The sequence below is a fragment of the Microbulbifer regidiadema (SeqCode) genome (assembly GCF_052466995.1).
Genome location: NZ_CP174297.1, coordinates 1498851 through 1556521, shown reverse-complemented (window position 1 = coordinate 1556521; position 57671 = coordinate 1498851). Strand labels below are relative to the sequence as shown.

The following is a 57671-nucleotide window of genomic DNA, read 5'->3' as shown; positions in this document are numbered from 1 at the left end:
GCAACAGGTGGCAGCGCATGGTCAATAACGCCCTCTTCGGGGCTATATCCTCTACAGACAGCAATATATTTTTTTGCAGAAAGATCGCTCTCTAACTGCTGTTGTAGCCGTGCGGCAATATCGCTACTTTTGGCAAAAATAATCACTCCCGAGGTGGGTTTATCCAGTCGATGTACGGGATAGAGGAAGCTGCCACAGAGGTTTCTCAAGTACTGTAAGAGCACTCGCTGTTCATGGCGGTCTATTTCAGACCTGTGAACAAGCCACCCCTCAGGTTTATAAGCGGCAAGAAGATAGTCGTCCTCAAAGAGAATGGTTGGTACTTGAGTGGTCATTTTTTGCGCTGGCGGCTGGATTGTTACTGCGGTAGCGCAATTTTATGGTATAGCGGAGTTCCAGGCTATGCTGAGGAGGGGAAATTGGTTGGTGGTGTCAGGATAAATTTTTAGCGATAAATAAAAAAACAGGCTTGACATGGTACCAAATGAGAATAAACTGCACGTAAATTCCATTGCCGATCCCATTTTGGGGTTGGCGTTCTAACTGGTAGTATTTTTTCAGTGGGTCGCACCACTAAGGAGCCGTGAAATGCGAAATGTAGATATCAAGAGTTTATTTGTTTAATTGCTTTTCACGCGCTTGAGCTTGGAGAGTGATTTTGCTTTCCAAGCCAGACCTTCTAAAAGCCCTGGCAGATGCCGGGGCTTTTTTGTTTTAGCTTGGATTGCCCTTTCAATTAAGTGGATTAATCCAGGGATAAAATATGCCTGTAAAAACAGTGCTAAATCGAAATGCACCGCCCGGCACGGTGCCGGTAAAGATCTATACCGATGATGTCGAGCCGAGGGCGATGCAACAATTAAAAAATATTGCCCAGCTGCCTATTGTACATTCCCATGTTGCGGCTATGCCGGATGTGCATTTGGGGGTGGGGGCAACGGTAGGATCGGTAATCCCGACAGTAAGCGCGATAATTCCAGCTGCTGTCGGGGTGGATATTGGTTGTGGAATGAATGCGGTACGTACTTCGCTGCGGGCCCATCAGCTGCCAGACAATCTTAAAGCATTGCGGGACGCCATTGAGGTGAAAGTGCCGGTTGGTCAGGGACGACATAAACTGATCAGCGCCAGGGAATCTGCCTGCAAACATTTAGCTCCCGGTGTGGATAGATTGTTTTCCAAGCATCCAGGACTTCTGAAAAAACTGCATCAGCCACAAAAAACCTGGGTAACCCAGATGGGTACTCTGGGAAGCGGCAACCACTTTATCGAAATTTGTCTCGATGAGAGCGGTGCTGTATGGGTGATGCTGCACTCGGGCAGTCGAGGGATTGGCAATGCTATTGGCCGGCACTTTATTCAGTTGGCCCGGCGGGATATGACGGGTCATATGCACAACCTTCCAGATAAGGATCTGGCCTATTTTTCCGAGGGTTGCCAGAATTTTGATGACTATATCGAGGCGGTTAACTGGGCGCAGGAATATGCGCGCTGGAATCGCCAGGAGATGATGAAGCTTGTGCTTGGGTGTCTGAAGGCAAGTTTGCCAAAGTTCACTTTGACCACCGAGGCGATCAACTGTCATCACAACTACGTTGTTCGCGAGCGTCACTTTGATAAAGATGTGTTCGTAACTCGCAAAGGGGCAATTAGTGCTCAGAAAGATCAGCTGGGAATTATTCCCGGCTCTATGGGGGCCAAGTCTTTTATTGTGCGGGGGCTCGGCAATACAGAATCATTTTGCTCCTGCTCCCACGGGGCCGGGCGCAAAATGAGCCGCTCGGCCGCTCGCCAGCGATTTTCCAGAAAGGACTTGGAAGATCAGACCCGAGGCGTGCAGTGCCGCAAGGATAACGGTGTTCTAGATGAGATCCCGGCGGCTTATAAGGATATTGATCAGGTGATGGAAAACCAGTCTGACCTGGTGGAAGTGGTGCACACTCTGCGTCAGGTAATTTGTATCAAGGGTTAGTGAGGCTGTATTAATGTGGCTATTAAGTAAAAAATTCCCGGAGAGTGTAATTAATGGTTGAGAGTAAAAAGGTAAAATATATATGAAAAAGAAAGACAAGATACGTAGTTACGTCGCGCGAAATCCGCTTATGCGCAAGGGTGGCCCCCATGTAAAAGCGAAATCTTCGCGTCGCTTCGCAAGTAAGCAAAAACTTCGTAAAGAGGTGCGGGAGTTGAGGGACTCCCGCCCCCAGGCTTTTGCCGCTGTCCTTTCTTTGTGGTTATCTTTCCGATAGGCAACAATTTTCCTCTAGCCTATTTCCCCTTGGGCCAGTCGGGTAGGGCCTCTAAATATACCCAGCGTTTTTTGTGCAGTTTAAACAGTGAGATTTCGTGGATCAGGTGTTCTTGGTCGTTTTCGGTATACCAGGCCTTAAACTCCACGATCGATTTCTTCAGTCCCGCCTTACTTTTGATCACTTCCAGTCGTGTCCACTGAGTTTCAATATCCTCGGCTTGTAGTTCCGGGCAGGTGTCGGGATGCCAGGTTTTGATTAAATGGCGAAAATTTCCCGTTGCAAAGGCGGTATAGCGGCTGCGCATAACCGCTTCGGCGGTATTGGGGTAAGCCTTTCCCGATAGATAGAGCCCGCAGCATCCCTCAAGGGCTTTGCCCGATCCGCAGGGGCAGTACCGATCCGTCATAGATTGTCTCTCCAGTGTGAGCTTAAGCGCTCGCAGCACTTTTTAACCAGGTTTTGTGGCGGGAGATCGTAGCATAGCTTGACCTTTCCAACGTTGCCGCTAAGATGCCGACCAACCGGTTGGTTTTGCTTGGTAATGCCCAGGAGGTCATGTGTCTAGAGTCGACAAAGCTGCCATTGTGCGAGCAGCGGAAGAAGTAGTGCGGGAGCGCGGGGCGCGTAAGTTGACCCTGGATGCGGTGGCTGCACAGTGTGGGCTGAGTAAAGGTGGCTTAATTCATCACTTTAGAACCAAGCAGTCACTCTTGCAGGCGATGCTGGAGGCGGCGATTGCCCGTGAGGATAGCAGTGTTTCGACTTTTGTGTCCTCCGGGGACAGCCTTTTGGTATCCCGCTTAAAGAGCATTTTTGAGTTGATGGATGACGACGAGGGACTGCCCCGCTCACTGATTGCCGCCGTAGCTGAAGACCCCATGTTGTTGGGACCGGTAAAAGATAAAGAAGAGCAGCGACGACGTGACATCTGCGATGCGTATCGTGACCCGGAGATGGCGGAATTGCTGATCTTGGCGGCTCAGGGGATGTTTCTGGGGCGAGTACTCGGTGTGGTTGAACCTGAAGACCCAATTATTGAACGTTTACGGGGGCGCCTGCTGGCACTCTCTGCCGATCTGAACTGAAGGTCGGGCCCAGTTAATACAGTTTGTGGATGATGAATATGAATATATCGCCAAGATCGCGTTTCTCACTGGCTATTTTGATGGCTGCCGTTGCAGTTCTTGCAGGGTGTTCTGAGCCGAAAACAGAGCAGGCCCAGGCCGAGCGCCTGTGGCCGGTAAAAGTGGCTACTGTTGCCAGTAATGACGAGGTTAAAGATCGACAGTTTGCCGGCCGTGTCAGGGCAGTACAGAGTGTCGACCTGTCTTTCCAGGTGGGGGGTAAACTGGACAAACTCAGCATTCGTGAGGGGGAAATTATTCCAAAGGGTACCCTGATTGCGGAACTGGATCAGCGGGATTACCAGCGCAGGGTAAAAGAAGCCCGTCTAAACGTGGAGTTGCTGGAAAAAACTTTAAATCGACAGCGCTCTCTCGCAGGCTCAAAAGTTATCTCGCAGCAGCAGCTGGATGAAACGAAGAGTAATTTTGACCTGGCTAAAGTGACTCTGGAGCGCGCTGAGCAGGATTTGGCCTACACCCAGTTGAGGGTTCCGTTCGACGCCCTGGCGACTCGCCAGCTGGTTGAGAATTACACCAATATCCAGCCAGGCCAAGCCATTGTCCGCTTGCAGAATATTTCCGAAGTTCGAATTCAAATTTCCGTACCTGAAAAAATGTTGGCCACGGTAAATGAGGAGCAGGTCAACTCGATGACTGCCGAATTTGAATTTTTGCCGGGCAAAGAGTTTCCGCTCACCTATCGTGAGCACCAGGCTGAGGCCGACAGTGTGACCCAAACTTACGTTGTCGAGTTTGGGATGCCCCGTCCCGAGAATGTACAAATCCTTCCAGGAATGACCGCTCGCGTTAATGTAAAACTGAACAAAACGAGCGCTGACCTGTGGATTCCCCTCTCGGCAATACAGACTGGCCCTGAGGGCAACCCCTATGTTTGGCAGATTAACGCAGATCAGTCTGTGTCTAAGGCTCCAGTGGCTCTCGGGCGTACCGATGGAGAGTCTGTACAAATTAAAGATGGCATTAGCCCCGCTATGAAGTTGGTCGCTACCGGTGGCCAGCACCTTTATGACGGTGCAAAAGTTCGCAATTACGCACAGCACTAATTAGTGTGTCAGCTCTGGCCCTGTTAACAGTAGGGAAAATGTTGTGAAAATTTCTGACGTATTTATAGAAAAGCCAGTGTATAGCTGGCTATTGATGCTAATTTGCCTGATCGGTGGTCTCTGGGGGCTTTCAGATATTGGTCGCCTGGAAGATCCAGCGTTTACGATCAAGGAAGCCCGTGTTTACACCTTCTATCCAGGGGCCAGTGCCCAGCGTGTAGAGGAGGAAGTCACCGAAAAACTTGAGGTGGCAATCCAGCAGATGGGGCAGCTCGATAAGGTCACTTCCACTTCAAGCCCGGGAATGTCCGAGATTCGTGTGGAAATCAAGGACCAGTATGCCTCGCAGGAACTCGCCCAGGTTTGGGATGAGCTGCGGCGCAAGGTCAATGATGCGCAAAGCGGCCTGCCCAGCGGAGCTTTGCCCTCTATTGTGAATGACGACTTCGGTGAGGTTTACGGCATTTATTATGCGATTACCGGCGAGGGGTTCTCGCTGAGCGAAATGCGTGAGATAACCAAAGCCATTCGCCGGGAACTGTTGGGAGTCGAGGGCGTTGCCAAGGTGTCCCGCTCGGGCATTATCGATGAAGTGGCCTACCTGGATATCGACGAATCGCGTCTGGCTCAGTTTGGTTTCTCTCTGGATGATTTAGCGCAGGTATTGCAATTAGAAAGCTCGACCCAGAAAGTCGGTGAAATTGGTGACCGGGACTTGCGCACCCGCATACTGGTCGATAATCCGGCGAGCGACCTGGAATCGATTCGCAATATTCTCGTCGGTGTGCCCGGTTCTACCGCAATGTTGGCAGTGCGGGATATCGCGGATATTTCTCTCGGCTACGATGATAGCCCCAGTTTTATCGCCCGCTTTGACGGTAAGCAGGCCATCCTGCTCGGTGTGGCCGGTGCGGAAAATACCAATATCGTGAATGTCGGCAAGGCGGTAGAGGCCAGGTTTGAACAGATTAAGCAGGCTCTGCCCCTGGGTGTAGAGATTCACCCTGTCTATGAGCAGCACCAGGTGGTAGAGGAGAGCGTCGACGGCTTCCTGTTTAACCTGGTCTCCTCCGTCGTGATCGTAACCCTTGTACTGTGTGTATTTATGGGCTGGCGCTCCGGTGTTGTGGTTGGCACAGTCCTCGGCCTGACCGTGTTGGGTACCGTGTTAATCATGAACCTGTTCGGGTTGAATTTGCAGCGGATCTCTCTCGGTGCCCTGATTATTGCCATGGGTATGTTGGTGGATAATGCCATCGTGGTGGCGGAAGGCATGTTGATGGGGGTTCAGCGAAAAGAAGAGCCCCAGAGCGCTGCCAGGCGTGTAGTGCGCCAGACCTTTTGGCCACTACTGGGTGCGACGATTATCGGTATTATGGCGTTCTCCGGTATCGGTTTGTCCGATGATGCTACCGGTGAGTTCCTTTTCTCCCTGTTTGCGGTTATCGGTATCTCCCTGCTGCTCAGCTGGATCTTGGCGATTACCATTACCCCTTATCTGGGTTACCACCTGTTTAAGCCGGGCAAACAGGCTGACTCGGAAGATCCCTACAATGGCCGCTTCTACAATATGTATTCTGCGGCTCTATCCGGAGCATTAAAGCGTCGGGGCCTGACAATTGCGGTGCTTGTGGTGGTGACCCTGGCTAGCTACTTTGCTTTTGGCTTTGTAAAGCAGGGCTTCTTCCCCAATTCAAATGCCCCGCTTTTTTACGTGAACTACTACATGCCTCAGGGCAGTGATATTAACCGTACCGATAAGGCACTCCAGGAAGCGACGGCCTTCTTTAAGGAGCGCGATGAAGTCGTCTCTGTAACGGCGGTGGCTGGTCGCGGTGCCGATCGCTTTATGCTGACCTATGCGCCCGAGCCGCCCAATGCTTCCTACGGCCAGTTGATAGTGCGCGCCGAAAATCGGGAGCAGATTCCCCAGCTGATTGAGGATGCCAGGGCGCAATTGCGAGTAGCGCAGCCGGAAGCGCTGATTACATTCAAGCGCCTGGTATTTGGTCCCGGCGGAGGAGCGGACGTTGAAGTGCGCATCTCCGGTCAGGATTACCAGACACTGCGTGCCTTGGCGGTCAGTGTGGAGCAGCAGTTCCGCGAGAAGGGGCTGGAGGATATCCGTCACAATTGGCGCAGCCGTGAACCCACTCTCCATGCACACTTAGATGATGAGCGGGCGCGGGTAGCCGGGGTTACCAATGCCGATGTCAGTCGTATGATTCAGTTTGCCACGGCGGGTTACACCGTGGGCGACTTTGAAAGCGGTGACCGTATTATCCCCATCGTTGCCCGTATGCCGGAGGGAGACCGCAATCAAGTGGGTTCTCTGGAGGATCGCTTGGTATGGAGCCCCAATGAGCAGGGCTATATTCCGGCGGGACAGCTGATTACCGAGTTTGAATTGACCGCAGATGAGGGGCTGATTCAGAGGCGCAACAGGGTGCCAACCATTACCATCAGTGCAGATGCGCCTGAGGGAGTGACGGCGATGGCAGCCTTTGGCCGCATACGTCCCTGGGTTGAGGAAATGAAGTTACCCCCGGGCTTTAAGGTTGAGTTTGGCGGTGAGTATGAAAGCTCTTCCGATGCGCAGAAGTCACTGGGTAAAGGCCTGCCCCTGGGCTTCCTGATTATGATCCTGGTATCCATATTGCTGTTTGGCACTGTGCGGGAGCCGGTGATTATCTGGCTGGTTGTGCCTATGTGCCTGGTGGGTGTGGTTGTTGGACTATTGGCGACGGGGCTGCCATTTGGATTTATGTCACTTCTCGGGGTGCTCAGCTTATCTGGGATGTTGATTAAAAACGCCGTGGTACTGGTGGATGAAATTGAGGTGCAGACCCATGCAGGCCTACCCAGATTGACGGCAATCCAGCAGGCGAGCGTCAGTCGTTTGCGCCCGGTGTTCCTCGCTGCTGTCACTACCATTTTGGGAATGTCACCGCTTCTGTTCGATGCTTTCTTTGCCGATATGGCGGTGACAATTATGGGAGGACTCGGATTTGCTACGGTATTGACGCTGATTGCAATTCCCGTGTTCTATGCCGTATTCCACAAGGTTAAACCCAGTGAAGTTATCGGTGATGAAGCCAAAGCGAAGCGCAGAGAAACGGCTATTAGCGAACCGGTATCGGCTTAAAATACTTTGCCTTGACTTAGGCTAACTCTAAAGGCCCCGCAGCAAGTGATAGCGAACTTGTTGCGGGGCTTTTTTGTATCAGAAATTCTCTGAATAATTCTGTGATGCCTCAGTTTTTCTCGGTAGGCAGCTTTCCTTTTTGCAATGTGAATATTTTTATTTAAAAAAGAAAATTTATTGAGTTAGATTATTCACTGCTTGTAATAAAACCTTATTCAGTCTGTCATTAAGCATTACTACTCTATGCCGCCTTTATAACCAGAACTACCTTTGGGTGGGGAATAAGCGCATTGGAGTGGCAATGAAAAATTATCTGTTTTTCAAAAGAGCAGTGCTGGCTGTCGCTATGCCGACAATTTTGGCAGGTTGTGGTGGCGATAATGGTAACAGTGGTCCGCTGGTGGAAATTCCAGTCCCGGAAGTGCCCGAGGAGGTCAGTTTATTTGAGTCTGTGGCCGGCGTCGAGGCCGCTGCGCATATAGGTCCTTCGACTATGCAGCAACCCCACGTTGTCGCCACGGCTGCAAACGTCAAGGTGATCAACCTGCTCAGCAATGGCTACCTCCCCACTGACTACACCCGTGAAGAGGTTCCCCAATCGGACCTGCTACCTATATTTGAAGAGCACCCCAGTCTCGATGCCGCAGATACCGACGGTCTCTATGTGTTATCTGGAGAGCCAGATGGTCTGGGTTACCTGGATAATGATGACGGTACATTTACGCTATTTATGAACCAGGAGCACTACAACTTTGTTGGGGGTGACGGGGTTGTGCTGGAAAACTCAAATCGCAGCCTCCGATCAACGGGCACTTTTGTTTCAAAATGGGTAATCAATAAAACTACCGGTGAAATCGAAGGTGGTGAAGACCTGATTAAAGGTGTTTACGCCTGGCGGCGCACCTTGTATGACACGGATGGTGAGGTGGTCAAATCACCGGGCTATACCTACGTAACACAGATGAAACCCTATTTCGATGCGGATGGAGACCTTGTGAATACAGGGGCATTTGAGCGCTTCTGCTCCGCGACTCTACCCGCTGCAACAGCGTTTTATAATGCCGCAAGTGGCAAGGGTACCCAGGTGCGGATGTTCTTGACTGGCGAAGAGAGTGATGGTGGTGAGAGTCTCAAAACTTATTACGACGGCCTGGTTGAGAAGCGGGGTTACGAAGGGCTTCGGTTCGATGCCTTTGGCAGTATCAGTGGTGAAGCAAAAGCCAAGAGTGAGATCGAATCTGTCTATGAGTACGATAAATCCGAAATTTATATCGGTCGCGGTATAGCCGTCTTAACCACGGGTGATAATGCTGGCGATGCTTATGAATTGCCACTGCTGGGTAAGTCTCGCTTTGAAAATATCGTACCTAACTATAAAGCACAGGATAAGACGGTACTGCTATCTATCGATGATGAACGCCCGCGCAGTGGTGAGGATGACGCTTATCGCAATGGGGGCTTCCTCACGGTTTATATTGGCGAAAAAACTAATGAGGGTAGTGAAGTTGATAAAGCGGGCTTGACCAATGGTGAGCTGTACGCAGTGAGAGTTCTGGATAGCGACGGTGCGCCGGTCATTGATTTTAGTGATAGCGATAATCGGGCGCTCTTCGACCACGGCGAGTTGGTATTTGAGCTGGTGCAACTCTCCAGCCAGGATACTGACGGCGATGGAAAGCCTGAAGATATTCGCGATATGAGCCAGGAGGCCTTCCGTAATCACACCACTGGCATGGCAGTTTCTCAGTGGCGCTCTCCCGAAGATGGTGACTGGGACCCCTTAGACCCCAATGCTTTTTACTTCGGGGCCAAATACGGTATCTATCAACTCGAGTTTGCGGATATCGCCAAGCCGGCGGATGGGGGATTGATCAAGCGGGTGGTGAGTAGTAAATCCGATGGTGATATCACTGATAATTATGAAAATTTCGACAACATGGCAGCGGTTGCCGGTGTCGATAATAAAACCCGCTTGGTGTTGCAGCTGGATAAATCCAATTACTACTCGCCAATTTACGTATTAGACCCTGAAACCGGGGAGATGATTCGTGTCGCTGAATTCAACCGGGAAATTATCGGCGATAGTCAAGATGAACTCGACCTGAAGATCGAGCAGCAGTTGGCCAGCGGGGAGTTGGATGCTGAGCCTACAGATGGGGAGTATCGGACGCTGCTGGAAGAGCATGTGGCCAATAAGCCCTACCGGCAGTACTACTCGCAATCTTCCAAGGTTCGCAGTGGCCTGGATGATACTGGAATAGAGGCTGCGCTCTCTACCGATGCTGAAGCTTCGGGTGTTATTTATGTGGGTGATATTCTGGGTGATGGCTGGTTTTTGAGTTCAACCCAGTTTCACTATGACTTTGAAGGGCGTGTGGATAGCTATCTGAACTCTTTTAACGTGCGCGACCAAAAGGGTGGCCCCTCCACACAATTGATACAGGAAATGATGGCTGGAGGGCAGTTGCATGCAATTTATATCCCTCAGGCGGTGGGGCTGGACAAGTAACAAAATATTTTCTTAAGCGGGAAACTTGTACCCTGCCGGGCGCTCATCTGGCAGGGTATTTTTATCTCAAATTTTACCATTTCCCCGATCTGCGCTTCTCTTTGTCTCTCTTTCTGTAGCCTTATTTTTGTTGGGGGTGTTTTTTTATCACTGTGGACCACTTTCTGTTGATTTGAACCCGCGCATACAATTGGCGCGTAATTTCTTGTAATCTACTGCTCAGAATTTGATGGGTAGTTGATGTATGAGTATTCGGTCAGTCTCTAGATTGTTCTCTTTTGTTTTTGTGTTTTTCTTCAGTTGTTCCGCTCTTGCGGTGCCTTATGATCGGGAGGAGTGGTTGCCCAAGTGGTCTGATTCCGATCGGGATTGCCAGGACACGCGCCATGAATTGCTGATTCGCTATTCATTATCCCCGGTAACTTATACTCGCTCCAACCGCTGCAAGGTGGATTCGGGCTTGTGGTTGGATCCTTATACCGGCGGCTTCTTTGTAAAGGCATCGGACCTGGATGTGGAGCATATTGTGCCGCTAAAGTGGGCTCACGATCACGGCGGGGCTAATTGGACTCGCAAGCGAAAGCAGCGGTTTGCAGAGGATGTGGAAAACTTATGGTTGGTCGATGATGGCCGCAACCAGAGCAAAGGTCATAAGGGGCCGGACCAGTGGATGCCGCCCTATGCGCCGGTAAAGCAGGTTTATCTCAAGCGATTTATGGCCATTGTGAATAAATATGGCCTGCAACTGAGTGAGCACGAGCGCCGCAAGTATCAATTGCTAAAGGCTGGTAGCTGAGGGTAAGCGGCCTCTGGGGGTATAACAAGATTCCAGCTTCCGCTAGAATTTTGTTGTCCTCCAGCAAGCAGTTGGCCGCTATGCCATACCCCTCCAAGAAGTTAATCGAGTACTTTCGGCGCTGTTATCGGGCTGACAGTTACGACCTCTCCCTCAATAATATTCTGAGTCTCAAGGTCAGTCGGCGTCTATTTATAGATGAACGAGACTACTTGGGCAGTGATGAATTGCCGCGTATACCTGTCGCCGACACTGCGGGAGTAAAACTTCTGGAGCAGGTGGATACTTACCGCAAAGAGCGGCGCCTGATCTATGGCTGCTTGTTTATCTGTGGAAATTACGCCCAGCAGTCTGGGTTGACGGCAAGGCGCAAGCTCTGTGCGCCTCTGCTTTATTTCCCGGCCAAGTTATATCTTGACGAAGATTATTTCGCAGAGGTTAACTCGGTAAATATTCAGGTTAATCTCCCGGTTTTGCGCCAGCTTTTAAAGCCGGATATCGATTCCTCAATAACCGATAGTTTCCCAACACTTTCTTTACCGCTGTCCACGACACAGTTAGCCGGCATTGGTCGCTGGTTAGCCCGTTATACCGTGTTGGAAAATGTAGAGGAGCTGGGGCGTTGGCCCAATCTGAGCGAACAGGCCGTTGTTGAAAGCGCGGTGAAGAGTACCCAGCTGTCCCTGGTTTCCGCGAGTGCGCTAATTCTGGCGGATAGATCCAGGGGCTCCCGGGGAGTATTACACGAGCTACAGCTTTTAAATCGGGAGAAAAACTTACCCGCACCGCTACAGGCATTGTTGGGGGGTTGTTCCAGTGGAACCCAGCAGAAGGATTCTGAGCCCGATATGTTGCCGGGGCTGCTGAGTAGTGCTCAGGAGAGTGCATTGGAGAATGCAGCCCGCTTTCCATTAAGCCTTGTTTCTGGGCCGCCAGGTACGGGAAAGAGTTTTACGATCGCGGCTATGGTGATCGACCGAGTGCTGCACGGTGAAAGCGTTTTGGTGGTATCGAAAACCCCGCAAGCGCTGGATGTGGTGCGGGATAAATTACGCGATGAATACGGTCTTACCCAGGGCTATGTGCATCGGGGGGAGCGGGGCTTTATCCCCAGTTTAAAAGCTCACCTCGATAGTTTGTTGAAAGAGGGGGTGGGGCCCCTCGGGGAAAATCCCTCCCAGCTTAGGAAGGCGGTGAAGAGGGCCTATCGTGATTTGGGGGGCTTGGAAAGGCGCTTTGCCAAAGCGCTGCGGCTGGCGCGCTTTATTGGCGCGGGCCGGCTTGCCCAGTGGGTGGTGCGATATATCGGGAGGCTCTTTGCAAATCGCTTGAGCGTTAAAAGCCTGTGGGAGTCGCAAGGCGCGATTGATAGCCAGCGGCGCCACTTTGAGAGTCTCGCGAGTCAGTATCTGAATAGTTACCGTCGAGAGAAATTGCGTAGCCTTCTGGAAAAGAGCAGGGGCATCCTGAGCCAGTTTAACCAGGCCTTGCGATCGCGAACTTCCAAGGTTCAGGCCGAGCGCTTTGCCCGGACCGATATGGGGGTGGTTTTACAGGCGTTTCCCATATGGTTAGTGGAGGCCGATGAGCTCAGTGAAGTGCTGCCGCTATTGCCGGCAATGTTTGATCTGGTGATCTTTGATGAGGCCACTCAGTGCGATATTGCCAGTTCACTACCGGCTCTTTTTCGGGCTGAGAGGGCAGTGATTGTCGGTGATGGTAAGCAGTTACGACACGTCTCATTTCTCTCCCGCAAGCGGCAACTGGCTATCTGGCAGGGGGTGATGGGAGATACCGATTTGCCGACCAGGCTGGGTTATAGGGATCAATCACTGCTGGATTTGGTGTCCGATATGATTCCGACTCAGCGGGCCGTTGTGATGTTGGATGAGCATTTTCGCAGTCATCCAGAGCTGATTGCATTTAGTAATCATGCTTTTTACTCCGAGCGCCTGAAGATTATGCGGGCCAGGCCCAAACCATTGCCGCAATCGGCATTGGAGTTCCATCAACTACCCGGGCGCCGGGGCAAAAACGGTAGAAACCCTGTAGAGCGCGATTGGGTTATTGCGCAGTTGAAAGTGCATTTCGAGCGCTATGTCGGTGCTGCAATTCCGCCGTCAGTGGGTGTTTTGTCTCCCTATCGGGATCAGGCTGACTACCTGGAGGGGGAGTTGAGCAAGGTCTTTTCCGCGCAGCAGTTGCAGAGCTTCTCTGTGCGGGTTGCCACACCCTATGGCTTTCAAGGAGAGGAGCGGGATTTAATGCTTATTTCCATGGCCATTGATAGCCAGTCACTGCGTGCGGCCAGCTACCTCAACCGCGCAGATATGTTTAACGTTGCAATTACCCGCGCAAAAGAAAAGCAGTTGGTCGCCCTGTCGATTGAGCCTAAGGCTCTGCCTTCAAGCAACCTTTTGCGCCGATATGCTGAGTTCTCACATTTCGTTGCTGGCCACCAGGCAGGTGAAAAGGCGGTGTGTCACTTTGCCACTGAGGTCAGTCAGCTATTAACTCAACAGGAAATTCCTCACTGGGTGGGTTTTCCTGTGGCTGGGCAGGTTGTGGATGTGGTGTGTTTAGTGGGTGGACGCTGTATAGGTATTGACCTGATAGGCTACCCCGGCGATTACGAGTCATATTTCAGTGTGAAGATTTACAGGGCGCTGTACCGGGCGGGCGTCCCAGTTTTGCCTCTTCCTTATATCAGCTGGCTAAAAAATCGTCAGGATTGTACCGGGCAGTTGTTGGCCATCCTCCGGGGTGGGGAAGTAGCGCTGCCTGAGACTTTAAGTAGTTAGCAGTACTCGCAGATGAAAGTTGCGCCGCAACTGCTAATCTTCAAAGAGGTTTGAGTTAAGTCCCAGAGTAAATCCATGAAATCCTGGTTGCTGATTCTCTCTCTCGGTATGACGGTGATTACTGGAGTACAAATCTCTCTGGCCGATCCCCCGCAGGGGGTGCGGAGTCCCACGCTAAGTTTCTGTCAGGCGCGCTTCTATGAGGAGGAGGATGGGCGCCTCTACTGTAACTGGGCAGTCAATTTTAGGTACGCCTGTTTTGTCTGGTGGCCAACGAATAAGGTAATTCCCGCAGGAGCTAAGCTCTCAGAGCCCGAAGTTGTTGGCAAATGCGGGAATGGTGAGCCCGTAGTCAAATTGTATCACTACTAACTCACCGGTAATGGCGCAGCCCAGGTGGCGCTGTGCCCCCGTCCATTGGTGGATAGGCATCATTACTTCTGACGATTGAGTCAAAGTGTGATCGCGTGTACTGGAGTCTAGCGGAGTGGCGTGTTAGCTTTTCTCCTGCTCGGCATAGAGTCCTCGATCTTGCAGCTCACGGGCCTGCTTGAGGATTTCAAGCATGGCGCTGTCTTCCACCGACATGGCATCGATGATGGCCGCCAATAGATCTGCTGAAAACATGCACTTGCTGACTTTGCTGCGCAGGTTTTCCGGTGTCATTGAAATTCCTCTCTCGGCCAGTGCTTGGGCGAGATCCCCGTAGCGCATACCCTTTAAAGCCATTGATGCGCGCACATAGCGAGCAATTGCCTGCTTGTAGGGGGTTAATGCTTGCTGGTTGCTCAGGCTTTGCTTGTGGTCCATGGGCTCTACTCCGTCCTATTCACTATCACCAATGTGGTAAATATTATCTTTGTGTGTATTATTTGCAACATTAGTTTGTAATAAGTTATTGACCGCAGATTTTTTGGTGCTATATTTGTGACCAATATTCCACAGCGAGGGAGTTGAGATGACCTGGAACAATGAGAACCTGCGCCAGTTGGCGGACAACCACTCCGGTTGGGTGGTTGAGTCTGAGGGGGATTGCCTCAGCATTTCCAACGATGAAGGCGTCGATGCGTTTGTCTATGTTGGCGAGAAGCAGATAGTTGTAGAAAGCATACTGTTTCCCGTAAGCCAGGTAGATGATGTGGCAGCGCTCAATGAAATGGTTCTACAGACACATCAATTGGTGCCATTGACAGCCATTGCGATTAAGAATATTGGTGGTGAAAACTACTATGTTGCTTTCGGTGCTCTGTCAGTTTCCAGTAAGGACGAAGTTGTTATAGAGGAAGTTGAAACCCTGTTCTCCAATGTGGGTGACTTCCTGGATTTATTTGCCGATCACTTTGAAACGGAGGGTGTAGCATGAGCCTTAAAAGAATTTGGACTGCATTGAAAGGCGCAGTTAACGAGGGAACAGAAGCCGTAGCGGATAGCCAATCGATTCGTATTCTTGACCAAGAACTACGGGAGGCAAAGGCAGAATTGAAAGCTTGCGACGAAAACCTGACCAAAATCATGGCCAAGCGCAAATTGACTGAAGGTAAAGTTCAGGCGCTGCAAGCCGATGTTGAAACCTATAGCACTCACGCTATCAACGCGAGTGAAAAGGGCGATAACGAACTTGCACTTGAGTGCGCGGAGCGCGTTTCTGAGCTGGAAAGCCAGCTGGAGACTGAGCGCAGTATCCTGGATGGATTCCTGAGCTCCGAGCGCACCTTGAAAGGCAATATTAGCCAGGCGAAAACCAATGTGCGCCGCATGGAGCAGCAGATCGATCAGATCAAAGCGACTGAGTCGGTTCAAAAAGCACAGGTAGCGGTTTCCTCCCGCCATATGGGTGCGAACAGCAAAATCAAAACGGCACTGGACAGCCTGGACCGCATCAAAGACAAGCAGGAGCAGCGCGCTGCTGAGCTTGAAGCTGCGGAAGAGCTGGCCTCAGAAGAGACCGGCTCCAGCTTGGATGCCAAGCTGAAAGCGGCGGGTATCAAACCCGGTGGTCAGAAAAGTGGTAGTGATAAGCTGGCCCAACTGTTAGCGGGCCGCGAAAAGGCTTAACACAGTGCTGCTTTTTCGAGTGCGACGCCTTCTGGCGTCGCTTTTCATTCGGGTCAATGTAATCACAATTCTCATAGCCGTGGCCGGCTATGTCTTTATTTCCTATTGGCTGCTCAAAAGCGCCGGTGAAGCGGATATTGTCGCGGGCGAGAATTTCTTCTACTGGTTGGTCGTTACGGCATCGACGGTAGGCTATGGCGACTTCTCCCCGGCAAGTCACGAAGGCAAAGTCGTGGTTGCCGCCTGGGTGATCCCGGTGGGTCTCAGCTTATTTGCCATGGTTGTGACCAGGATTGGCTTTGCGATTTCAGAATTTGTGCATCGCGGCAGGAAGGGCTTGCGTATGACAAACCATATTAATCACACTGTAATTATCGGCTGGAATGGTACCAGAACACTTCGCTTGATTGAGTTGTTGCTCTCCAAGACGAACGGCAGTGCGACAGAGATTGTCCTCTGTGTCGAAGCCGATATCGAAAATCCGATGCCGGGTAAAATTGACTTTGTGCGGGTGGAGTCCTTTTCTCACAGGGAGAGTATGCAGCGGGCAGGGCTGGCCGATGCGGCTCGTATTATCATTGATAACCCTCTGGACGATGTCACTCTTACGACGGCTTTATTCTGCGACAAACTCAGTCCACACAGCCATAAAACGGCTTATTTCCAAGATGAAAATGTGGGTGATTTGCTCCGTGCCCACTGCCCCAGTATTGAATGTATCCCATCAGTTGCCGTAGAAATGCTGGCAAAATCCTCACTTGATCCCGGTTCTGCCCGATTGCATCGGCAGTTGCTCGACAGCACTTACGGTATGACTCAGTACAGCATCGAATACCGAGGCACTAAGTCTCTGCCGGTGGGTGAGTTGTTTGACCATTTTAAGCGGGATCTTTCCGCCACCTTAATTGCGGTGCGCAGAAAGGGAATGGTTAAAATTGATGTAAATCCTGGGCTGGCCGACCACGTCGGCACCGGTGATATGCTGTATTATATTTCTGCCAAGCGGCTCGATGCAAAGAGCTGTTTCGATGTAAAAAGTAATTAAGAAGGTGTTGGTACATGTTTACCAAACTGATCAATAAAATAACGGGAAAGGACACTCCTAAAGTCAAGACGCCAGAAATTATGGGCTTGCGCATGGGAGCGAGCTTTGAGCTGGACCCTTTGGCCATTCGCCTGATACTCGATGAGTTGACTATTGAGTCCTGTTCTCCGACCCAGATTATTAAGGCGGCGGGCGTTGTCGAACTGGATGGCACTTGGATTTACCGCTTTTACACCGATGATGATGCCTGGCTGCAAGTGATTGCCGAGGGTGGACAGCGGGATGAGCACGTTGTCGATGTCAAGCTGTTCCACTTTTACGACACTTTGGATGTCGGCTCGGAACAAGCCTGGAATAAATTGCTAAAGAATGATATTGGCGCGCCCAGTTATCAACTTCAGGATCGCTCCTATAACCGTGTATGGACAGCAGCAGGGGACTACCACAACCCGGTGCATATGTCTGAAAAGACTTACGACGAAACGGGTGATTACTCCATAACTGATCAGTTCACCATGCTTTTCGAGCGCGAATTGTCTGATCAGCAAACCGAATCCCTTTTTCTCTCAGCCGAAGAGAAAGAAGAGGATGCAGGCTATTTAAGCCGCAGCCTGGTGATTAGCACCGGCATTACTCTGACCCCTTCACAACTGACGATACATGGATAATAAGGAGATTTTTAATGGACCAGCCTTATGATTTGCTGACTGGTATCTTGCATTTTGCGGCCTACTTTGGCCTGTCACTGGTACTTTTGATTGCGTTTAAATTTTTATACGCACTGGTGACACCTCACGATGAGTGGAAGTTGATCCGCGAAGAAAAAAATACTGCGGCGGCTATTGGTTTTGGTGGTGCAGTTTTGGGTTTTGCGATCGCCCTTGGAGGTGCAGCCAGTAACTCCATTTCTATTATTGATTTTGCTATCTGGGCACTGGTCGCATTGATTGCTCAGTTAATTGCCTTTGCCATTATCCGTTTCGGCTTTATGCCGCGCATTGTTGAGCGTATTGAGGACGGAGAGGTGAGTGCCGGTACTATGTTGGCCGCGACTACCATTGCTGTTGGTGTATTGAATGCGGCTTGCATGAGCTACTGATTGGGGGTGGTAATGAAACGTACCAAGAATATTAACCTGGCAAGGATGCGCAAAGGCAGTAGCTCTAAATTTTTACTGCGCCCCCTCGCCCTAGGTGTAGCGGCAGCCCTCGTGGGTTGCTCCTCAGATGAAGAAGTTAAAGTTGTCTCCTCAGTAGAGGACTGTGTGGCCAACACCCAGTTGGACGAAGCTCAATGTAAAGCGGCTTACCAGCGCGCGCTTGAGGAGGCCGAGCGCACCGGGCCAAAGTACTCCCGTCTAGCCCAGTGTGAGGCCGAGTTCGGCAGCTGCCAGGAGACCAGTAGCGGTATCTGGATGCCGCTGATGGCGGGCTTTATGGTTGGCTCGATGCTCAATGACAGGGACCGCTACTATCATCAGGGTTACTACAACCCGGTTTACCACTACTCGGGCTCCCGTTACCGCGACAAGCTGATGACCGCTGATGGTGGCATTATTGGCGACTATGGCCGCTCGTCCTATAAAGTGGACAAAAGCGCTACGGAGCCCAAGCCGAAAGTCACCAAAACCGTTTCCCGTGGAGGCTTTGGTGCTGTGGCATCGGCTAAATCCAATTGGGGCGGCGGTCGCTCCAGCAGCGGTGGTTCGCGCGGCTGGGGGGGGTGATTGGTGCTGAGGTTGCCGATTGGTGAACGCCCGCACTGGCAGGAGCGGGCGCAGGAGTTTGGGTTTCACTTCCATACCATGTATGGCGAGCCCTACTGGGATGAGAGTGCTTACTATCAGTTTTCCCTGGAGCAGATAGAAAAGCATATTGAAGATCCCACCGAGGAAATTCACCAGATGTGCCTGGATGTCGTCGCCCGTGTACTCGAGGATGAGGAGCTGCTAAGGCGCTTCTGTATTCCCGAGCAGCACTGGGATTTTGTACGAACCTCATGGCGCAACGGTGACCCCAGTCTGTATTCCCGTCTGGACTTTGCCTATTCCGGCAAGGGGCCGGCAAAGCTTTACGAGAACAACGCCGATACTCCCACTTCGCTGTATGAAACCGGCTTCTGGCAATGGTTGTGGCTGCAGGACAATGTGGATCGAAGGTCGCTGCCGTTACAGTCTGATCAGTTTAATAGCTTGCAGGAAAAGCTGGTCAATCGTTTTCACGATCTACAGTTCTTAACCCCAGGGCGGGAACTGCACTTTGCTTGCTGTAAAGAGACAGAAGAGGACCGGGGCACGGTTCAATATTTACAGGATTGTGCCTCCGAAGCGGGGATCAAGAATCGTTTCGTTTTTATCGAAGATATTGGCCGGGATGAAGCGGGTCAGTTTACAGATTTGAACGATCAGGTAATAACCTGGATGTTCAAGCTGTACCCCTGGGAATTTATGCTCCGCGAGGAGTTTGGGGCCCTGTTGGCAGGAAGCAATGTCCGCTGGCTGGAGCCGCCCTGGAAGGCAATTATTTCCAATAAGGCACTTCTGCCGATGTTGTGGAAACTCTTCCCGGGGCACCCCAACCTGTTGCCCTCATTTTTTGAAGATGAGCTGGATAAAGCAGCAGATTTTCCCGAGTTAGTGAAAAAACCGATCTTTTCAAGAGAGGGGGCGAATATCTCGGTGGTTAAGGGAGCCGATACCACCTTGCTGTCCGACGGTCCCTATGGCCAGGAGGGGTTTATTTACCAGGCTTTGCACCCCCTCCCCAAATTTGGGAAAAACCATACCCTGGTGGGCAGTTGGCTCGTCGATGATCTCGCCGCTGGGATGTCTATCCGAGAGGACTCAAATCTGATTACCCAGGATATGAGCCGCTATCTACCCCATATCATCCTGTAGAACTCGCTTCCTAAGGTGCGCGTCGATAATAAATCGGCGCGAACCTGTCTAAACGATTAAAAATCATAGTTCAAACGCAACTCAAAGAAATTCACGCCGGAATTTTTGGAGCATATTCCAGCATTTGAATAGTGCAGTGCGTAAGTTGTGAGCCCCCAGTGGCGCTTATAGCCAAGCTCAGCGCCCAATCCAATTCGATCTTCAAATTGAAAATGGCAGCCCAAAGTTGTGTGATGAGTGTTTTTGCTCACAATATTGGACTTGGTAATGTAGCTGGCTCCCACGGAAAACTCGAAGTATGGAAAGATAGGCCAGTCCCAGCGGGGTAGGTACTCAAGTCTCCATGCAGGGCTCAGTGAGATACCGTGAACTAAATCCTCTCCCCGCTTAGAAACATCGGGATCACCATCATCCAGGCTGGAGCGCCACTCAAAGTAGCTGGTCTCCAATCGAGTTCTGAGTGTCCATCTTCCGGTAAGAGACCACTGCCAGGGCAAATCCTTGGATATGGCAAGGCGATACTGGGTGAGTTCATTGCGGCGATTGGAAAATCCCGGACCGGCGCCAACAACTGTATCCCATAGTTTATCCGGGTTTTTTGTCGTTTCAGCTAGAGACCAGGCTGGAAATAATAGAGAAGAACAAAATAGACACAGGCTGAGCCTGCGGGTAATCCAGTACAGCATCATCCCTGATCCTACCTTTTCTACTACAAGTGGTGACGACAAGAAAGTGATTGGTTGGGAAAACTCAAAATCATCTGGGTTCTTTTCCAGTGTAGACAGGGGTGAGCAGCTATAGGTCTTTTAGCCTATTGGTGGTTTATCAATAGGGATAATTTTCCTGCCTACAGATATTGTTGCTGCCCGAAAGGCATTTGCAGTGACAAGTTAAAGAATGCTGTGACAGCAACCTAAAGGGCGATGAGCTTCAGGGGAGAATGCAGCTTCTCAGGATGAAATAAGTGTTTGTGAGATTGGTTCAGCTGCCAACATCCGCCCCTCTTGTTGATATGGGATGAATGGGTGTGCGGGAGGTGGGAGTTGTCACCTATTGGTAACTAATAGGTGTGGGGAGTTATATTCAGTGGAGATTTGAGTTTAAAGTTTTTTATGCCTGCAAAGATTTGTTTGTTCACTATTTCTGTAAAAGCAATCTTTTCTCGTTTTGTTTTTTAAATAATTATCTGAAGATGAAATAAAATACCTTTAAAAGGCTTTTTTAAAGAAGTTTGGTTTATTGGTGCTCTTTTGGGTTTGTAAATTTATATCAATAATTGTCAGGAACCGTGCTGTTAAGTAGCGGTCCATACCTCTGTCACCAACATCGCACATTGAGTATGTGTAGTCAGAATAGGGACCTGGTTCAGATGGGGAAGGGAGCTCGGACAAAATTGAATAACAGGTATAGATATGTTTTTACCAAAGACCAAGCTGGCATCTGCCATTAAGCAACCGCTATTAAATCGCACACTGATGGCTATGGTATTGGCCGGAATGAGTGCGAATGCACTTAGCCATGGTTATGTAGAGGCCGCTGATGGTGGAGTGGCGGCTGCTCGCGGCACTCTGTGTAAATACGCTCTCGATACAGGCGAAATGAATGTAAATTGCGGTGCTGTTCAGTGGGAACCGCAAAGTATCGAAGGGGATGAGGGCTTTCCTGATAGCGGGCCGGCCGATGGACAGATTGCCAGTGCCGGAGATAGTTCTTGGGCCGAGCTGAATGAACAATCCTCTGATCGCTGGGTTAAAAATTATATTAGCTCCGGTTGGCAAACGTTTAAGTGGCGCTTTACGGCAAATCATGTAACTCGCGACTGGAAATACTACATTACCAAAGAAGACTGGAACCCAGATGCAGTCTTGACCCGCGATCAATTTGACCTCGACCCCTTCTGTGAAGTGGACGGCAATTATGAGCAGCCGGCCTACAATACGACGCATGACTGTCAGGTGCCGGAGCGAGAGGGCTACCACGTTATCCTTGCAGTCTGGGATGTGGGCGATACGGTCAATGCTTTTTATAACGTTATCGATGTCGAGTTTGATGGTGATAACGTAGTCAACACTGACTGGAGTGTTGGCGGAACCATTAACCCAACTCAAGATTTAGATGTCGGTGATAAAGTTTACACCCGGGTATTTGACAGCTCTGGTGAAAATACCTCTTATTCTACTGTTCTGGAAATCTCCTCAGAGGAGCAGGGTATCGCGGAGAACTGGTCCCACGATCTGGCTGAGCTGATTAACCAGGAGCAAAGCAGCATTCGTGCTGGCGACTATGACGGCAGCAGCAGCTTTGAGCCCCTGTATGGGATCAATAGTATCTATTTGTTAGAAGGCAGCAACCTGCAAAGCGTCGAGATCGGGTATGAACTCCTAGAAGACCAGGATGATGGCACTACCGATGATGACAATTCAGGTAGTGATGATGACTCGAGCGATAGTGGTAGCACTGACGACTCCGGAAATAGCAGCTGTGAAGCGTTTGTACAGCAGTATGGTGGAGATCCCGGCTACTCGATTGGTGATGTCGTTGTCTATGACGGTGTCGCTTACAAATCTACCCATGAGCCTAACTGGTGGTCCCCAAGTGCAGCGCCGCAATTCTGGAGCGAAACTACCTGCGATGACTCCGCCAGTGATTCAGACGATAGCTCTGATAGCGGCTCCGATGACAGCTCTGATAGCAATAGTGGAGATGACAGCTCGGCGGTTTCCTGCCCTGAGTTCCAGCAGCCCTATGCCGGTGGCAGCAGCTACGAGGTTGGAGACCGAGTGACTTTCGATGGTCAGGTATATATCTCAACCTATGGGCCAAACTGGTGGTCGCCAACAGCGGCTCCCCAGTACTGGGATGAGAGTTCCTGTCAGTAATTGAGACTGGCTCAGTTTCCCTGTGTCAGACAGGTGATTGAGTTGACCCCGAGTAAAGGGCAGGCGCTCTTTGCTCGGGGTTTTTCTGTTACTTTGGCAGCGTTATTTTGCCGTTGGTAATCATCTCTTCAATTTTTTTACTGAGATGTTCGAACGTAAATGGTTTCTGAATACAGTCCAGTACGCCGTCTGAAATAACTTCCTGAACCTTGCTATCCACACTGTAACCCGTGGAAAGAATCGCTTTCACTTGCGGATTAATTCGCTTTAAAAATGCAAACAATTCCTGGCCATCCATACCCGGCATAATCATATCCAGAAGCACCAGATCCACCTCATCACTATATTGTCGATAGTGAGTGATGGCTTGCTCTGCGGTTGCAAAGGTAACGACGCTGTAGCCGTTCATTTCAAATAGCGCTTTAGAGTAGGTGCGGACAATCGCTTCATCATCGACAACCATAATGCGCAACTTGCGTTCACGGGCGAGTTTCTTGGCCTGATAGCTCTGCTTTTTAATTGGAGTCTTGGAGGTTGGCAGGTACAGTTTGAAACAGCTGCCTCTTCCCTCGCGGCTCTGGCACTGTATTGCACCTTTGTGTAGGTGAATGGCGCCATGCACTGCGGCAAGTCCCAGGCCCGCGCCGCGGCCACTTTCCTTGGTGGTGAAAAATGGCTCAAAAATACGGCGTCGCACTTCGTCAGACATACCGCTGCCGTTATCGGTAATGGTAATTAAAAGGTACTGCCCCGGCTGGAGTTCGAAGTCGGAGATAGAAGTCGATTTCTCAATCGTGATATTGACGCTGGCAAAACTCAGCGAGCCTCCAGAGGGCATGGCGTCTTTTGCATTGATCCCGATATTTAACAGGGCGCTCTTGAGTTGCGCGGGATCGCCGACAATATGTGGGCGGTTTGCCTCTAGCTGTTGTTCAATATTGATTTTGCGATCAATAGTGCGAGTTAGCATCGCGCACACATCGCGAATGATTTCGTGGGTATTGCAGTTCTTAAGTTGATAATTTCCCTTGCGGGCAAAAGTCAGTAGCTGTTTGGTAAGTTCTGATGCATGCCGGGCAGTCGTCAGTATCTGGTTGCTGTACTCGTTAATTCTGGCATCGGTGGATATTTGCCGAATAACCTCCGCATAGCCATTGATCCCGTGAATCATATTGTTGAAGTCATGGGCTATCCCGCCGGCCAGCTCACCGATAGCTTGCATTTTTTGAGCTTGCCGAAGCTCCTCTTCCAGTAATCGCTGTTTAGTGATATCGGAGCCAATACTGAGAATCCCCGTCGGATTGCCCCTCTCATCCGCAATAATTTTATTGGTCCAGGCGATCCATATCCGCTTGCCGCACTTGGTAACATTCTCGTTGATATTGTAGCGATGCTCCTCGGGGAAGCGGCAAACATGGTCCATCAACTGCCGCAGATCCCGGCCACTTGTCTCGTTGGCAGAGACAATGGTGCCAATTAAGTGCCGGCCAATAATCTCGACTTCGGTATAGCCAAATAACTGTTGTGCGTATTCGTTGAAGGAGGTGATACGACCGTGTCGATCACAGCGCATAATAATCGAGTTGGCGTGCTCTACCAGCTCCCGATAGCGCTCCTCACTTTTGCGCAGGGCTTCATAGACCTGGGCCGAGTCCTGCCCTTCGGTGCCGGCTATCGATGCTGAGGGCGGAAAAATGGGCATATTATTTTCCTTGATCACCTATTTTTCCTCCTGAGTTGCGGCTGCCTGTTTTTCCGCCAGAAATTCCACCATGAAGAGGTAAAAAAGTATATAGGCAGGGCTATGTATTTTGACCGTGTAGACATTCTTTCTTGACTGGCCATTCTCTTTTTTGCGGCCCCGGGGATTCCGCGACGCCTCTGGCTCGTAGAGGGGCCCACTACGGTGCGCGGCTCAAGATATCGCAATATGAATCGCTCTATAAGCCCTTAGATTGGGAGATGCATGTCTTTTACCGGTCGTTTGTGACAATTTGAGTGGTGGCGCTATCTGTACAAACTGGTAGCATTCACCGCCATATGCAAAACGATTGGATGAAATGACTATGCAGCTGCAAACCCGATTTCTCGGGCGCGGTATCGCGGCACTGTTGGGTGCCTCGCTACTGTTGTCCGCTTGCGGTGAGAAGCCTGTTGACAGTGAGTCGAGATCGCTCGATTTCGCTCGCGTGGATGCCTTCCCCTCGACTTATTCAGTAACTCAGTCCCGTCCGGTACTGATTCAGGGCGCAACCCTGCTCACTGGTACTGGGGAGCAGCGAGACGATACGGACCTCTTGTTTGAAAATGGCAAAATCAAGGCGATTGGTGCGGGCTTGCAGGCCCCGGCAGATGCCCTGGTTATCGATGGCAAAGGCAAGTGGGTTACTCCCGGTATTATCGATGTGCACTCTCACCTGGGCGATTATCCGGCTCCAGGAATCGAGTCCAGCCAGGACGGCAATGAGATGACCTCGCCAAACACCGCACAGGTTTGGTCTGAGCACTCAGTTTGGACCCAGGACCCTCAATTTCCCCTGGCTCTCGCCGGTGGTGTGACAACCCTGCAAATTTTGCCGGGTTCGGCCAATTTATTTGGCGGTCGCAGTGTCACGCTGAAGAATGTGCCCGGTCGCAGTGTTCAGGATATGAAGTTTCCCGGCGCCCCCTATGGCTTGAAAATGGCCTGTGGCGAGAACCCCAAGCGGGTTTACGGTGGCAAGGGAAGCTCTCCCTCCACTCGTATGGGTAACGTTGCCGGCTATCGGAATGCCTGGATTCAGGCCAGTGCTTACAAGCAGGAGTGGGAGGATTACGTCGAAAATGGCGGGGATGAGCCCAAGCGCGATCTGCAAATGGAAACCCTGGCAGGCGTACTCAATGGCGATATCCTGGTTCACAACCACTGTTATCGCGGTGAGGAAATGGCGGTAATGATGGATATCGCCAAGGAGTTCGACTTCAAAATCTCTACATTCCACCATGCGGTTGAAGCCTACAAGGTTGCCGATCTGTTGGCGGAAAACAATGTTTGTGCGGCGATGTGGGCCGATTGGTGGGGCTTTAAACACGAAGCCTACGATATGACCGAAGCCAATATCGCGATTGTGGATCAGGCCAAAGCCTGTGCGATGATCCACTCGGATTCCGGCGTGGGGGTTCAGCACCTGCACGAGGAAACAGCCAAGGCGATGACTGCGGGCCAGCGCGCAGGTTTCGATATCCAGCCCAAGGATGCGGTGGTCTGGATGACTTTAAACCCGGCTAAGGCCCTGGGTATCGCCGACCAAACCGGCAGCCTTGAGAGCGGCAAGATGGCGGATATCGTCGTCTGGTCCGGCAGCCCCTTCAGTGTCTACACCCATGTAGATCAGGTATTTATTGATGGGGAATTGATGTTCGATCGCGCGGATAACAAGCGTCAGCCACACACCGATTTCGAGCTGGGAATTCTCGATGCAGAGGGAGAGCGACTGTGAAAAAAATAGCTGTTTATTGTGCGCTGGCCCTGGGCTTGATGTCAGCGGCGGGCCAGGCTGAGACGATTCTTATCAAGGGTGGCAAGGTGCACACCTTGGCCGGGCAGGGCAGCTTGGAGGCTGCTGATGTGCTGGTTGTGGATGGTAAAGTTGCACAGGTGGCCCCCTCCCTGGACGTCGCGGCTGATCGGGTTATCGATGCGCGCAACAAAGTGGTCACGCCCGGGGTGATAGCACCTATTTCCGAGCTGGGACTGGTAGAGATCAGTGCAGCCAGTGCCACCAATGATCACCAGGTGACCGGCGCCAGCATAGGCAGCGCCTTTAATCCGCTGCCCGCTTACAACCCAAAGTCCACCCTGATCCCGTTCAACCGAGCTGGTGGCGTGACCAGCGCTGTTGTGTCACCGGCGATCAGCACCTGGGATAGCGGCGCTGTGGATGCGCAGCAGGTATTTGCAGGGCGCAGTTTTGCCATCAAATTGAACGGTGAATTTGACAGCGTCGAAGCAAAGAACGTTGCGCAAAAAGCTTACCTGGGAGAGTCCGGTGGCGAGTTGGCTGGTGGCAGTCGCGCCAATGCTTATGCCAAGGTGGAGAATGCACTGCGCGAAGCCCAAGAGTACCGCAATCATCGCGCCGCCATTCGCCGGGGCGAGTGGCGGGAGCTGGATTACCGCCTAGCGGACCTGGAAGCTTTGCAGCCGGTGATCAGTGGTAAAGAGCCCCTGATGGTAACAGCCAACCGGGCCAGCGATATCCTCGCGGTACTGGATCTGGCTAAAGCCTTCAAGGTGAAGCTCGTTATTATCGGTGCAGCCGAAGGTTGGATGGTGGCAGATAAGCTGGCACAGGCTCAAGTGCCCGTTGTTATCGATGCGATCAACAATATCCCGGCTTCATTTTCAAGCCTGGGGGCGCGCCTGGATAACGCGGCACTACTGACCAAGGCCGGTGTAAAAGTGGCAATCAGTGGGCCCGATTATGCGGCGACTCACAATGTCTACCTGTCCCGCCAATCGGCGGGTAACGCTGTGGCTAACGGTCTGGCCTATGAGGAGGCCCTAAAGGCGATCAGCAGCAATGTTGCTGAGATCTTTAATCTTGAGGGGGGGACTTTGGCGCCCGGCGCCGTTGCGGATATCGTGATCTGGAGCGGTGACCCGCTGGAGGTTACCAGCTATGCGGAGCAGGTCCTGATTGAGGGTGAGAACCAGTCCCTGGTGAATCGCTCAACACGTCTGAGAGATAGGCATCTCAAGCCCGCAAAGGGCCATGAATTTGGCTACAAGCACTAAAGTGCACAGAGCGGGCTTCAGGCCCGCTTTTCTTTTTCCGTCTATTGATCCGAAAGGTCCATTGGGTTGTGTAGGATTTGTGTGGCGAAATACTGACTTTCGGGGATATATTCCCCGGCTAGATCGATAAGAACAAGGATAAAAACATGGCGAATATCACAGCACTCTACACCGGCCTTTGCGCACTTCTGATTATTTACCTGGCTGCCAGAGTGGTTCAGTTCCGTCGCACCAAGCGGGTGGGGATTGGAACCGGTGATGATCGTTTCAATGAGATTCGGGTGCGAGTCCACGCTAATGCGATCGAGTACACCCCGATAGCACTGCTGCTGTTATTGGCTGCTGAGCTGGGCGGCTTGCCCGCGTTGTGGCTGCATCTCTTTGGGGCGCTCTTTTTTATCTCGCGGGTATTCCATGCCTATGGATTGACCCAGGGCAAAGGCGGAATGCACTTTGGACGCTTTTGGGGCACGCTGATCAGCTGGATAGTTATTGTTGTTTTAGCGCTTATTAACATTGTTAACACGCTAATCACGCTTTGAGGCTCGCTGAGGCGGGCAGTAGGGGCTCATCGAGAGCCCCCACGCAAAAAAGCCCGGCAAGCCGGGCAAGAGTACAGGGATAAATCTACAGATGCTTACTGGTTGGCGGCGAGCGGGGTTACGCGATCGTCTTCGCCTTCCTGCTCCATGCCCTCATCTTCTTCAAGCAGGGCTTCGGGCTTTCCTTTACAGGCTTTTGCCAGAGCATCGCGGCGCTTGGCTAGAAGTAGACCGATCTCTTCGCCCACCTGCTCATCAATGCTATCGATGTGGCGCTCAATCAGCGAAGTGATATTAGCTGCGAGCTCCAGCATCTTATCGTGTTCTTCAGCGTCTTTTTTGTTGTCGAACATTGCTCCGTCTCTATCGCATTTCCAAACAGCTACTACGGCCATCGTGTGCCTCCCAATCGTCTATTAGACTTTCTACTTAGTTTGTATGCGGGTACAGTAACTGTATATATATTCAGTGTCAACGATCAAAGAAAGAAAGGGGCAATGCGGTCAAAAGAGTGGCAGGCGCGATGATCGGCCCGCCAGCAAGTGTGAATGCTGTCATAATAAGCACACAGCCAGTCGCATTCCCCCCGGGGCGACTGGCTGTCTTCACATCATTTGACGGGCCCGCTTGCGGGCCTGTTTTTTTATGGGCTGATACACAATGCCGCAAGGCGACAAGGCCGGGGAGGCGATGATACTAGATGCTGAGCACGAGTCGGGCCGCCAGGCCGATCAACAAGACACCAAACACCTGCTGGATGCGGTGACCAATATGCCTGCTGACCAACTGGCGTTTGCGGCTGGCGTGTACCGCTAGGGCCACAATGCAATACCACAGGGTGTCCACCCCTGAAACCAGGGCGGCCATACCCAGCTTGGTGGTCAGCGCCTGCTGTTCCGAGACAAATTGGCTGAATAGGGCGGTAAAGAACACCGCAATCTTGGGGTTAAAAAAAGCGACACCAAAACCCTGGGCGATAGAGCGTTTCAGACTCTGTTGCGGGGGCGGCACTACAGCGGCACTGGCGTCAGGCGAGGGCGCACTGAGGGCTTTCCAGCCCAGGTAGACCAGCATGGCCGCACCGGCCCACTGTAGAATATTGAACAGAACAGGGGAGCTGGTGATCAGCACCGCCAGGCCGAATGCGGTGAGGATTGCGTAAATCGCCACCCCGGCTCCGTGGGCAATAGCGCTAGCCAGCCCTTGTTGCAGGCCTGAGGAGGCGCTGCGCAATACGATAAGAAGACTCGGTCCCGGTGACATAGCGCCGAGGGCACAGATCCCCGCGAGAGATAACCAACTGAGTAAATCCATTATTTAAAGCCGCCCCCTTGAGCCAGCCATTCTGTTTCTGCTTGAGTGGAAATGCGACCCAAAGCCGCGTTGCGGTGAGGGAAGCGCCCAAATCGCTCGATAACCTCCTGATGGGCGAGGGCGTATCGATAGTGAGTGTCGAGATAGGGTGCGGCAATTTTGTCGCCTGCGAAGGTTTGCTGCAACTGTTTGAAGTAGTCTACCGAGCGTTGCTGGATCTCCGGGTCTTCGCTGTGCTCCAGCGGCATACCCAGGAATATCTGCTGGTAGAGCCCAAGGCCGGGGGCTTCCCCGCGCTGAATCAGCGCCTCTGTAATCGCCAGGGCCTGGGGATCTCCGGCGAAGGCCCGGCGGGTACCCCGATAAATATTTCTGGATAGCTGGTCACAGACCAGTAATAGAGCGAGCTCGCCAGCCAAAGTGTGCCGCCAGTGGTCCAATTCTCCCTGTAGAGCCGATGCGGTAACCGCCCCAAATCTTGTCTTGATATCGGCATCCACCTCAGAAGTGGCGGCAAACCACAGGTCCTGTTTCCCAGGTGTAACGGTGTTGCCGCGAATCCCGGCAGTGCCAAACCAAAAAATAAGGATGTCGTCAGGGGTTGTCATATAGAAGTTCTCCTTCCGCGCTGTCGTCAGTGTTTATTGAATCGTTCCAGTTTAAGAGGTGTTATTAGAAGAGGGTTCTAATTGTTCGTGTAAAAAAAATTATACGGCTGCATCCAAGTGCGCTCCCCGCCTCGTCATAGTGGCGTACAAGGGAAAAAAGGGAGATCACAATGTTTACTGCGAGATCAACTAAAAGGGTACAATTTTGCGCCGCCTTATCACTGGTAGTGGCGGTCCTGCAAGTGGGGCAGGTTAAAGCCTCTGAGCTAACTATTTCCCAGGATGGGATTCACCGTGAGCTCACCCAAAAAATTGATCGGCAAATGCTAGAGAGGCTTAGTGAGTGTACCGATAGGAGTCGAGAGGTTAACCGGCTACCTCCAGTGCGTATCGCTGAGGAGAAGCCACCTCGAGGTGGAATGGCTTACCCCTTTTCTAAAGCTCGAATGATGGTGATGTAAATCACTACCCCCCAACGACGGTTCACAACACTGATAATGAAAATGATTAGAGAGTATGTAATGAGAGCGAGAAATAAATCTTCTTTCCAGGCAGCCATCTGCTGTTGGTTTGCCATAGTGGCATCCAGCATAAGTGCGGGTAGTTGGGCTCAAGAGGAGGACTCATTGATTCCCGAGCCCCCTGCGCCGCCCGGAGTGGAAGCTGCCGAATCCGAAACCCGTGTGCGCATTATGCGCGAAGATGGAGTGCTTACGATCAAATCCGAGGGAGAGGGTGGTGAGCGAAGCGAGGTAAGGGTTGATTTGGGGCAGGAATTTGGCGGCCCTCTGAGCCAGGAAATTATTGAGCGGCTGAAAAGCAAGGGCATCCTGGATATTGACGGCCAGGTTACCGATGAGACCCTGGATAAGGTGCCGAATAACGTCAAGATAAGCCTCTCCGGAGACCTGGATTTGGGCGGCAGGCACCGGGAACATTACGACTGGCACAGTAACGATTCAAATCATGGCGATACTGCCAGCGTGCTTGGAGCCACCACCATTGTTCCCGTAGTGGCGCTGCTCTGCGTATTTGGTATGCCGGTACTTATCGTCTGGCTGGTGACACGCACGAGTTATCGCAAGAAGCAATTGGTGATGAACAATATCAACCAAATGGTCGCCGATGGGAGAGATGTGCCCCCGGAACTGATAGATCTGCTTGAGGACCGAGGGGCCAGTAGCTCCAGTGATCGCGGTATTAATCTGATGGCCATGGGGGCGGCAATATTCCTCTCCCTCACGGCTATCGCGGATATTGGAGTAGGTAGTCTCGGCTTGATCCCTCTGTTTATCGGTGTGGCTCGCTTTGTGAACTGGAAGCTTGATAACAAGCAGGTATAGGACAGGCGAGTATGGACCTCAATGACGAGGAATTAATCAGACGAGCCGTCGAAGACGGGGACCAGCGGGCATACGCCCAGCTGGTTCGTCGCTATCAGTCACAGCTGCGATACTCGCTCCGTCAGCTGTGTGATGGGGACCAGGGTCTGGCAGACGATATGGCGCAGGAGGCCTTTATTAAGGCCTATAAGGCGTTGCCGGCGTTCAGGGGGGATGCCCGCTTCAGCACTTGGCTGTACCGTATCGCCTATAATCTCGTCATGAGCCACAAGCGCAAGAATATGCCCGATGTGGATCAAGATGCGGTAGACCGGGCCCAGGCCGATGAAACTATCGAGGAGTCCCGCCAGCTGGGAATGGCTCGGGACCTCACTGCCGCGATGGATAGCCTGAGCGATGCCCAGCGCCAGGCCATCCATCTGTGTATGCATAGAGGGTTTTCTCATGAGGAAGCGGCAGGTATTATGAAATTGCCGCTTGGTACGGTAAAATCCCATGTCAATCGTGCCAGGGCGAAGCTGCGCAGCTTGCTACAGCCCTGGCGTGAGGAGGTGGTAAATGGTTAATTTTGAACAGCACAACACGAAGGGTAATGCCTTGAGTGAAATGGCATTAGAGGGCAACGACCAGGAATTTGACGCCTGGCTGAGTGAACAGCTCCAGTTCAATGAGCCCCACTTGGATAACGATGGCTTTTGTGACCGTGTAATGGCGGCTCTGCCTGTGCAGCCTAAGCGCTCGAAGCGTCGAGCCAGTTACTCCCAGTACATTGCCGTGGCGGCGGCGTTGTTAATTGTTGCCTGGCAGTTCCCGTTTACTGAGGCGGTTGCCGAAATGGCCAAGCAATCCATAAGCTTATACAGCTTGGTGGGTGTTGGGCTTCTCTCCTCCCTGGCGGTTATGACCGGGGGCATTTTCGCCGCACGTCGCTAGCGAATCTCGCTATTATCAGAGCCCACTCCTGGAGTTTGATGGAGTGGGCACCCTTCTCTCCTTGCGGGTAAGTTCCTCGTCAACCTTTAGTCGACCTACTTCACACCAAGAAAATTTATACGAAGCCCCGTCAGCTCTGGCAGCGGGGATGCTCTTTCGTCTGATGACACATCTCTTCTAGTATGGTTTTGCCGGCCTCCGCATGACCATTATTGAGCAAATAATCCGCTACCTCGATAGTGGCCTCGACCCCTGTTGAGATTTCTTTGACGGTATAGGCAATATGCCGCTCCAGTTCGCTGGCGGCATTTTCAGAGTTGGAAATCGCATAGTGGGCCATCAATCGCTGTAGGGTATTGGTGGGGATCAGCGCTTGGAAACCAAACTTTTCAGACAGGCCTCGATAGTGTTTTGTCAGATTGTCATACCCGCTCATTTTTAGTTCGTAAGAGGGCTCCCACCCCTCAAAGGTATGTTGCAGGGCAAACTGCATGGAGTGGTGTTTGGTTGTTCTGTGGGATTGCTGCGGGAACTTTTTGAAAGTAAAGGGGGTTTCGGAGATGTCCGTGAGGGTCTGTTTCAAATGATTGAATGGAGTTTGCATATGCTCCCCCTCGTTAGCAATGGTAACGGTTAGTGGGGGCATTGCCTGTAGGTTTTTCGGCGCTAAATCGGAGACGCGCCCGGTAATATAGCCGTCCTCCAATGATGGACTGAAAGCGTAGTACTGTGAGAATGGGGCCTTGTTATTTAACCAATAGTCCAAAACGAAGCGGCCTGAATTGGAGTGCCCGGACAAAATACTAAAACTTGCGGTGTTATAGTTGTGGTTGATATAGGGCACCACTTCATTGGCTAAAAACTCTGAGAAAGCGGTTGATTTACCCTGATCTGGGCGCAGTTCTTTTCCCATTCCCTCTACGCCAATCACAATAAAGTTGGGTACTTGTCCCTCTAATAAATCGACCGTAGACAGGCTGGAAAGCATGTCCCATTGTGCGTGGAGTATATAGAGTACAGGATACTTTTTGTCGATTTTGTGATATTGCTCAGGCAGCTTTACCAGAATAGTTCTATCTTCACCGAGAAATTTTGAATGGATTTTCAGTTTTTCCGCAAGCACAAACTCTGAAGCATTGACCACTATCGGGAAACAAATTAGCAGGGCTATCAACAGGCTTCTCATTTTCTATCCTCCATGTAGATTTTATTTTTTCGGTAAAACTTGAAATAAGAATTAAGTTTATTGGCCGGGAATGGCGTGGTGGCTTCTGCGTCTGCCTGGGTTATAGGGTGTTTTTAACGGAAAGATGATTTAACTGACATATATGGACATCAGTGCTAGGTATAACTGCCAATTTATTATTTTATGACTCCAATCTATTTTATTGCTCCGTTGCCTGTCAAGCACCTGATTTAGTGGAATGCAGGGGATGTAGAGGGGCTTAAGATGGCCGCTTATCTCTTGAGGTTTAGGTGGGGTAGGGTTCTGGGCGGGGCTTTGAATCGATAGGCGTCGATGTTGCCATCTTGTTGCGCAACAATCCCGGTCTGACAGGAGTAACCCCGTCAGACCGGAGCTAAGCGGAAAAAATAACTGTGATCTTACTTGGTTTCCATATCTTTCAGAAATTGGTCTATCACTGCATTGAACTCATCGGGCCTTTCCCAAAACATCATATGTTTCCCCATATAAGCGGTAGTGGCGGAGGGGGTATTGGCTTTGATCCATTTGTCAGCCACTTCCTTCACTTCATCACGTACCACATATAGCATGGGAATTTTTCCCTCAAGGGCTATGAGATCCTTACTGTAATCGAGATAAAAACCAGTAGCGTTGGTAATTGCGGCAACGCTGCTAGAGGTTTGATTGGCGATATTAGAGATCCAGGCAACATTTTCCGCAGTGGGATTCTCAAGCATCCACTTGACGAACTCTGAGATCACAGTGTCGCGGTCTTCAATAATGCCCTCCGTAAACCAGCGTGAATATCCATCAGAATCATCGTTTAGATACCAAACCCACTCATCTCGACTGGCCCCAGCAATGTCCGGGCCAGTATCGATCATAATCATGGCTTTGATGTTGTTAGAGCCAAACTGATTCAGGTAGGCCAGCTGCTCGGTTACGCCATAGGACCAACCTGCGAGAATTATATTCTCAAGCTCTAGCTTTTCGATCAGTAGCGCCAAGTCTCGCGCATGTTGTTGGTAGGTGTGACCCTCGACCGGTTTAGATGACTTACCCTGGCCCCGAGGATCATAAGCCAAGGCTCGGTATTTGTGTGAATCCTTGAAATGTGCGAGCTGATGTTCAAAAACCTCTGTTGACATCATCCAGCCGGGGATAAAGATAATCGTTGTATCACCGCTGCCCGCTTGCTGGTAATGGAGGGAGAGGGAGTCATTGAGCTTGACTTCTTCTGCTGCCGTAGAAGCTATAAAAAATGACAAGTAACCAATAAGTAATGCTAAATTTAGAATCTTCATGGTGAGTATAATCCGATAATATTTTTATATCTTCCAGCTTGAGGGGTTGATAGTGATAAATTGTCGAGTAGTCCTATGTTGTTAACAGGGGCAGTTTACAGGTTGGGGGTGACAAATCACTATTGTTGTTATATTCAAGTATTTGAGCTAAACATTTGAAGTAGTACGAATGCGTTAGTTGTTGCTGTTTATCAAGGCTTCAATGTCTAGAGAGTCGAAACTGTGAATTTCACTGAGCCTTATTCTCTTGTCAAGTGTGAGGCTGCTCCAGGTTTCTTTAAATCTTTCTTCGTGGCCCTCACCGATGTTCTCTTTCAACAACTTTTTTTGGGTCAAAAAGTTAATACTGGTTACACTGATCACCGTTGGACCTCTGTGTAAACTATGCTCATAGCCAATTAGTTCAAAATCGTTATCCCGATTGCGAAAGCTGTAACTCCAATACCCATAGCGACCGTGCAGATAATGGAAGTGTAGATTTCCTTTCTCTATACGAATATCAAGATCAGGTGGAAAATACGTGCCCCCGTCTTCGCTTTCAGAAGAAAAACAGTTGAGGTTTTTTGTTGCAGTCTCATATTTCTGCTGGCTCCTGAACGCCACAATAACACCACGTCTATTGCTTCTCACTTCAGTGATGCGCTTATTGTCGGGGAGTTTTCCCTTATGAGATTCTTTTATTAGTAAAACGACATCCTCTTTGTTGTCCCCGTTTAAATCCCCATAAATTTTATCAGTTACAATATATCCGTTTGGGGTTAATCTATGAAGAGAGTTTTCGGCGATGGGTATGTCTTCAGGTAGGGTACCTGTTCCCCAGAGGAGGACGGCTGTAAAAATTAACTTCTTCATTTTAAGCTTCTCACCAATCTGAAGTGTAATTTTAGTGTGCTATGCATGTCTTTGATATTTAACTGGGCAATCGTAGGGGGTGTAGGTTTTTCAGTTAAGCTTGGGGTATGGTGGTTTACATGGTTTTGTTAAAGATGAGCCTGCAAGTGCAATCCAGCTCCTTTCAATATATCCTTATCCATTCTGTATTTTTCTTCTCTTCAGAAAGAGTTGCCGCAGTTTTAATGTGCAAATTATCAATATTATGTTTAATAGTAGTGTGGTAGATAAGCTGGCAATAGAGATGCGGCCCTGTATTCCTGTCAGATACGAAGTGGCTGCAATCGGGCATGGAATTAAGGTTTCTGTAGCACAGATTAATGTGCTCGGTAAAAATCAGATTGAAATAAGGGGGCGCGGTATTTCTTTAGCCTAGCCTTACCTAAGGCTAGGTGGAGTGCAAGTCCCAAAATTAACCCTATGCCGTATAGGGTATATTGATATGTTTTCACGGCATATGCCCCAGTGGCAACTAGTAAAAAGGTAACCAAATAAAGTAGGCGGAAAGTGTTTTTAGACAATTATCTCTAAATTCTTGATGTTGAAGGGGTCCTTATTTCAATCAATGCGGTACTGATGGCCTAAAAGTGGCTGCATCACTTTATTGGCTTGCGGTTCCTGACAGGGTTCCGATCTCTTTGAAGATACGAGTAAATTCAACGAACTCCTTGTCTTCAGCTAGTCCTACATGGCTGGCATAGGAGGAAATACGAATCTCAGACTGGGGTAATCTTTCTGCCAGATCGCGAATACTATCTATGGGGGCATTTTCATCACCTTCACTGTGGTGGATATATACTACAGGTGAATGTTCAAACACAATTGAGTCCCATGACCCCAGCAGAACTTTGAAGTCTGACCATGCACCATGGGCTAGATCTCGGGGAGTCCCCAGTGAGATCATATACTCTAACGCTGAATTGTAGTCATTGGCCCTAAAGAGTTCCAAGAGTTGCACTGTGGGTGGCGAGGTGACCTTCTCGATAAAGAGATCGGGAGTTCCCATAGCCGCTACAAGGTAGCAAGAGCAAACAGCTTTGGCGTTATTGGTTGCAAAGTGCATTGCGAATGGGCCACCGCCACTGCCACCAATTACGTGGCAAGAAGTAATACCATTGCTCTGCAAGTGCTCAATTGTTTTCTCGGAGCACAGGGTAAATGATGGCTCAGAGCTAAAATTATCGTACCAAGGTCGGGTGGGGCAAATAAGGCGAATGCCTAATTTGTTGGCGAGATCTGAGAACTCTTCCCCGGAGTCCCCCTTTTGCGGTGTGCCCATAAAGAAAACAACTGGTACACCTTCAGGGTCGCCAAATTCATGAAACTTCATGTTTTTTCCTTTGGGGTATAAAGTGGTTTAATACTTTCGGACACTTCGCTAATAAGGTAAAACTGCCAAGCGAGATGAAGTATAACAACAAAAGGTATATACCAGGTATACACCGGCTTACAAGAGAGGCGCAGAAGCTCTAGTTGCTGAACAAAGGTGTTCTATTTCTAAGGTCGTAGAGGCTGTAGGAGTCAGCGTCAACAATCTGGGATATTGAATAAAGGAAATGAGTAGAAGGGGAGAAGTAAGGCTGGACGTTGATAAGAGCGCTGAATTGGATCGGCTGTAATAAAAAATTAAACAATTGCGTATGGAGATGGAGGTCTAAGAAGTCAGCGCTTTGTGGTGATTAATAGGCGCTTCAAAGAAAAGGGTGTACCGCTGAAAGAAAGCGGTATCGTAGGTGCAACAATTGTCAGTGCGTCAGATCCACCAAAAATAAAGAGAAAGCTCGTGACCCAAAGATGCATCAGTCTTTCTGGTTATTCTATTTGCCATCCTTTTAGGGAATGCAGGGTCGCTGCTGATATTGAATGTTTTAGACGGTGGGGTCTTAGGTCAACTGCTTTCCAGATCTGCTGAACCTGCCATGACGCACCTCTGCGTATTTAGCTATTAAATCAATATTCCAGTGTGAGGCTTTTTCGGGTATACGCTTTATTGCTAAAAAATACTCGATTAAAAGCATCCTTTTTGTTAGCAGTTGGCCGATCATTACGAGCAGGCTCGTGTAGTTCTTCAATATCTTCCTGCTCGAAATGGCTTCGTCACCGATGAGCAGTCATCGGTGACGTTCGCTGTATGATAGCTACATCTATAGGAATCATACTTTCGTTGAGCGGAAGAATATCCTTCGCTCGTATAACTTGCCCATATGGAAGGGGTGTTGAGTGGCACCACTTGTTCAGAATGGGCGCCTCACAATCAGAAACCTGAAAGGGTTTAGTGTCCGTATAATAAATACATTATACGGACAGTCCACCATTAGTTTCATTACTTTCCGCATGGACCACTAGGGAGGAATGGTTCCCTAGATTGCAAGATTTGCAGCCCGAAAAATTCTATCACGGGGAACAAACTGTATGTGTAGATCTCGAGTTGCATTTGGTGCGCTGATGTGCGAGTAGTCTCCGCTAGCAGTGAATTTATACATTGGTAAGTTGCGCCCGGCGATATATCTTCCTAAACCCCAGTAACCCTGGTAATTAATAGCCTGATCGTCAGGGATTTGATTTGAAAGCGTATTTATTGTGCGGGCAACACGTCGGCCTCCAATCATATTTCTTCCCATTCTTAACCCTGTGACGTGCGCAGAGCCTATGGGAATTATTCCTCCTGGGCGCCCGCCTATATTAAAGTGGTGGATAAGGCGTCTGGCTATTTGCTTTTGACGTTTTTCGGAAGATTTCCATTCTCCATTGCCTCGCCATGAATCTACGCAGGCGATATCCCAACTTTTTCGCGTGGCTATATTGATTAATAATGTTGACGTTTCAGTGTCTGTTACACCGCCTGCGAAATAGTCCTTTATCCTTTGAGGATAGGCGGCCAGAGTTCCCGCAGCCTTTATTTCATGTGGTGCCTCAACGAACAGTGAGTGAGGTTGGTCGCTATTGTCTGCTATAGCTTCAGCGGCAAAGGAAAACCCGTGAGGTACATCGTTATGTGGTTCTTGTAAAATTACTAGGCCACCGGCTTGTAATGTAGCACGAACACGGTCTTTCGCGTTTTGTAGTGTTATATTATTTACTGGCATTTTATGTCTCCATCTTGCTATTAAACGACTAGCTTAGAGTCGAGTGAGCTCGGTGTTTTCTTCCTTGATATGCCCGATGTTTTCTTCCTTGAGTAGTACCTTTTAGTTTGGTGCAACTATAAATACAGAAGTTATCATGGTTTGGTTTGCGTAAGATGAATAGTTTTATTTAAGGTACTCTGCATTAAAATTGGATTCAAGCAATAAACTCTACAAGCTTCACATTTTTTCTTGAATTCAAAATTTTTCGATTATTGGTTTTTTGTCATCCTTGGTGTTGCCTTTCTCAGGGTGCAAAAAATCCATCTTTTTATGTTTTCTGTATTCATTGTGAAGCTTTACTTTTATCCCTGGGTTCAGGGATGATAGTGTCGAGTGGGGTTGTGTGATGGGAGTGTTGGTTAATTCGCTTGATACTTGTATGATGATTATTCTGCTCTAGCTGGATACAGGTTTGTGAAAAATGGTAACGTATTACTGAAAGATTTTGTGTGCAAAAGTATAAAAGTGATCAGTATGGTTGCTATCTCCAATGTAGATATTCTTTTAGCGCTTTGAGGTGAAAAAACTTCAAGAATTTTTTGAGCAGTTTCTTTGTGGTCGCATAGCGATCAAAAAGTCGGGTACCTTTAGCGTGGGCTTGATGCGTCTATAAATATAGGTGAGTTTTTTAATTTATAAGGGGTGGAGTCTAATTTGGGCTGGTTTATAGGTGGGAAGTGCTATCAGGGTAATTGCACTATAAACGGATCAGATTCCTGGCAAAGTTCTGCATGTTCATTGCAAATGTACCGCATGACCAACCTTAGTAGGCTCTTCCGCTACACAGATCATAGTTAACAGGTCAAAACAAAGGAGCGGTTAATACCTCCCAGAGGCACCGCTTGTGTAAGGAGGGGGCTGTAGGGCGTTTGCCCTGGGAATGCTATAAGATGGAAATGAGCCGATAAGTGGCAGAAGCAAGCTGTTACAGGTGGCAGCTATGGCCTTCAGAGCTCGCCCTGTCAGGCTTTCAGAGCATCACACTCTGCGTTGCGACTTCTTGAAAGATCTAGCCCGCCCTGTGAAGTCGAGCCTTGATCGAGAGCTGCTCTGAAGGTCAGGGGCATCACGGAAGTATTCAGAGGCTCCCTAGTTGCTGAGTCCCAATTCCCGCTCAATCTGAGCCTTTCGCCAAACGGAATAACTCGCCGGTATCTTTGCCTCCTTGGTACCATCGGCAATGATAGCGCGGCCCAGATTGGGCCAGCATAGGACGGCTAAGACTCTGGGGGCGATTACCTGAAATACTTTGGGTGGGCCCATCAGGGATTTGAGTCTTTGTATAAGCGGTAACCAGGATGCGGGGACTACCTGTTCTGCGATCATCCAGGAGGCTTGAGGTTCACTGCCTAGTTGTTTTGCCAGAGATTCATAGCGCAGAGTTGCCGCCCTTAGTGAGGCTTGGGGAGGGGCGAGTATGATGGCGCGGGCCCGTCTCTCTGCGCAGAGTAGGCAGATTTCCTTTGGGAGACTACTGCGTTCGGCAAGCTCTTGCTTCAGTGCCCATCCACCGGCCTTGATATCGCACTGACAAATAGAGCAATTGTATTTTGGGGCTTCAGGAGTGAATACCGACCTTACCTTCTGCGGGCGCTCACCATTTAACCAGACAAGAGAGTGTCGGTTAAAAATATTACTGGCAAAGTAACGGGTATAGGTGAGCCAGTCGATATCTATCACATTGCCGAAACGGTCTTTGCGGACCACATCGGGGATATTGTGACTGTAAAGATGGCGCAGACAGTGAGGGCAGGGTTTTAGTTGATCCTGGGGAAATGCTTTGCGGGCTGCACTGTAATCACTGCTAATCCAAGCGGGACCTTTATAGTTGTTTACTACTGGGCACTTGGGGTAAATATGGACTAGGCCAAAAGAATCCGGCGTTTGCTCCAGGCCAAATAGAAAAACTGGAATACCTCGATAGCGCCAGGCTACAGTGACGCTGCCCAAGTCGCTGAAATCGAGTTGTATTCCAGTGCGGATCGCTCTGGCCAGGCTGTTCTGGTCAGGCATTTCAGCCAGCCGCTGTGCCAATGGGCGCTTACCGGCTGGAAATGAAGTGCTATCGTTAGTTGCGCTGCGTTCTACGGGCACCTGTATGGCACTTGCTGCTGTAATAAGCGTTTGCCGGTTTTGGATGGGCTGAAAGTTAGTGAGGTTCACAGAGCCTCCTCAAGGATTTGCAGAATATGACTTTCAGAATCCCTGACGACCCTGAAGGCAACCCGGCGGGAGCGATCTGGGTCCTCGACACCATGCTTGTCCAGTACTGGACGGGCAGAGGAGTAGCCTACGGCGGCGACCTTGGCTCGAACTAGGACGGCTTGCTGTGGCGGCAGTAGTGAGTGGGCATATTGCATGACCGCGCGGGAGCGCTGCTGTGAGAGTCTCAGATTATGGAAGTAACCTACCTCCGGTGCGGATTGATCGCCCCATTCGGAGCTGGTGTGCCCCTCAATCTGGATTGCGGCAATGGAATTCATATAGGGCGTGAGGGCCTCGATGTAGCGGGGTACAAAGGAAGACATAATCTCACGCGCATTGTCGCTCAGGGTAAAGTCTCCGGTCTTAAACAGGGCATCACTGTTATTAAATGAGATGGCCAGAGTTTGCTTGTCCAGCGAGGCGCCCCAACGGTTTAAGTCCTGGGCAAACTCCTGTTGCAAAGTTTGGTAGATGGCCAACTGGGTGTCCCGATAAGACTCAGCGAGCTCGCGAATCTTGGCGCGCTCGTCGATAAGGGAGCGCATCACAAAGACAGCAATACAGAGAAATACCATCATCAGACCAGCCATCATGTCCGATAGGCTGATCCACTGGCTATCGCTGGACTCACTACAGGCCTGTGTGCTGTCAAACATGCGCAGCTCCGGTAACCCGTTGGGCTTGGCTGTCGATACGCTGCATTTGCTGGATTAGCTGGCGGAAGTCGCGGGAGAACTCGCCACTCAATGTGCCCAGTGCATCACCCATCGCAGCCATAACGCTTTCCACTTCGTCGCGCAGGCGTTCATCCAGCAGTTCGTACTGGCGCTTAATACTGACATCCGCATTGCTGAGGTCGTGGGTAATAACCTGCGATAACTCGGTAATCATCTGGTGGTGAGTTTTGGCGATGAGCTGGGCAAGCTCGGCCATGGATTCGCGATGGCTGTTTGCCGTTTCATGGATTGCTTTGGAGAAGTGGTTGGGGTCCATGCTGGTAACTACATCGGCCAGCGCCACCACTTTACTGGTTCTTTGCTCGAAGACTTCCGCCTGGGTCTTGCTTAGGGAGATCAGGTTGGATACCTGGGCGCTCAATTGTTGCTGCGCCTGATCAATACCCCGGCTGAGGGCCTCAAACTTGGGTGCAATATCCGGCACCGACTGCTGTAGAACCTCAATGGAAGCTTGCTGTTCGTTGAGCATAATGGATATTTGCTCTGCGTGGTTGCGCTGTTGCTCTACCAGTGTGGGGATCACGTTGAAGATTTCTGGCAGTTCGGTGATGCGTTGGTGTAATAGCAGGAGGTTTTCCTGGGCTCCATTAATCTCGTTGAGCAGAGTCGCAGTTTGATCGCGATAAACCGTTGCCAGTTCTGCGTGCTGCTGGTGCTGATCAATAAGGGCTTGCAGGGTGGGGGATACGGCTTCTAGCTGATGAGTGAATTGCTGTAGGTTTTCCCCCATTTGGGCATTCAAGCCGCTATTAAACTTCTCCACGACAGCGGTGAGTGATTGCAGGACTTCGTCACTAATCTGCTGTTGGAATTTCGCCAAGTCTTCGCGCTGGCCATTGATGGCTTGCAGGATATCATCTGCGGTGGCCGTCGAAGATTGCTCTTTGGTGAATATTTGAAAGATAGTGCGCAGCACCAGGGATAGGAACAGTCCCAGGATGCTGGTCATAAAGGCGGTTTCCAGGCCCTGCATCAGTTCTGAAATTGAGGTGTCAATATCGTTCAGGTCAAAACCATAGATACCGATAATGATACCGATAAAAGTACCCAGAATCCCCAGTGCAGTTAGCAGTGAGGGGGTTTCCTTGACGAAGCGGGGGAACCTGCCTAAAGGGTAGAGGATTATGGCAATGGCGCCAAGGGCAAGCATGACCATAAGAAAGGTGTCGGTTACCTGTTCCGCAGACAACTTGGTTAACCAGTGGTAAAAAAACTGGGTCATTATTTATCCTTTACAACTTTTTGCATTGTTATTTCGTGATAAAAAGGTCCGTTGGGTATTCGCCCGGTCCCCTGGCCAAGTACTTTCATTTCCGGCAGGGACTTCACAACATCGGTGATCGTGCGAAGCTGGGTTTGCTTGCTGCCCGGTGGGTGAATATAGGTTCCGACCTGGCCCGACTTCTGGATTTCAAACACACCACAGTTGACGGGCAGCTTATTTTGTTTAAATAGCAGAAAGTGCATTACACCACCGTCGCTCAGGTGTTGATACAGGGCTTTAGTGATAAATTTTATCTGCTCGGCGGAAAAGAAATTGAGCAGGTCCCACAACAGGATACAATCGAGATCCTTTGGTAGGGTTGCCTGTCGCAAAGCAGCTTGAACGGCCTCTGCAAACGGCGCTTTGCGGCTGAGTTGCCAGGCAAGCGACGAATAAAAATCAGAGATAAATAGCTCGCCGACCTCGCGCTGAAGGTGCTCCATGTTTCGGCCGGCTTTCTGACCGATATCCAGAACCTTGCTCACGGGCGAGCGCTTGGCGTGAGTTAGGGCGGTATTGAGAGCGGTTAAAGGAATCTCAGTTAAGCGATTTTTCTGAAAAGCCGATACGGCTGCCGATGAACCGCTGGCCATCATCGAAGTTGGTGATTTTACATTGCCATACTCAAACATCAATTCGATAAGGTCTTTGCGCATACCCTCCCTTTGCAGGAGAGAGGAGCGCAGGGAGAAATTGCCCATTGTTTTCATCAAATTTAGTGACGAGTAACGATAGGTGGGCAGTGCTTCCTCCAGGTCGAGTGGCTCGGTATTAAATGTGAAGCCGGATAGCCGCTTAAAGTCTGCGGGCGCTTTGGGCATAGTGCCGGTATACAGCATCGTATGAAAAATAGTGCGCGGCTTCAGGTGAGGGCGGATTTCCTCAATGAGCTTAGTGATAAGCTCGGGCTCCATAAAGTTGAAGAAGTCCCAGCAGAGTACAACATCAAGCTTGATGCGCGGTGGCTTCTTGGTGAGATATTCAGAAAGCTGGACCGCTCTGGATTCTCTGTCAAGGGCCGCAGTATCCAATAGTAGACTGCGCAAATCTTCAATAAATGTCTGGCAGGAACGCTCCAATAGGGGCTGTGTAGTGCCAAACGACAGGCATCCCAAATCTAAAACTTTACTACCTGGCTGAATGACTTCATCCACCAACGCGGCAATGCCAAACGAATGATGCTGCAACATATTTCCCATACCAAAACTAAGGAACCCCTGAACAATTCCGTAATATCTCTGCGGACCTTGAAGCTTGCAGATGTTAGGTGCAGCTGTGGCCTTCAGGGCAGGCTCTCAGAGCGTTCACACTCTGCGTTGCGACTTTTTGAAGGGACTAGACCTTCCTTTAAAGCCGCGCCTTGATTGTAAACCGTTCTGCAAGCCAGAGGTATCACGGAATTATTCAGAGGCTCCCTAAAGCCCCAGCATCAACCGGGGCTCATGTGAGGGTTATCTGAGAGTGTTTTCTCAGCTTTCCTCAGCTTCTTCTTCAGTCTCTTTGCTGCCGAAGAGGTAATCGCTGGTATCGGACAGGCGAGAGGTGTTATTTACGCTGGAGCTGCTGGTGTAAGACGCGCTGCTGCGGGCGCGGCTCGCGGGCTTCTCTTCTGCTGCGGGCAGATCAGGGTGTACCAGACGATCGGAGAACTCCTTGTGGCGCTCTTTCATTTCGGAGTCGGTATCTACCATATCCATGGAGCCACGGAATTTACCGCCGTCGTCCAGCTTGATTCGCGGTGCAATCAGGTTGCCGTTGACTTGGGCAGTGTTGCGGATTTCGATCAGCTCATCAGCAAGTGCGTCACCATCCAGAGTGCCTTCCACAACAATATTTTTTGCGTGAATATTGGCAGTTACAGCGCCGCCAGTGCCTACGGAAAGGTTGTGACCAACCATAATCACGGTGCCATCGACAGTGCCTTCTACGTGCAGATCCTCGGTACCGATCAGCTCGCCGCGAAAGTTAATTCCTTCACCCAGCACTGACTTGGAGCCTGAGCCCGAAAGAGATGATTGCTGCTCAACAGCGCTCATGCCTGCTAAAAATGGAGTGGAGTCATTGCTTTTGTCAGTGCTCATAGAAATAAGTCTCTCTGTTGTAGAAAAGTCAGCTGTTGTGTCGATTGCATTGATGGCCATAATTAAAGAGCTATCGCTGCGTTGGGTTTTTGTTGAGTCTAAAAAAATACAGTGTTCAAGCGCGATTAAATACTATTAATCTCAAGCTCTGCTTGTCGGGGCGTTAGCCAAATTTATCAGAATAATATTCCTTGCACTTATTTTGCAGTTTTGCGCTGTAAATGCTTAATTGAGGCAAGGTTAGGTTGTGAATGCTTTCTTCGCCTAAAATATCCTTGCATCTACCCCTTCCCTGTGGTGCCCATATTTTAAGATCGACTTTCCCTGTCCCTTCTGTGCCGTTTTTTGTCCCTTTCGTAGGTTTTTAATATGGTTTGTCTGTGCAAACCACACCAGGATAAAAGAGGGGCCTCTCTTGATCTTAAGCTACGATTGATTTTGGCGATTGCTTTTGCTATCGCTGTATTCTATCTATTTACTTCAAGATAAAACTTGTAAGTGAATAATTACTTCCTTTTGCGGAGGGCATACTTCTCATTGTTTGCTGATGGGTATTGAGCCGGTTGGGCATAAATCAATAGATGATTGGAGTTTTACTACCTACAGCGAGCTTGCCATCTTGTTTTAGTCCGGCAATCAATCAAGCTGACCTCGACTTGAATGTATTGAATTTAGCACGAATTGCGCGCAAAAAGTGTGACGCAAAGCACTTTTTGGGCGTGACATTAATCGTTATTGGGTTTTCTATCTATTCGGGTTGGGGCTTAAAAGATTTCTGTGTAATGTGCTGCAATTTTTTGTAAAGAATAGTTTTGATCGGCTTAACAGGGAGTTTGCGAATCTGAACCTTCTAGCCTGGATGTAAGTGTGTACTTATTTGCATAAATGTTACCGAAACTCTCTGGTTTTTTTAGTGCAGAGTTGCAGGTGGCTTTTTGATGGGGGTAAATCATTTGCCGCTTGTTTTTTGGCCCCATCTATGCAGGGTAGGGCCGAAAAGTGTGTGCTTTTGAGGTTGCGGCGAGACTGAAAGCCAAGGTAGTCAGAGAATGTAAGGTTTCATTTTGCTCAAAATATAACCGGGCAATGATCTTTAACTTATAAAATCAGGGTTTCAACGTGATCGAGCGAGCTATATGAAGACTAAGCCGAGTTGGCTTCCCGGTAATAATCCCGGTAAGGCGTCAAATATCTTTCTTGTAGTCGCGATAGAAAGAGAGGGCAGAATAACTTATGACGTTGTTTTTAGGCGTTACACAAGGCACCCCGACACCTATTCCTGGGTTGATTTGGGCGTGAATCCGGCTCGAATTGTTGGATATACTCCTTTAACTGCTCTTGTGGGGTGGGGCACAGGAGCGGATGGCTACCCGCGTTTAGTGGATGGTAATAGCCGCACATTTTTGGGTTGGACAATTGGGGAGCCCAGTGATCCAGATCAGCGCTATATTGTCTCTTTAGCTTCTCAATACGCTGTTCAGGAATGCATCGCGGGTGATTGGGTTTTACCAACAAAGAAAGAAGCCGATTGTGGCTTTGAAAAATATATACCAATGGATAGCTTCTTGGATTACATCGCTGATTATCTTCCTTTTGCTGAATAAAATAGCTGAGAAAATTTTGAGCGAGTGGTGCTTGGTTAAGTGCTTCGGAATGCTTAAATATTAGCTTAATATCTACAGGATAGATCTGCGGTAAAATGTTGTCCGTCGCAGTACAAATAAGTCTGTTTATAATGAGAATGTGAGGGGGTGTCAGATAGCCATGAAAAATTTCTTAGCAACCTTGATCGCCCCCTTAAATATTTTTCTAAAATTTATACTCCAAATTATTTTAGATTGATTTTCCCTTGGAGGTAATCTACAGCCCCTCCTTTTAGGGTGACCCTGTCACCTTTCAATTCGCAGTGAATTAACCCGGTTCGTCGGGACAATTGGCGAGCTATAAGTGCATCCTTTTTAAGTTGCTCGCTCCAGTATGGCGCGAGTTGGCAGTGTGCAGACCCCGTTACCGGATCTTCATTTACTCTTAATTTTGGGTAGAAACATCGGCTAACAAAGTCTACTTCGGCGCTATCCCCGGGTGCAGTAATCACAACCCCCCGCTTATCTAACTGAGAGAGCTTTACAAAATCTGGAGTTGCTGACCTTAGGATCGCTTCGCTCTCTAGAACTGCAATATAGTCATAGGCGGAGAGGACTTTTTGAGGGGAGACACCAAGCCCCTCCACAAGGGCTTCTGGTATTTCAGTAGGCTCCGGAATGGTAGCGGGGAAATCCATACTATAGGCGGCTCCCGATTTCTGCACCGAGAGAAGGCCGCTTTTACTCGCAAACTGGATGGTTTGGTGTGGATATTTCAGGTGTGTAAAGAGGACGTGGGCGGCTGCAAGTGTGGCGTGCCCACATAAATCTACTTCGGCCTCTGGAGTAAACCAGCGCAACGCAAAAGAGTCTCCCTCGCGGACAAAAAATGCAGTTTCAGAGAGGTTGTTCTCCTCTGCGATTTTTTGCAGCGTACCCTCTGAAAGCCAGCTCTCCAGGGGGCATACTGCTGCCGGGTTACCTTCGAATACCTTAGAGGCAAAGGCATCTACTTGATAAATTGTTAGTTCCATTAGTTTTATCCTTGATCGATGGAAGCTCTTTTTTATCTGTTGGGGGGAGATCAGTGTGATTGGATTCTTATGTAACTTTTCCTGCGGGGACAAACTTTTTTAAGGCTGGGGGGAGTTTGGCTACTAAGAGACTTCTAGCCGGGTGCCAATATGCTGAAAGTAATAGAAGTGCTGCCCCCATAAATACGCCTGTTAAGGCGAGGCTATAGCCTGTGCTGCCATAGATATTAATCAGATTGGCAAGGGCATAAAGTACATAGACTAGCGATGAAACCATAAGGGCGCGTCGATCAATCACTAGTGAAAACAGTGTAATCACCAAGTACAGAGCCAAGACGAAAGCCGTGTTGAATAGGCTCTCATACCCATCGAATACTCCCAGAGTTGAAAAAATGGGGTGAATCATTAGCGGAGCGGAAAGAAGGTGCAGCCAAAAAGCAGTATCGGATCTGCGTGTTGTTCTGTTTGTGTCGGAGGCATCCCAGTACATGGCGAAAACGAAGGTGAGAAGCCCCAGGAAAAATAGAATTGCACTAATCCAGTTCTGGCTACTGGGGAGAGTCAGCATAGCTGTAGATGCAAGCAGGGCAATCAGTGCTGCAGTACCAACGGCTATAGTTATTGGTACCCTAAAGCGCAGCCAATGCAGATAGGCCGCGATACTAGCGATAGCAGAGGCGGTGGATAAAGACGCAAAATCAAAGCTTTGAGATTTTGGGAAAAGCGACAGGGTAAGAGCAAATGCACCACCAACAAATGCAAGTAATAGCACTATAGCCGGTAAAGCCATACGCCTTTTACGCACAAAAAATTCAGCTATAGCCCAGGATAGCAAGGTGAATACCAGTAAGCCTAAGCTGTTGCTGCTAGTTAGTGAATTTAGCAGCCAAAGGGAGGAGAAAAGAACCAGAAAGCAGGCAAACACGATAAATATATCATTGAAGCCGCCAATCAGTCTGAAGTTTTCCTCATCTGTTGTGGGTGAGTGCTGGTGAGAAGCTATTGCGGCTCTAAAACTTGCGACAGATTCAGCTGTGAAGATCTTTTTATCTACTGCAAAGTTTAAGTCTTCATCCGTATACATATTTATCCTTTATAAAATGGAATTTTGAGGTAAAAACAGTTTAGAGAGCTGTTTATGGGCTCCCTAAAGCCGGGTAAAGCGGCTTTTGTAAATCAAACCGCTGGATAGGCGTATAATGTCGAGAAGGTCCTCGGAGACAAATTGTGTACTCCATTATGCCCGGCTTCTACCAGAAATCGCTATTTAGTCCCTAATCGCATTGAGTCTATTGGCTAAAACAGCCACCCTGTTCTAAATGAAATGCCGACAAAAGCAAACAAAACCGATAGGACTGTAACGGGAATAATATGGTATGCCAGTGAAACCAGATTCCTCTCGGAAAGGTTGGGGATGATTCGCAGTCTCGCATCAATGGCCAGTAAGAAAGTGCAGGCCAGAAGTGTTAGCTTAAAGATTAACAGGCGGGCAATGGGATTGGAAAAATTGAACCACTGGGATAGATCGGGCAGTAGGGTAAATGAGAGGTAGAGCCCAGATAGTATTTGAATAATGAGGGCGGGAATACCGATTTTCTCGTAGCTGTTTTCAAATCGGGAAATAAAGGCAATATCTTTATCCCGTAAAACTTTTGGCAATATTGTGCAGGCCAGTATCAAGTGCCCACCAGTCCAAACTGTGGCTCCAAGCAAGTGCAAAAAAAGTACTACGTTATACATCCTGTCCCCCAGACAAATCCTTATCGGGGGACTATAGCGCTAAAATCTACGGGTGTCTGCTGCCAAATGGGTGCAGATAGGGTGGGCCCTACGCCTTGGGCTCCGGTCGCGACCAGATCCAATAGGCGCCGCAGCTGATGCCGCCAATGGTAAAGCAAAGCAGGTAAATATTGCTGATATGGAAAGCGGCAAAAGCTAAGGATATGGCCATGGTTAGGCTGGCCAGCAACTTTGTGCGGCGGCTCACATAGCCGCTGCGCCAGGTTCGCAATAGGTGGCCAAACAGGTGGTGCTCCTCAATCCATTGGTGCAGGCGCTGGGAGCTGCGTGATGCGGCCCAGGCACCGAGGACAATGAACATGGCGGAGGGGAGGCCGGGAAGAATGGCCCCAATAATGCCCAGTGCGATAAAAAAGCAAGCGGCGGCACCCCACAGCCAGCGCATCCAGCCCTTTGCCAGTGGCGGGGTGTAGGACACTGCACTGTCTTCAGTGGGCTCTTTCATTCGGTACCTCTAATTTCTGGCTTGTTGCAGCATTGTTTCATCAAAATAACAATAGGTGTCCACTGAGTTAGCTTGTTTTCAAGTAACTGGTCCTGGGCTTTGCAAGTAGAGTTGTTGAGGCTCTAGTGCAGGGTAACGGATTATGTGGACTATTTCCTCTTTCTTGGCTGTATCGCCTTGTGGAACAATCGCCGAATATTGTGCATTGTCTTTCACAAGGCGAATTTTTTAGCTTAGCGAACAAAAAACTCTACTGGCACTGCCATTACCAGGGGATCGCCGGGGACATCTTCCGGTGGTTTGGGCAGCGGTTCTGCCCTGCGTACCAGGGCTACGACCTCTCGGTCGAGGGCCGCGATGCCGCTGGCTCGATGTAATTCGACATCCAGCACCTTGCCTTGGCGGTCCATGGTGAAGCGCACCCACGGAATGCCTTGCTGCCGCCGTATTTGTGCGCTGCGCGGGTAGCGTTTTCTCCGTTCCAGGTGAGCTTGCAGTTGGCTCTGCCAGGTTAGTCTGGCCTGGGATTCTCGCTGATTAAGCGCCCCCACCTCAGGTGCGGCAGCCTGCTCAGCCTCCGGTGCTTCTGCGGCAAGCGGGGCGGAGGTCTCTTCAATAACAGTTTCACCAGTGGCATTTCCTGTGGAGTCCTGCTGCTGTGCAATCTCCTTTTCTTCTGCGGGCTCTGGAGTTTCTTCTTCCTCCTCTACCGGAGGTTCCTCTTCGGGCTTTTTGACCGCGAACTCAGAGGGGGCTTCCGGTAGGACAACAGGCTCTGGCTGTGCGGTAGTTTTTTTCGGCTCACTGCGCTGCTGGGTAGCGGGAGAGGATTCCTGCTGTTGTGGGCCGATAGGTAGCGATGTGGGGGAGGCGGCGGGCGCGGCTACCATGCTGACTTCAAATACCTGTGGTGCTGCGGCAGGCGGTAGCGCCAGCTCTGATTGGGGTTGCCACAAAAAATAGGCGGCGACCAGCCCGTGAAGGGCTAGAGCACTGCAAAAGGCGATAAGCGATAATAGAAATCGCGGGCGCCTTGTCGATCTTGCCTTCGGGCCAGCGAGGAGACTCATGGGGTTGCAGCCGCCGGTTTATCCAGCCCCACCAGGGCGATCTTATGATACCCGGCGTTTGCGAGCCGATTCATCAGATCCATTAGGTCTCCATACTCGACTTTGCTATCGGCGCGCAGCAAGATTTGCTGTTCGGTACCAATTTCATAAGCCTGAAGCTCTGTAGCCAAATTCTCCCGTTGAATAATTCGGTCCTCACCGAGTGTGAGGGTGAGGTCTTTTTGTAGGGTGAGGTACTTGGGGTCATCTGCCGGGGGCTGCTGGGGAGCGGCAGCAGAGGGCAGATTGACCGGCACGTTCACCGTAGCCAGTGGAGCCGCAACCATAAATATAATTAGCAATACCAACATCACGTCGATAAACGGTGTGACATTGATATCGTGCTGTTCCGGCAGCTCTTCGCCGCTGCCGCCTTGTAGATTGAATGCCATTAGCTGACACCCTGTGTCAGGGGAGCTATGCGCTTTTTAGTTTCGCCAAACTGCTCGGTGAGGGGGCGCGCATTGGGGTGGTGGCGGTCTAGATCGCGACTAATCAGTACCATTAATGCGGTAACGATATCGGCCAGTAGGGCTCGATAGTTGCCAATAGCGCGGGAGAAGTAGTTGTAAATCACCACGGCTGGAATTGCCGCAACCAGGCCTATCGCTGTAGCCAGTAGGGCTTCTGCAATACCCGGGGCGACCACTGCCAGGTTGGTGGTTTGGGTTTTTGCTATCCCGATAAAACTGTTCATGATTCCCCACACGGTACCGAAGAGTCCGACAAAGGGGGCAACCGAACCGATGGTTGCCAGGATGCCGGTACCTCGGTTCATATCGGTGGCGAGTGAGGCTTGCACGCGCTCGAGGCGAGCTAATACGCGCTCTTTTAGGCCGTCATCAGAAACCGGACCGTCGGCAGAGAGCGCCAGTTCGTGGCGGCTGGCTTCCACCAGTAGCAGGGCGCCGCCGGCTTGGCCGGACAGCTTTGATTCGGCGCTGGCAAATGTCTTACTTTGGATAAGAATTGCCAGTAATTGTTTGGTTTTGCGGCGGGCTATCACCAGCTGCACGGTTTTAAACAGCCAAATTGCCCAGGTCAAAACAGAGGCCAGCAACAGGCCGATCATCACGCTTTTAACTACGATATCTGCGGCGTGATACATTCCCATCGGTGATAAATCGTGGGCGCTGAAAGCGGTCTCGCCGATATTGGCGGCGCTGGGGGAAGGTGAATTAGTTTGATCTTTTGCCAGTGCTACAGTGTTTTCTGTATTTTTTTCGGGCGCAATTTCTGAGTGGTTTAGGACGCTCGAGTGCGAATTATCTTCCTGAGAAAACGCCGGTAATGAGGCCGTTGTGCTAGCTAGTAGACACAAAAAAATTATTGTCCAGATCTTCATTACCGACTCCCGACTTCTGGTAAAAATAAATTTAGGCTGTAGCGGGCGCTAGCAGCTGCTCGACATTTTGTCGTGCAAAGGCAAAGGCTTGTTTGGCCCCTTCGAGGGCGGTTTCTTTTTGCTCTTCGCTCAGTTCAAGCGCGTCTAGCGCGGTTTTAAATTGGCGCCAGTGTAACCCGCGACCATCTTCGTGTCCCGCTAAGTGGCGCGCCCCGAAAGTTTCCGACAAATCCAGATGCTTGCGCGCATATTTGAGAAGGAACGCTGCTCCCAGGTTGGAGCCTTCGACCACGTAGAGCCAGCCCAGTGCGGTGTGGAAATCGGCAATCGTAACTTCTGTTGCCGCCTGCTGATCAGCGTCCAGATCGCTCTGGGGCATCTCAAAATCAGCACAATCCTGGAGTACGGCTGCGGAGCGATCTCTCTCTTTCAAACCCGGCAAAAAATTATTTAATTCGTCGCTTTGAAACCACTCGGATACCGCCTGGTGCAGGCGCGATTGAGTGCGAACAAACAGTGCATAGCGCTCCCGGTTGGAAAATGGTGACAGGGACATAATGCGTTTATCGAGGCTTTCGTGCGTTGTGTTGGTGCCTTCCTTCAGCCAAGCGGAAAAGGTGGGCTCTGTCGGTTCAACGGTTTGGCATTCAGCGGGATTGGTCACGGTTTTTTTCCAAAACAAATTAAACAATAACCGCCCGGTTAATCCGGTGGCTTTGTATGGGGTGACGGACCAAATTGAAATTAACCCATCCTTTTAATCAAAATTTTTTTAAAACTCCCCTTGGTTATTCCAAATTGATATAAAATTTTTAGCCGGCCCACTTTAAGTGAGAATAGATATCATTTACAGTCCCCGCCCTCAAAAGAATACAGTGCAAGGTCTGAGTTTTGGCCCCTGAAACCCCTTCAACTCCAGGATTTAATGAGCTTTACCAAGAGCACCACGAGTGGCTTGTTCGCTGGATAGCGCGCCGCACCCCGGGTGTTGATAACGCTCAGGATTTGGCCCAAGACACTTTTATGCGTTTGCTGGACCGCCCGAGCCTGCCGGCGGGCATCCGCAGCCCCAGAGCCTGGCTGACCAAGGTAGCGGGCAACCTGTTGATTGATCAGGCTCGCCGCCAAGTGTTGGAAAAAAATTATTTGGCATTGCTGGAGAGCTTGCCCGAGCCGGAGTGGCCCTCCCCGGAGGATAAGTGGGAGCTGTTGGGGGTTCTGGAGCAGATCGACCAGCTACTCGGCGGTCTGCGCCCGATTGAAAAGACCGTATTTTTAATGGCGAGGCTGGATGGCCTGACCTATCGCCAGGTGGCAGAGCAGCAGGGGCTGAGTCTTTCGTCGGTGGAAAAATACATCGCCAAGGCCATGCTCAAATGCTATGCCGCTGTTTATGAAAATGAATAACTCCCTGCGCACACGGACTTTGCCAGCTGATGTCTGATTCCACCGATCAAATCAAAGAAAAAATTCCCGAGGCGGTTTTGCTCCAGGCGGTTAGCTGGCGGGTGCGATTGGGGTCTGGAGAGGCGCTTGATTCTGAGCGGGATGCGTGCCAGCAATGGCGTTCGGCTAATCCACTGCACGAGCTGGCTTGGCAGCGGTTCGAGCGGATGGAGTCCCCTCTGAATAAAGCGGCGAGCCGAGCCCCTCGTTTGGCGCATGCCACTTTGGCGCAAACTGATGCAGAGGTTCGCCGCTTGAATCGCAGGGCGGCACTTAAAACGATGGGTGGGGGTGCCCTGGGCTTATTTGCCGTCGGTTTAGTGGGCTATGACAGGGGGTTGGTGGCGCGTATTTCTGCGGATTTCTCCGCTGGCGCAGAGTCGGCCCACTACACCCTGAATGACAGTAGCCAGGTCTGGCTAAACGCTGACAGTGCTATCGAGTGGAAATCGGGGGCTGAATACCGCTCTCTGGTTTTGAGTCGGGGCGAGATGCAGCTCACCAGTGCTGCCGACCCTCGCCCAATGCGAGTATCTGTGTCTCAGAGCCAAATAGTCTCTGCCGGCTCGCGCTTTTTCCTGCGCAATGGTGGCGATCACACCATTTTGCAGATTTTGGAGGGCGCCGTGCAGGTATTTCCCAAGGTGGGTGGCCAGTCTTTTGCCGCGAAAGCGGGTCAGGCTTACCGCCTTTCTGGCGGAGAGGCCCTGGCCTTGGATGGCAAGATGTTTGATTACAGTGGCTGGATTGATGGCGTACTGTCCGCCCGCCGTATGCCGCTGGCCGAGCTGCTTGAGGAGCTGTCCCGTTACCGCAGCGGCTTTTTGCGCTGCGATCCCAAACTGGCCAATCACTTGGTCTCGGGTGTTTTCCAGCTGCACGATACCGATATGATTCTTAAGACCCTGGCGCGTTCCGCAGGTGCTGAACTGCGCTATGTCACTCGCTGGTGGGCGGCTATCCAACTTCCCAGCTGATGGAGGTTGCCCACCTCTCAATCCTTCCCTTTTTGGCTCCGTGCTTGCCCGATAATTTTGGAGGCAGTTGCTCTTAGCCTCTGCCTCGGATAGTGCCGACAAAATTTATCTTTTGGTGCTTATTTTTCCTTTTCGCGACGCCCAAAGTGGCCGATTTCCCGTTAAAGCGAAAAAAAACAAAATAATTCTCATTTAGATTACGGGTTTTTGATTTTCGTTCGGCTTCCTAGTTATACACCTGAGAATAGGAAGCCGCTTAAATGCAGTCCCGCGCCCCCAAACACATTTTGCCCACCCTGTTGGCACTGTTGTTGGCCGTAGTCCCCGTGTCGAGTTTTGCCCAAGCTCAACAGGGTAATACCGCACTGATTGAATTCAGCTTGCCCGCTGGCAACCTGGGTGACGTGCTCAATCTGTACTCGCGCCAAGCTGGGGTAACGCTCTCTTTTGATGAGAGTCAGGTGGAAGCGATTTCCGTTCCGGCATTGTTTGGCAGCTACCGTGCAGAAGAGGCCCTGTTGAGTCTGTTGCGCGGTACCAATCTGCAAGCGGTTCCAGTTGGTAGCGGTGCCTGGTTGATTCAGCCTGCTGGCGAGCAGGGTTTGATGGTACTGGACAGCATCCAGATTGAGACCCGCGATAGCGATGAAAAAGATCAGGTATTTCGTGAAGCGGGCTCAGTAAATATCCTTACCCAGGAGCATATTGAGCGTTTTCGCGGTACCAGTGTCGGTGATGTTTTCCAGGGCACCCCCGGTGTTTTGATTAGTGAAAACCGCAATTCGGGCGGCTTGGATGTCAATATTCGCGGGATGCAGGGACAGAGCAGGGTGCCTGTTTTAATTGATGGCAGCCGTCAGGAAACGACGATTTATCGCGGTTACTCGGGTGTTTCCAGTCGCAGCTATATCGACCCGGATCTGATCGGGTCACTGCGTATTGATAAGGGCCCGGTAATGGGGGCCGAGGGCACCGGTGCTACCGGCGGTGTTGTCAGTGTAAGTACTTTGCGCGCTGAAGATGTTGTAAAACCCGGCGAATTGTCGGGCTTTCGCATTCGTGTCAGCGGTGTCGGCAATAACACCGCCGCCCCCGAGGCCGGCACCTATGCTGGTTACCACCTGCCGCGCAGTGCATACCGCTCCGACTGCCGCTTTGCTAGCTACTGTACCGATGAGTACCTAATGCCGGACAGTTTTGCCCCGGATTACGGTATGGACAGGCCCAGTTTGTTGGATTTTGAGGGCTATGCAGCGAGCTTTGCCGGCGCCCAGCGTTTTGAGTGGGGCGATTTGGTGGTGGCTCACGCTCAGCGCGAGCAGGGGAATTACTATGCGGGCACCGATGGCCCCACACCGGAGGTTGTCATTGGTGAGCCTGAAGAATTGGCTTGGTATACCGAAACCCCAGTTTCACTGGAGAGTGAACTGGGGGAGATCACTTACCGTGCCGGAGAGCGCATTCCCAACACCAGTTTTTCCAGTGATTCCTGGTTGCTAAAAAGCAGTCTTCACCTGCCCAAGGATCAAAGCCTGGAGTTGGGCTATATCCGCTATAGCAGTACTTATGGCGAAATGATGCCCTCGCAGGTTATTTCTCTTTTCGGCCAGGCGCGGGAGTGGCTAAACAGTGATGTGCTCAACCAAACTTACACCGCGCGCTACCGCTGGCAGCCGGTGGAATATGACTGGGCCGATTTACGTATTAATTTTTGGCATACTGATTCGGTCACTGACCTGAATACTCCAAGTGTGAACTCCATCGATCTGGAAGACAATACCGCACGGACTGATGATTACCAGCGTTTTGGTTTGGATATTACCAACAGTATGCACTTCTACCCCATGGGTGAGCTGCGCTGGGATTACGGTATTACAGCCCAGTGGGAAGACTTGGATACTGATACCCTTGAAACTGAAGGTTTTTATGCCGGCTCCCGCAGTGGTAGGCGCGATGAGTACAGCGTCTTCACTAGTATGAAGTGGCAGCCATGGCCGGAGTGGACTCTGGAGTCGGGACTTCGCTACACCCATTTCTCTTCAAAAGACAATAATCCCCTTCCGCTGAGTACCGATTCCGAGGGTTGTGTGGACGATGGTGAGGGGGGCTGTGAGGATGTTTACTATAGCAATAGTCACTCCGGTACCACACCAATGGTGGTTCTGACCTGGGAGCCGAGTAAGGGTTTGCAGTTCTATGCCCGTCATGCGCAAGCCTTGCGTATGCCGAGCCTATTTGAAAATACTACCGGTTTTTCTGTGAGTCCCGCACTGGATATTTCCCTAAAGCCTGAGCATGCGAAAAATAATGAAGTTGGGATTAATTATCTCAATGGCCAGTTATTTGAGGCTAACCACCAGCTGCGAGTGAAAGTTGCCTACTTTGAGAATCATGTGGATGACTATTTGACTCGCACTCAGACCAATGCCTGGGAGACAGAGCTGGATGCTCTCTTCGACTTTTTCCGTATGCGCAATATCGAGAGCCTCGACCTTGAGGGTGTGGAGTTGAATCTTGGATACGATGCTCACTGGTGGCTAGTTGAGCTGAGTGGCACCAAGTACAGCCATATTGAGGCCTGTAATATCGGCAGTTATGTGCGCTATTACTGTGCTAATTGGGGTATCGAAGATAGTTATATCAATAATATGGTCCCACCCAACTGGCATGCCAGCGCGCATCTTGGCTTGCGTTTACTCCAGGAAAAATTGGAGCTGGGGCTGCGCGGCACTTTTACGGGTGAGCGAAATCCCGTTTCCGATCACAGCGCAAGCGCTGGATTTACTGAGCCGGTGTTGTGGCAGAGCTATCAGCTCTGGGATGTTTATACCAGTTACCAATTTAACGATAGTTTTTCGGTAGATTTCACTGTCGACAATATCACCGATCAATATTACATCGATGCCTTGAGCCTTGGCCTTGTTCCCGCACCGGGACGCACGGCGAGACTCAGCCTGACTTATCAATATTAATTGTTTGGAGTACCACAGATGAAAAGAGCAGTAGCCCTTGTCGGCATGCTATGTCTGTCTCTCGTACTGGCCGCCTGTGGT

54 protein-coding genes (2 of these 54 cut by a window edge) are annotated in these 57671 nt (G+C 50.4%); 28 read left to right on the top strand and 26 right to left on the bottom strand.

Translation table 11 applies throughout. The annotated features are described in order from the left end of the window. Positions 1-335, bottom strand: partial view of a pseudouridine synthase gene (locus ACJJIK_RS06585; RefSeq protein WP_444944545.1) — the 5' end (the start) only. 397 nt of this gene lie to the left of the window's left edge; 335 of the gene's 732 nt are visible here — the first part of the coding sequence; the start codon lies at positions 333-335; its stop codon lies beyond the left edge, outside the window. A gap of 428 nt (positions 336-763) precedes the next feature. On the opposite strand from ACJJIK_RS06585, the gene ACJJIK_RS06580 reads away from it, so the two are divergent. After that, positions 764-1972, top strand: coding sequence for an RtcB family protein (locus tag ACJJIK_RS06580; RefSeq protein WP_444930577.1), 1209 nt, complete (start codon positions 764-766; stop codon positions 1970-1972). Positions 1973-2268: 296 nt separating this feature from the next. Here the strand turns inward: ACJJIK_RS06580 and ACJJIK_RS06575 are convergent, their stop codons facing one another. After that, positions 2269-2658 carry a YchJ family protein gene (locus ACJJIK_RS06575; protein ID WP_444944544.1) on the bottom strand — a complete coding sequence of 130 codons (390 nt, stop codon included), beginning with the start codon at positions 2656-2658 and terminating at the stop codon, positions 2269-2271. Positions 2659-2809: 151 nt separating this feature from the next. On the opposite strand from ACJJIK_RS06575, the gene ACJJIK_RS06570 reads away from it, so the two are divergent. From ACJJIK_RS06570 to ACJJIK_RS06540, 7 genes are all read left to right on the top strand, one after another. Further along, the gene (locus tag ACJJIK_RS06570; RefSeq protein ID WP_444930579.1) at positions 2810-3337 is read left to right on the top strand and encodes a TetR/AcrR family transcriptional regulator; all 528 of its coding nucleotides are present in this window, start codon (positions 2810-2812) and stop codon (positions 3335-3337) included. A gap of 38 nt (positions 3338-3375) precedes the next feature. Further along, complete coding sequence (locus ACJJIK_RS06565; RefSeq protein ID WP_444930580.1) at positions 3376-4440, top strand: efflux RND transporter periplasmic adaptor subunit; 1065 nt, start codon at positions 3376-3378, stop codon at positions 4438-4440. A 43-nt stretch (positions 4441-4483) separates the two neighbouring features. Next, positions 4484-7585 carry an efflux RND transporter permease subunit gene (locus ACJJIK_RS06560; RefSeq protein WP_444944543.1) on the top strand — a complete coding sequence of 1034 codons (3102 nt, stop codon included), beginning with the start codon at positions 4484-4486 and terminating at the stop codon, positions 7583-7585. Between the two features lie 301 nt (positions 7586-7886). Then, a complete protein-coding gene (locus ACJJIK_RS06555) occupies positions 7887-10094 on the top strand; it encodes a hypothetical protein (protein ID WP_444944542.1) in 2208 nt (735 codons plus the stop codon). A 244-nt stretch (positions 10095-10338) separates the two neighbouring features. Beyond that, a complete protein-coding gene (locus ACJJIK_RS06550; RefSeq protein ID WP_444930583.1) occupies positions 10339-10890 on the top strand; it encodes a GmrSD restriction endonuclease domain-containing protein in 552 nt (183 codons plus the stop codon). 53 nt (positions 10891-10943) lie between these two features. Continuing rightward, a complete protein-coding gene (locus ACJJIK_RS06545) occupies positions 10944-13691 on the top strand; it encodes a DEAD/DEAH box helicase (protein WP_444944541.1) in 2748 nt (915 codons plus the stop codon). Positions 13692-13766: 75 nt separating this feature from the next. Further along, a complete protein-coding gene (locus tag ACJJIK_RS06540) occupies positions 13767-14063 on the top strand; it encodes a hypothetical protein (RefSeq protein ID WP_444930585.1) in 297 nt (98 codons plus the stop codon). Between the two features lie 123 nt (positions 14064-14186). On the opposite strand, the gene ACJJIK_RS06535 is transcribed toward ACJJIK_RS06540, so the two are convergent. Beyond that, a complete protein-coding gene (locus tag ACJJIK_RS06535; RefSeq protein WP_108732688.1) occupies positions 14187-14501 on the bottom strand; it encodes a DUF6471 domain-containing protein in 315 nt (104 codons plus the stop codon). 148 nt (positions 14502-14649) lie between these two features. Here ACJJIK_RS06535 and ACJJIK_RS06530 point away from each other — a divergent pair, with 148 nt between their 5' ends. The 7 genes from ACJJIK_RS06530 to ACJJIK_RS06500 are packed head-to-tail and all read left to right on the top strand — an operon-like array spanning position 14650 to position 19687. Further along, positions 14650-15054: a DUF2170 family protein gene (locus ACJJIK_RS06530; RefSeq protein WP_444930586.1), complete on the top strand. Its 405-nt coding sequence runs from the start codon at positions 14650-14652 to the stop codon at positions 15052-15054. Further along, on the top strand, positions 15051-15746 hold the full coding sequence (locus ACJJIK_RS06525) for a PspA/IM30 family protein (RefSeq protein ID WP_444930587.1): 696 nt from the start codon (positions 15051-15053) through the stop codon (positions 15744-15746). Before ACJJIK_RS06530 ends, ACJJIK_RS06525 begins: the two co-directional genes overlap by 4 nt. A gap of 4 nt (positions 15747-15750) precedes the next feature. Beyond that, the gene (locus tag ACJJIK_RS06520) at positions 15751-16791 is read left to right on the top strand and encodes a potassium channel family protein (RefSeq protein ID WP_444930588.1); all 1041 of its coding nucleotides are present in this window, start codon (positions 15751-15753) and stop codon (positions 16789-16791) included. 14 nt (positions 16792-16805) lie between these two features. Continuing rightward, positions 16806-17459 (top strand): YjfK family protein, encoded by a 654-nt coding sequence (locus ACJJIK_RS06515; RefSeq protein ID WP_444930589.1) that lies wholly within the window; start codon positions 16806-16808, stop codon positions 17457-17459. 14 nt (positions 17460-17473) lie between these two features. After that, positions 17474-17890 carry a DUF350 domain-containing protein gene (locus ACJJIK_RS06510; RefSeq protein WP_444930590.1) on the top strand — a complete coding sequence of 139 codons (417 nt, stop codon included), beginning with the start codon at positions 17474-17476 and terminating at the stop codon, positions 17888-17890. A gap of 12 nt (positions 17891-17902) precedes the next feature. Continuing rightward, positions 17903-18517, top strand: a complete 615-nt coding sequence (locus ACJJIK_RS06505) for a DUF1190 domain-containing protein (RefSeq protein WP_444944540.1) — start codon at positions 17903-17905, stop codon at positions 18515-18517. 3 nt (positions 18518-18520) lie between these two features. Continuing rightward, a complete protein-coding gene (locus ACJJIK_RS06500; RefSeq protein ID WP_444932304.1) occupies positions 18521-19687 on the top strand; it encodes a glutathionylspermidine synthase family protein in 1167 nt (388 codons plus the stop codon). 56 nt (positions 19688-19743) lie between these two features. On the opposite strand, the gene ACJJIK_RS06495 is transcribed toward ACJJIK_RS06500, so the two are convergent. Further along, positions 19744-20376 carry an acyloxyacyl hydrolase gene (locus ACJJIK_RS06495; RefSeq protein ID WP_444930592.1) on the bottom strand — a complete coding sequence of 211 codons (633 nt, stop codon included), beginning with the start codon at positions 20374-20376 and terminating at the stop codon, positions 19744-19746. A 723-nt stretch (positions 20377-21099) separates the two neighbouring features. Here ACJJIK_RS06495 and ACJJIK_RS06490 point away from each other — a divergent pair. Continuing rightward, positions 21100-22566 carry a lytic polysaccharide monooxygenase gene (locus tag ACJJIK_RS06490; protein ID WP_444944539.1) on the top strand — a complete coding sequence of 489 codons (1467 nt, stop codon included), beginning with the start codon at positions 21100-21102 and terminating at the stop codon, positions 22564-22566. A gap of 88 nt (positions 22567-22654) precedes the next feature. Here ACJJIK_RS06490 and ACJJIK_RS06485 read toward each other — a convergent pair whose 3' ends face one another. Beyond that, on the bottom strand, positions 22655-24268 hold the full coding sequence (locus tag ACJJIK_RS06485; protein WP_444944538.1) for a hybrid sensor histidine kinase/response regulator: 1614 nt from the start codon (positions 24266-24268) through the stop codon (positions 22655-22657). 364 nt (positions 24269-24632) lie between these two features. Here ACJJIK_RS06485 and ACJJIK_RS06480 point away from each other — a divergent pair, with 364 nt between their 5' ends. The 3 genes from ACJJIK_RS06480 (at position 24633) to ACJJIK_RS06470 (ending at position 27885) form a co-directional block, all read left to right on the top strand. Further along, positions 24633-26045, top strand: coding sequence for an amidohydrolase (locus ACJJIK_RS06480; RefSeq protein WP_444944537.1), 1413 nt, complete (start codon positions 24633-24635; stop codon positions 26043-26045). Then, the gene (locus ACJJIK_RS06475; RefSeq protein ID WP_444930596.1) at positions 26042-27343 is read left to right on the top strand and encodes an amidohydrolase family protein; all 1302 of its coding nucleotides are present in this window, start codon (positions 26042-26044) and stop codon (positions 27341-27343) included. The genes ACJJIK_RS06480 and ACJJIK_RS06475 overlap by 4 nt, the downstream gene beginning before the upstream one ends. 146 nt (positions 27344-27489) lie before the next feature. Then, positions 27490-27885 (top strand): MAPEG family protein, encoded by a 396-nt coding sequence (locus tag ACJJIK_RS06470; protein WP_444930597.1) that lies wholly within the window; start codon positions 27490-27492, stop codon positions 27883-27885. 95 nt (positions 27886-27980) lie between these two features. Here the strand turns inward: ACJJIK_RS06470 and ACJJIK_RS06465 are convergent, their stop codons facing one another. From ACJJIK_RS06465 to ACJJIK_RS06455, 3 genes are all read right to left on the bottom strand, one after another. Next, positions 27981-28280 carry a YebG family protein gene (locus tag ACJJIK_RS06465; RefSeq protein ID WP_444930598.1) on the bottom strand — a complete coding sequence of 100 codons (300 nt, stop codon included), beginning with the start codon at positions 28278-28280 and terminating at the stop codon, positions 27981-27983. 301 nt (positions 28281-28581) lie between these two features. Next, positions 28582-29199 (bottom strand): LysE family translocator, encoded by a 618-nt coding sequence (locus ACJJIK_RS06460; RefSeq protein ID WP_444930599.1) that lies wholly within the window; start codon positions 29197-29199, stop codon positions 28582-28584. After that, positions 29199-29807, bottom strand: a complete 609-nt coding sequence (locus ACJJIK_RS06455) for a DUF924 family protein (protein WP_444930600.1) — start codon at positions 29805-29807, stop codon at positions 29199-29201. The genes ACJJIK_RS06460 and ACJJIK_RS06455 overlap by 1 nt, the downstream gene beginning before the upstream one ends. Before the next feature lie 521 nt (positions 29808-30328). On the opposite strand from ACJJIK_RS06455, the gene ACJJIK_RS06450 reads away from it, so the two are divergent. Genes ACJJIK_RS06450 through ACJJIK_RS06440 form a run of 3 tightly spaced genes read left to right on the top strand, consistent with a single transcriptional unit; the run spans position 30329 to position 32083 of the window. Then, the gene (locus ACJJIK_RS06450; RefSeq protein ID WP_444944536.1) at positions 30329-31150 is read left to right on the top strand and encodes a DUF6249 domain-containing protein; all 822 of its coding nucleotides are present in this window, start codon (positions 30329-30331) and stop codon (positions 31148-31150) included. 11 nt (positions 31151-31161) lie between these two features. Continuing rightward, positions 31162-31716, top strand: coding sequence for a sigma-70 family RNA polymerase sigma factor (locus ACJJIK_RS06445; RefSeq protein ID WP_444944535.1), 555 nt, complete (start codon positions 31162-31164; stop codon positions 31714-31716). Next, positions 31709-32083, top strand: a complete 375-nt coding sequence (locus ACJJIK_RS06440; protein ID WP_444944534.1) for a hypothetical protein — start codon at positions 31709-31711, stop codon at positions 32081-32083. The genes ACJJIK_RS06445 and ACJJIK_RS06440 overlap by 8 nt, the downstream gene beginning before the upstream one ends. 130 nt (positions 32084-32213) lie before the next feature. On the opposite strand, the gene ACJJIK_RS06435 is transcribed toward ACJJIK_RS06440, so the two are convergent. The 3 genes from ACJJIK_RS06435 to ACJJIK_RS06425 all read right to left on the bottom strand — a co-directional run bounded on the left by ACJJIK_RS06435 (position 32214) and on the right by ACJJIK_RS06425 (position 35425). Beyond that, positions 32214-33269, bottom strand: coding sequence for an alpha/beta hydrolase (locus ACJJIK_RS06435; protein WP_444944533.1), 1056 nt, complete (start codon positions 33267-33269; stop codon positions 32214-32216). A gap of 419 nt (positions 33270-33688) precedes the next feature. Continuing rightward, a complete protein-coding gene (locus tag ACJJIK_RS06430; RefSeq protein ID WP_444944532.1) occupies positions 33689-34573 on the bottom strand; it encodes an alpha/beta fold hydrolase in 885 nt (294 codons plus the stop codon). Between the two features lie 174 nt (positions 34574-34747). After that, positions 34748-35425: a hypothetical protein gene (locus ACJJIK_RS06425; RefSeq protein ID WP_444944531.1), complete on the bottom strand. Its 678-nt coding sequence runs from the start codon at positions 35423-35425 to the stop codon at positions 34748-34750. A gap of 100 nt (positions 35426-35525) precedes the next feature. Between ACJJIK_RS06425 and ACJJIK_RS06420 the strand changes: the two genes are divergently transcribed. Next, positions 35526-35840 (top strand): hypothetical protein, encoded by a 315-nt coding sequence (locus ACJJIK_RS06420; protein ID WP_444944530.1) that lies wholly within the window; start codon positions 35526-35528, stop codon positions 35838-35840. Between the two features lie 225 nt (positions 35841-36065). On the opposite strand, the gene ACJJIK_RS06415 is transcribed toward ACJJIK_RS06420, so the two are convergent. The 7 genes from ACJJIK_RS06415 to ACJJIK_RS06385 all read right to left on the bottom strand — a co-directional run bounded on the left by ACJJIK_RS06415 (position 36066) and on the right by ACJJIK_RS06385 (position 44879). Beyond that, on the bottom strand, positions 36066-36794 hold the full coding sequence (locus ACJJIK_RS06415) for an alpha/beta fold hydrolase (protein ID WP_444944529.1): 729 nt from the start codon (positions 36792-36794) through the stop codon (positions 36066-36068). Between the two features lie 1030 nt (positions 36795-37824). Next, entirely contained in the window at positions 37825-38550 is a 726-nt protein-coding gene (locus ACJJIK_RS06410; protein ID WP_444930609.1) for a hypothetical protein, read from the bottom strand. Between the two features lie 1131 nt (positions 38551-39681). After that, the gene (locus tag ACJJIK_RS06405; RefSeq protein ID WP_444944528.1) at positions 39682-40755 is read right to left on the bottom strand and encodes a hypothetical protein; all 1074 of its coding nucleotides are present in this window, start codon (positions 40753-40755) and stop codon (positions 39682-39684) included. Then, positions 40752-41453, bottom strand: coding sequence for an OmpA/MotB family protein (locus ACJJIK_RS06400; protein WP_444944527.1), 702 nt, complete (start codon positions 41451-41453; stop codon positions 40752-40754). Before ACJJIK_RS06400 ends, ACJJIK_RS06405 begins: the two co-directional genes overlap by 4 nt. After that, positions 41446-42756 (bottom strand): MotA/TolQ/ExbB proton channel family protein, encoded by a 1311-nt coding sequence (locus ACJJIK_RS06395; RefSeq protein WP_444944526.1) that lies wholly within the window; start codon positions 42754-42756, stop codon positions 41446-41448. The genes ACJJIK_RS06400 and ACJJIK_RS06395 overlap by 8 nt, the downstream gene beginning before the upstream one ends. Then, the gene (locus ACJJIK_RS06390) at positions 42756-43988 is read right to left on the bottom strand and encodes a hypothetical protein (RefSeq protein ID WP_444930613.1); all 1233 of its coding nucleotides are present in this window, start codon (positions 43986-43988) and stop codon (positions 42756-42758) included. The genes ACJJIK_RS06395 and ACJJIK_RS06390 overlap by 1 nt, the downstream gene beginning before the upstream one ends. A gap of 279 nt (positions 43989-44267) precedes the next feature. Then, positions 44268-44879: a bactofilin family protein gene (locus ACJJIK_RS06385; protein WP_444930614.1), complete on the bottom strand. Its 612-nt coding sequence runs from the start codon at positions 44877-44879 to the stop codon at positions 44268-44270. A 1136-nt stretch (positions 44880-46015) separates the two neighbouring features. Here ACJJIK_RS06385 and ACJJIK_RS06380 point away from each other — a divergent pair. Beyond that, on the top strand, positions 46016-46483 hold the full coding sequence (locus ACJJIK_RS06380; protein WP_444944525.1) for a hypothetical protein: 468 nt from the start codon (positions 46016-46018) through the stop codon (positions 46481-46483). 224 nt (positions 46484-46707) lie between these two features. Here ACJJIK_RS06380 and ACJJIK_RS06375 read toward each other — a convergent pair whose 3' ends face one another. From ACJJIK_RS06375 to ACJJIK_RS06340, 8 genes are all read right to left on the bottom strand, one after another. Beyond that, positions 46708-47589: a PhzF family phenazine biosynthesis protein gene (locus tag ACJJIK_RS06375; RefSeq protein ID WP_444944524.1), complete on the bottom strand. Its 882-nt coding sequence runs from the start codon at positions 47587-47589 to the stop codon at positions 46708-46710. Beyond that, on the bottom strand, positions 47564-48580 hold the full coding sequence (locus tag ACJJIK_RS06370) for a hypothetical protein (RefSeq protein ID WP_444944523.1): 1017 nt from the start codon (positions 48578-48580) through the stop codon (positions 47564-47566). The genes ACJJIK_RS06375 and ACJJIK_RS06370 overlap by 26 nt, the downstream gene beginning before the upstream one ends. A 212-nt stretch (positions 48581-48792) precedes the next feature. Then, complete coding sequence (locus ACJJIK_RS06365) at positions 48793-49236, bottom strand: CopD family protein (protein WP_444930618.1); 444 nt, start codon at positions 49234-49236, stop codon at positions 48793-48795. A gap of 88 nt (positions 49237-49324) precedes the next feature. Beyond that, positions 49325-49741 carry a YbaN family protein gene (locus ACJJIK_RS06360; RefSeq protein ID WP_444930619.1) on the bottom strand — a complete coding sequence of 139 codons (417 nt, stop codon included), beginning with the start codon at positions 49739-49741 and terminating at the stop codon, positions 49325-49327. A gap of 233 nt (positions 49742-49974) precedes the next feature. After that, a complete protein-coding gene (locus ACJJIK_RS06355) occupies positions 49975-50811 on the bottom strand; it encodes an energy transducer TonB (RefSeq protein ID WP_444944522.1) in 837 nt (278 codons plus the stop codon). Continuing rightward, positions 50808-51242 carry a biopolymer transporter ExbD gene (locus ACJJIK_RS06350; RefSeq protein ID WP_444930621.1) on the bottom strand — a complete coding sequence of 145 codons (435 nt, stop codon included), beginning with the start codon at positions 51240-51242 and terminating at the stop codon, positions 50808-50810. Before ACJJIK_RS06350 ends, ACJJIK_RS06355 begins: the two co-directional genes overlap by 4 nt. After that, on the bottom strand, positions 51242-52195 hold the full coding sequence (exbB, locus tag ACJJIK_RS06345) for a tonB-system energizer ExbB (RefSeq protein WP_444930622.1): 954 nt from the start codon (positions 52193-52195) through the stop codon (positions 51242-51244). Before exbB ends, ACJJIK_RS06350 begins: the two co-directional genes overlap by 1 nt. 31 nt (positions 52196-52226) lie before the next feature. Beyond that, positions 52227-52859, bottom strand: a complete 633-nt coding sequence (locus tag ACJJIK_RS06340; RefSeq protein ID WP_444930623.1) for a biliverdin-producing heme oxygenase — start codon at positions 52857-52859, stop codon at positions 52227-52229. Between the two features lie 227 nt (positions 52860-53086). Here ACJJIK_RS06340 and ACJJIK_RS06335 point away from each other — a divergent pair, with 227 nt between their 5' ends. The 4 genes from ACJJIK_RS06335 to ACJJIK_RS06320 all read left to right on the top strand — a co-directional run. Beyond that, entirely contained in the window at positions 53087-53602 is a 516-nt protein-coding gene (locus ACJJIK_RS06335) for a sigma-70 family RNA polymerase sigma factor (RefSeq protein WP_444930624.1), read from the top strand. A gap of 29 nt (positions 53603-53631) precedes the next feature. Next, positions 53632-54618 (top strand): FecR domain-containing protein, encoded by a 987-nt coding sequence (locus ACJJIK_RS06330; RefSeq protein WP_444930625.1) that lies wholly within the window; start codon positions 53632-53634, stop codon positions 54616-54618. A 260-nt stretch (positions 54619-54878) separates the two neighbouring features. Then, positions 54879-57590, top strand: coding sequence for a TonB-dependent receptor domain-containing protein (locus tag ACJJIK_RS06325; RefSeq protein WP_444944521.1), 2712 nt, complete (start codon positions 54879-54881; stop codon positions 57588-57590). Between the two features lie 18 nt (positions 57591-57608). After that, a protein-coding gene (locus tag ACJJIK_RS06320; RefSeq protein ID WP_444944520.1) for a PKD domain-containing protein crosses the window boundary here: on the top strand, positions 57609-57671 show its 5' end (the start). The gene runs 2361 nt beyond the window's last position; only the first 63 of its 2424 coding nucleotides appear in the window; its start codon is at positions 57609-57611; its stop codon lies beyond the right edge, outside the window.

Coding starts and splice junctions, on each gene's coding strand:
- ACJJIK_RS06460 (WP_444930599.1), bottom strand. CDS start 29,199: ATGGATTTACTCAGTTGGTTATCTCTCGCGGGGATCTGTGCCCTCGGC.
- ACJJIK_RS06450 (WP_444944536.1), top strand. CDS start 30,329: ATGAGAGCGAGAAATAAATCTTCTTTCCAGGCAGCCATCTGCTGTTGG.
- ACJJIK_RS06580 (WP_444930577.1), top strand. CDS start 764: ATGCCTGTAAAAACAGTGCTAAATCGAAATGCACCGCCCGGCACGGTG.
- ACJJIK_RS06355 (WP_444944522.1), bottom strand. CDS start 50,811: ATGAGTCTCCTCGCTGGCCCGAAGGCAAGATCGACAAGGCGCCCGCGA.
- ACJJIK_RS06380 (WP_444944525.1), top strand. CDS start 46,016: ATGAAGACTAAGCCGAGTTGGCTTCCCGGTAATAATCCCGGTAAGGCG.
- ACJJIK_RS06540 (WP_444930585.1), top strand. CDS start 13,767: ATGAAATCCTGGTTGCTGATTCTCTCTCTCGGTATGACGGTGATTACT.
- ACJJIK_RS06330 (WP_444930625.1), top strand. CDS start 53,632: ATGTCTGATTCCACCGATCAAATCAAAGAAAAAATTCCCGAGGCGGTT.
- ACJJIK_RS06510 (WP_444930590.1), top strand. CDS start 17,474: ATGGACCAGCCTTATGATTTGCTGACTGGTATCTTGCATTTTGCGGCC.
- ACJJIK_RS06535 (WP_108732688.1), bottom strand. CDS start 14,501: ATGGACCACAAGCAAAGCCTGAGCAACCAGCAAGCATTAACCCCCTAC.
- ACJJIK_RS06550 (WP_444930583.1), top strand. CDS start 10,339: ATGAGTATTCGGTCAGTCTCTAGATTGTTCTCTTTTGTTTTTGTGTTT.
- ACJJIK_RS06370 (WP_444944523.1), bottom strand. CDS start 48,580: ATGTATACGGATGAAGACTTAAACTTTGCAGTAGATAAAAAGATCTTC.
- ACJJIK_RS06530 (WP_444930586.1), top strand. CDS start 14,650: ATGACCTGGAACAATGAGAACCTGCGCCAGTTGGCGGACAACCACTCC.
- ACJJIK_RS06465 (WP_444930598.1), bottom strand. CDS start 28,280: ATGGCCGTAGTAGCTGTTTGGAAATGCGATAGAGACGGAGCAATGTTC.
- ACJJIK_RS06395 (WP_444944526.1), bottom strand. CDS start 42,756: ATGACCCAGTTTTTTTACCACTGGTTAACCAAGTTGTCTGCGGAACAG.
- ACJJIK_RS06360 (WP_444930619.1), bottom strand. CDS start 49,741: ATGAAAGAGCCCACTGAAGACAGTGCAGTGTCCTACACCCCGCCACTG.
- ACJJIK_RS06565 (WP_444930580.1), top strand. CDS start 3,376: ATGAATATATCGCCAAGATCGCGTTTCTCACTGGCTATTTTGATGGCT.
- ACJJIK_RS06445 (WP_444944535.1), top strand. CDS start 31,162: ATGGACCTCAATGACGAGGAATTAATCAGACGAGCCGTCGAAGACGGG.
- ACJJIK_RS06485 (WP_444944538.1), bottom strand. CDS start 24,268: ATGCCCATTTTTCCGCCCTCAGCATCGATAGCCGGCACCGAAGGGCAG.
- ACJJIK_RS06415 (WP_444944529.1), bottom strand. CDS start 36,794: ATGAAGTTTCATGAATTTGGCGACCCTGAAGGTGTACCAGTTGTTTTC.
- ACJJIK_RS06365 (WP_444930618.1), bottom strand. CDS start 49,236: ATGTATAACGTAGTACTTTTTTTGCACTTGCTTGGAGCCACAGTTTGG.
- ACJJIK_RS06410 (WP_444930609.1), bottom strand. CDS start 38,550: ATGCCAGTAAATAATATAACACTACAAAACGCGAAAGACCGTGTTCGT.
- ACJJIK_RS06390 (WP_444930613.1), bottom strand. CDS start 43,988: ATGTTGCAGCATCATTCGTTTGGCATTGCCGCGTTGGTGGATGAAGTC.
- ACJJIK_RS06385 (WP_444930614.1), bottom strand. CDS start 44,879: ATGAGCACTGACAAAAGCAATGACTCCACTCCATTTTTAGCAGGCATG.
- ACJJIK_RS06555 (WP_444944542.1), top strand. CDS start 7,887: ATGAAAAATTATCTGTTTTTCAAAAGAGCAGTGCTGGCTGTCGCTATG.
- ACJJIK_RS06490 (WP_444944539.1), top strand. CDS start 21,100: ATGTTTTTACCAAAGACCAAGCTGGCATCTGCCATTAAGCAACCGCTA.
- ACJJIK_RS06455 (WP_444930600.1), bottom strand. CDS start 29,807: ATGACAACCCCTGACGACATCCTTATTTTTTGGTTTGGCACTGCCGGG.
- ACJJIK_RS06480 (WP_444944537.1), top strand. CDS start 24,633: ATGCAGCTGCAAACCCGATTTCTCGGGCGCGGTATCGCGGCACTGTTG.
- ACJJIK_RS06505 (WP_444944540.1), top strand. CDS start 17,903: ATGAAACGTACCAAGAATATTAACCTGGCAAGGATGCGCAAAGGCAGT.
- ACJJIK_RS06575 (WP_444944544.1), bottom strand. CDS start 2,658: ATGACGGATCGGTACTGCCCCTGCGGATCGGGCAAAGCCCTTGAGGGA.
- ACJJIK_RS06325 (WP_444944521.1), top strand. CDS start 54,879: ATGCAGTCCCGCGCCCCCAAACACATTTTGCCCACCCTGTTGGCACTG.
- ACJJIK_RS06400 (WP_444944527.1), bottom strand. CDS start 41,453: ATGTTTGACAGCACACAGGCCTGTAGTGAGTCCAGCGATAGCCAGTGG.
- ACJJIK_RS06515 (WP_444930589.1), top strand. CDS start 16,806: ATGTTTACCAAACTGATCAATAAAATAACGGGAAAGGACACTCCTAAA.
- exbB (WP_444930622.1), bottom strand. CDS start 52,195: ATGAAGATCTGGACAATAATTTTTTTGTGTCTACTAGCTAGCACAACG.
- ACJJIK_RS06425 (WP_444944531.1), bottom strand. CDS start 35,425: ATGAAGAAGTTAATTTTTACAGCCGTCCTCCTCTGGGGAACAGGTACC.
- ACJJIK_RS06470 (WP_444930597.1), top strand. CDS start 27,490: ATGGCGAATATCACAGCACTCTACACCGGCCTTTGCGCACTTCTGATT.
- ACJJIK_RS06525 (WP_444930587.1), top strand. CDS start 15,051: ATGAGCCTTAAAAGAATTTGGACTGCATTGAAAGGCGCAGTTAACGAG.
- ACJJIK_RS06350 (WP_444930621.1), bottom strand. CDS start 51,242: ATGGCATTCAATCTACAAGGCGGCAGCGGCGAAGAGCTGCCGGAACAG.
- ACJJIK_RS06435 (WP_444944533.1), bottom strand. CDS start 33,269: ATGAGAAGCCTGTTGATAGCCCTGCTAATTTGTTTCCCGATAGTGGTC.
- ACJJIK_RS06495 (WP_444930592.1), bottom strand. CDS start 20,376: ATGATGCTGTACTGGATTACCCGCAGGCTCAGCCTGTGTCTATTTTGT.
- ACJJIK_RS06430 (WP_444944532.1), bottom strand. CDS start 34,573: ATGAAGATTCTAAATTTAGCATTACTTATTGGTTACTTGTCATTTTTT.
- ACJJIK_RS06440 (WP_444944534.1), top strand. CDS start 31,709: ATGGTTAATTTTGAACAGCACAACACGAAGGGTAATGCCTTGAGTGAA.